Here is a 55,297-nt window from a genome sequence, read left to right on the forward strand (position 1 = left end):
GCGGCGGGCGAGCGGGCCCATCTGGGCATGCTCGCCGTTTTGTTCGAAGTGCAAGCGCGGATTCGAAGCGGCTCCGACGCGCATTGAGCGCGCTGCTCAGCCGACCGTATTTTGTTGATGCAGGCTCGGCAGCAGGCGGTCGAACTCGCGCTTGACGAGCCCGTAGCACTCGCACGCGCGCGCCTCGAGGCCCTTGCGGTCGAGCACTTTGATGTGCCCGCGGCTGTGATGGATCAGCCCTTGGTCGTGCAGCTTGCCGGCAGCCTCGGTGATCCCTTCGCGCCGCACGCCGAGCATATCGGCGATCAACTGCTGCGTCACGGCCAACTCGTCGGTCGCGGCCCGATCGATTTCGATCAAGAGCCAACGGCATAGCTGCTTGCTCAGCGAATGATGGCGATTGCAAGCCGCCGTTTGCGCCACTTGCGTCAGCAAAGCCTGCATATAAAGCAGCATCAGCCGGCGCAGCAAATCGGAACGCGCGATTTCTTGCTTGAGCTGCTGCGCGCTCATGCGGTAGGCGAAGCCCGAGCATTGCACCTGCACTCGGCTGGGCATCGTCTCCCCGCCCGTCAACACCTGTACGCCCGTCATGCCTTCGCGTCCGACGGCGGCCAGCTCGACCGAGCCGCCGTCTTCCATCATCGAGAGGATCGAAATGATGGCCGTCGTCGGGAAATACACGTGATGGATCTTATGGCCGCAGTCGCAAAGCAGTTGCTCCGTGCGCAGATGGACCAATTCAAGGTGCGGCGTCAGCGCCTGCCATTCGTGCGACGGCAGCGCGCCGAGCAGGTGATTGCCGTGAAGGTCGGATTGTAGCGTCAACATGATCGGTCCTCGTTCGCTTGCCGCCTCGCGCTCCCTTGCACGTGCTCTTGCGGCTTGTTCGTTACTTGGCTGACGAAGCTCGGGCGACGAGGATCGCACTATCGACTGATGATCCTCGTACGTCCCGGCGTCGTTTCGGCCTCTCTCCCTGGCCGGTGCGCCGTCTGTGCGGCAGCGCTCGGTTGCGCCCCCTGCTGCGAGGATCGTGCCAAGCCCGGTGCCAATGGGGCCTCGCCCGGTGCGGACGTGGCCCTGCCGGGCGCTATGTGCGCTACCCCCGCTTTTTGTTTCAAATCTGGACATCCGTCCGGGCCTCGTTCGTGTTGCAGAGCACGTTCAAGTAGTCCCGCCAAATGCTTGATCGGCTTGGAGTTCGATGCGATGAGACATGGGCGGCGAGAGGCGGTTGCCCGCGCGCAGGGCCCTTTTCGAGGGCAGTGGGCATGGCTTGCAGCCGCAAAACGCCCCCCGCCGTAAATGAGTCATTGTTGAGACATGGCCAAAACGCCGTGTCGTTGCGTGATTTCCCCAATGGCCAATGAACTGATCGATGTGAGTGCGATGGCGAACGGTATTACGGTTGCGAGCGACGTACCGTGCAGCCATGGCGATTCGTCGTATGTTGTTTCGGACAACGAAACGTTTCGCTTATGGTCGAATGTATCGAGGACGTGAGCTAGGTCAAGGTTCGGTTCTTATGCTCGCGAAATTATGCAGGTATCCGAAATAAAGGGGAGCGCGCCGTCGCGACGCCCAGGCACGCGGATCGATTCCGTGCGGGGCACGCGCCGATTTCGTCAGAGGGATAACCCTGTTCAGGCGTTTCCCAATGGCGCAACGCGACGGATCGAAGCACCGTAACGCTTACCGGCCGAGGTTTGGCGGGAGGTGCGCAATGGATCAGGCAAAGAAGCGTCGCAGGGCGCATCGGGGGGACTTATGGAGCAGGGCAAAGATCGTTCGCTGGTGAGCAAGGTCATGGACGGGCTCGTCAGCGGGATCGTCGAAGAAAAATACGGCGCGATCTTGCCGCCGCAGGACGTGCTATCGAAAGAGTTCGACGTGAGCCGGACGGTCATGCGCGAAGCGCTCTCGATGCTCCTTGCGCGCGATATGCTCGACGTTCGGCCCAAGGTGGGCACACGGATTCGGCCGATGCGCGACTGGCGCATGATCGACGAGGACGTCGTGAATTGGCGCTTTCGAGCCAAGCCCGATCCGCAATTCATGCGCGACGTGATCGAGTTTCGTATGTTGATCGAGCCGCGCGCCGCGGCGCAGGCCGCTTCGCGCGCAAGCGTCTCGGAAGTGGCCTCGATCCGCGAGGCGTTTGAAGTGTTTAAAACGCTGGCGCCCGGCGATGCGGGCTACCAAGCCGCCGACGAACTGTTGCATACGCGCATCGTCCATGCGAGCGGCAACCAGTTCTTCCAACAGATGGCGGCCATCATTCGCGGCGCGTTGTCGGCCACGCACCCCATGCTCAGTCAAAAGCCGGGAGCGTGGGAGATCTCCGTGCGCACGCATGAGCGGCTCGTCGAGGCGGTCGAGCGTCGAGATCCGAAGGAAGCCGAAGCGGCGGCGCTGGCCGTGATCGACTTTGCGGCGGATGAAATCAGTCGAGAGTTTTCGGTGGAAATGCCGAACCGGAGATGATCGTTCGTGCATCGCACGCAAGGCCGGCGCCATGATGCGCCGGTCTTTTCATTTGAGGCAAGGATTCGTCGATTCTTTCGTTTCGGCAAAGTAGAACGCATCGCAATCGTGCCCGTCTTATGATGGCGGGCGTTCCGGTCAGGGACGCAAGCGTGTCCCGATCGGCGGCCATCCAACGAGGAAATGATTCGACGATGAACGAAACAGGAACGATCGAGTGGGGCATCGTGGGCGCGGGGCGTATCGCCCATCGCTTTGCCCAGGGGCTGGCTCACGTACGCGACGCGCGCATCGCTCGCGTCTGGTCGCGCCGCGCATCGAGCGTGGATGCGTTCGTGCAGCGCCACGGCGGGCAGCCGAGCGCGAGTTTGGACGAACTCTTGGCAAGCCATGTCGATGCCGTCTACATCGCCACGTTGAACGACACCCACGCGGATTTCGCGCGGGCCGCTCTGGCGGCAGGCAAGCACGTGCTCTGCGAGAAGCCCGCGACGCTGAACCTGCGGCAGCTCGAAGCCGTCCTCGAGGCGGCGCGCGCCTCGAAGCGTCTGTTCATGGAGGCCATGAAGCCGCCGTTCTTCCCGCTTTACCGCAAGCTGCGCGAGCATCTGCGCGACGACCCGATCGGTCCGGTCGGCCTCGTGCGGGCGGGGTTCGCGGTCGCCGACGTCCCGCACGAGCATCCCTCCTTTTCGCTGAACGAAGGCGGCGGGGCGCTGCTCGACATCGGCATTTACGAAATGTTTCTTGCGGTCGATTGGCTCGGCGCGCCGCTCGACGTGCAAACGTTCGGTCGCCTCGGGCCTTCGGGCGTCGATACGTTCGCGAGCGTCCATTGCCGGCACGAGTCGGGCATCGCTCAAATCTTTTGCGGTCTCGATCTCGACGGCAAGGGCGACGCGCTGCTCGCGGGAACGCTCGGGCATGTCTGGATCCACGAGAAGTGGTGGAATCCGGTGCGGGCGACGGTCAGTTATGCCGGCGGGCGCGTGGTCGAATTGAACGTGCCGTTCGAAGGCGGCGGGCTCAACTACGAGACGGAGCATTTTTGCGACTTGATTCGTGCGGGGGCGTTGGAGAGCCCGGTCATGACGCACGAGAAGTCGCGGCACATGATCTCGATGTGCGATGCCGCGCGGGCCTCGCTCGGCTTGAAATTCCCCGGCGAGTAACGGCTTGCCTGGCCGTTGGGCTCGAACGAGACATGCTACGATGCGCCAACTCGATCGCCGCATCGCGAGCAAGGCGTTGTTGCTGCGCGTTGACGGCTGCGCGAAGTCTCAAGGTCCCGCAAGGAGCGGCTAGCATGTCCAACTATCTCGCCAATCTCTGGCGATCGAATAAGAACCTCGTCGCCTTTTTGTTTTTGATGGTGCTTTTCCGCAGCGCGATTGCCGATTGGAACGTCGTGCCTACGGGATCGATGCTCCCGACCATTCGCATCGGCGATCGGATCTTCGTCGACAAGATGGCTTACGACTTACGCGTGCCGCTCACGCATATCGATATCGCGCATTTGGCCGACCCCAAGCGTGGGGATATCGTGACGGTCGATTCGAAGGCCGCCCACGAATTACTCGTGAAGCGCGTCATCGGCGTGCCGGGCGATGTGATCGCGTTGCGTGAGAATGTGCTGTATGTGAACGGCGTGCGCGCCGACTATCGTCCGATTGCCCAGGCACCGATGCCCGACGTCGCGTCCGGCCAGGCTGTCTATTTGACGGAACGCTTCGACGGGGTATCGCACGTGGTACGCCTATCGCCGATGGCGCCGAGCCCCGTGAGCTCGTTCGGTCCCGTCACCGTGCCGGCCGGCGAGTACCTCATGCTAGGCGACAATCGCGACGATAGCGCCGACTCGCGTTACTTCGGCTTCATCCCGCGCAAAGAAGTGATGGGCCGCGCGCGCAACGTGGCCTTCTCGCTCGATCCCGCTCACTTCTTTCTGCCGCGCGTGAACCGGTTCGGCGCGCCGCTCGACCAGTCGGTAGCCTCCAACTGATCGGCGCGTGCGCGCTCAGTGTCGCGTAGGGAGCGCAAGCCTGCGTTCGTAGGTGTGCTGCACCCATTCGAGCACCTGGCACAGCACCCAATAGACCGCCGCCGCGGCGAGGTACAGCGGCAGGGGCTGATAGGTCGAAGCGATGATCTCCTGTGCGCTACGCAGCAATTCCGTGACGGTGATGACGGAGACGAGCGACGTGTCCTTGATCAGGCTGATGAGGCTGTTCGAGAGACTGGGCACGGCGATGCGCAGTGCTTGCGGCCCGATGACGTAACGCAGCGTTTGCCGGCGCGACAGGCCCAGGCTATAGGCGGCGAGCCATTGGCCACGGTGAATACCGTTGATCGCGCCGCGCATGCTTTCCGACAGATAAGCCGCGACGTTCGCCGATAGGGCAATGACGCCCGCGGGCGTGGGATCGAGCGAAATCCCAATGCTTGGGAGTCCGTAATAAATGACGAAGATCTGCACGAGCAAGGGCGTGCCTCGCATGACGCTCACGTACAGCCGTGCGATCCAATTGAGCGGCTTGCTGTGGCTGATGCCCATCAGCGCGAGGACGACGGCCGCGATCAGCCCGAAGATCATCGAGAGAACCGCGAATTTGACCGTCAAGACGGCGCCCTGCGCGAGCACGGGCATCGATTGGACGAGCAGGGAAGTGGTGGACATGGCGTGTGTTGTTCAAGAGGACTTGGGCGGCACAAAAGCGAAGGGCGGCATCGCCTCGATGCCGCCCTCACGCGTTCGAATGCCGAACGAGCCGATTACTTGGCGACCGGCTTGGTCACGTCGATGCCGAACCACTTCTCGGAAATCTTCGCGAACGTGCCATCGGCTTCGAGCTGAGTCATCGCGTCGGAAATCGCCTTCGCGAACTTCGGATTGTCTTTCTTGAACGGAATGGCGGACGGATTGCCCGTGCCGACCATCGCGCCCGGGCGCAACGGCAATTGCGAGTTCTTGAGCAGGTAAGCCACCATCAAGCGGTCGTTCAGCGCCGCGTCGATCCGCCCGGCCGCGAGATCGCTCAGATACTCGGGTGCGCCCGGATACGTCTTCACGTCGATCCCGGCGACGGCCTTGGCCATATCCATGTAGTTCGTCCCGAGGCCGACGCCGAGCTTATGGCCTTTCAAGTCTTCGAGCGACTTGAATTGTCGGTCATCGTTCTTGCGCTGGATCAGCTCGGCACCCGAGAACGTGTAGCCCGGCGAGAAGTCGAGCACCTTTTCACGCTCGGGCGTCACGCCCACTTGATTGACGATCACGTCGAACTTGCCTGCTTGCAAGCCGGCGATGATGCCGCTCCACTCGGTCGTGATGAACTCGGGCTTGACGCCGAGCTTGCCGGCGACGGCCTTCGCAATGTCGACGTCGAACCCAACCAGCTCGCCGTTCGCGGCTTTCGAATCGAACGGCGGGAACGTGCCTTCGCAGCCGATGCGCAGCGTGCCGCGGGCCTTGACCTGATCGAGCAGGTCTTGGGCGTGAGCGGTCGCCGCCACGAAAGTGAGGCCGGCCACACCGGCGGTCAGGATCTTCTTGAACGTCGCAAATTTCATAGTTTCAGTCTCCTTTGCGAAGCGCCGGAAAAGGGGCGCTTGCGGGTGCAGCCATGATAGCGAAATTGCAATCAGGTCAGAAATATCGTTTGTTTATGTTTATATGCGAGCCGCATCGGCGTTCGCGATCGCCTCGACGCATTCGCTCACGAGCGCGGGCCCGCGATAGATGAAGCCCGTGTAGAGCTGCACGAGCGAGGCGCCCGCGGCGAGCTTGGCCACGGCGTCTTGCCCCGACGCGATGCCGCCCACGCCGATGATGGCCACCGCTTCGCCCACTTCGGCTCGCAACTTCCGGATGACGGCGTTCGAAGCGTCGAACACGGGCTTGCCCGACAGGCCGCCGGTTTCGTCCGCATGCGCCATGCCCGCGACAGCCGCGCGCGAGAGCGTCGTGTTCGTCGCGATGACCCCTTCGATCCGGTGGCGAAGCAAGGTATCGGCGATCGCCTTGATCTGTTCGTCGTCGAGATCGGGCGCGATCTTCAGCGCGAGCGGCACGAGCTTGCCGTGCAGATCGGCGAGTCGCTGCTGTTTGTCCTTCAGCGCGCCGATCAGCGCATCGAGTTCGTCCGCGCCTTGCAGTTGCCGTAGGTTCTTCGTATTCGGCGACGAGATATTGATCGTGACATAGCTCGCGAACGGGTACACGCGTTCGAGGCAGTACAGATAGTCGTCGGCCGCGCGTTCGATCGGCGTATCGGCATTTTTGCCGATGTTCAGGCCCAGGGGCCCCCGATAGCGTGCGGCTTGCACGTTCTTCACGAACTGATCCACGCCGCGATTGTTGAAGCCCATACGATTGATGAGCGCGCCGGCCTCGGGCAGACGGAAGATGCGCGGGCGAGGGTTGCCCGGCTGCGCCCGCGGCGTGACGGTGCCCACTTCGATGAAACCGAAGCCGAGCGCCGCGAGCCCGTCGATGCAAGCGCCTTCCTTATCGAGCCCCGCGGCGAGGCCGACCGGGTTGCGGAAGGCAATGCCCATCACGGTGCGCGGCAAGTCGGGTACATGCGGCGCCAGTAGCCGCGCGAGACCGGTGCGGCCCGCGGCGCCGAGCATGCCGAGCGTGAGGTGGTGGGCATCTTCCGCGTCCATGCGAAAGAGGCGGGAGCGGACGAGCGGGTAAAGGGAGCTGAACACTAGAGGGCCGGCGTTTAGGAAATGTGAAGCGCGCTATTTTACCGGTATCCGCATGGGGCATCGATCGCGCGCCTTACGGTCGCTCCGTCGGCGCCAGCGGCCCCCAGCGTCCGTCCACGAGGCCCTCTAGCGGCCGGAAGTTCGATTTATAGGCCATCTTGGGGCTTTCCCGGATCCAATAGCCGAGATAGACGTACGGCAGCCCCAAGCTCCTCGCTTGCTCGATTTGCCAAAGGATGTTGTAGGTGCCGTAGCTCGCATGGACGGCGTCGGGCTCGAAAAACGTATAAACGGAGGAGAGCCCGTCGCCGAGGATATCGATCATGCTGACCATGCGCAGCACGCCCGGGTCGATCGGCGCGTTGGCCGGCTCGCGAAATTCGACGAGACGCGAGTTGATGCGGCTATGCAAAAGGAATTGCTCGTATTGATCGCGACTGTCTCGATCCATGCCGCCGCCTGCGTGGCGCGCCGCCTGGTAGCGCATATAGAGCGTGTAATGCTCTTCCTCGTAATGCAGCGGGGAGACGGCGGCAACCAGCGCCCCATGCCGTTTCCATACTCGGCGTTGGGTGCGGTTCGGCGCGAATGCGGCAACCGGGACGCGTACCGGGACGCAGGCGCGGCAGCCTTCGCAGTAAGGTCGATAGGTAAAGACGCCCGAGCGCCGGAAACCGGCTTTGACGAGGTCGGTATAAACGTCTGAGTTGATGAGATGGCTCGGCGTCGCGACTTGCGAGCGCGCGATGCGTCCTTCCAGATAGCTGCAGGGATACGGCGCGGTGGCGTAAAACTGCAGCGCGGAAAGCGGTGAAAGCGGCAGCTCATTCGGGTGAGTCATCGGCGGCTCTCAATGCATTATCCGTTGTTCCAACGGGCCGCCTCGGGCATCGGCGAGCGGCGGCACGCGCGTCAAGCTACACCGCATGCGGCAGGACTTCGAGCAGCGCCGCCTTATCGAATTGCCACGGAATGGAAGCCGCGGCCACAGCGGTGCGCACATGGGCGACGAACGTCTTGCGCGCGATCTCGCGCCCTCCTAAAGACGCGAGATGCGGCGTATTTTGCTGGCAGTCTATCATTTCTATTTCGTGACGGCGCAGGTGACCGACGAGCGCCGCGAGCGCGATTTTCGATGCGTCGCTGACCTCGGCGAACATCGATTCGCCGAAGAACATGCGGCCGAGCGATACGCCGTACAGGCCACCCACGCGCCGGCCGTCGAGCCAGGTTTCGATGCTGTGCGCATCGCCGATGCGATGCAGAGAAGTATAAGCGTCGAGGATCTGGTCGGTAATCCAGGTGCCCTGTTGGCCACGGCGCGGCGACTGGGCGCAACTGCGCATGACGGCCGGGAAATCCGCATCGACGCGTATCTCCCAACGCGGATCGCTCAGCACCCGCTTGAGCGTTTTGCGTAGCGAGGGGGAGACTTTGAATTCGCGCGGCAGCAGCACCATTCGCGGATCGGGGCTCCACCATAAAACGGGCTGCCCGTCGGAATACCAGGGGAAGATGCCTTGGCGATACGCATCGACGAGCCGCGAAGGCAGCAAATCGGAACTCGCGGCCAGCAAGCCGGGCGCGCCGCTCGCGCGGCCGAGCGCCCGCGCGACGGGCGGGAAGGGGTCGTCGGGGCTTAGCCAGGGAACCATGCTAGGGCCTCGTCATGCAAGCAGCACGGCGGCGCGCGATCATCCGTCGCGCAAGGAGCGAAAGATATCGCCCGTATGCAGGCCGTAGGTACCGGCCGAACGGTCGGCGAAGAAGAAACGCAGCGTCTGCCCCACCGTCGGAAAAGCGATATCGTCCCAAGGAATCTCGGCCTCGTCGAACAGACGCACTTCCAGGCTCTCTTCGCCCGCTGCGACGTCGATATCGAGCAAGCGAGCGAGGTAGAACAAATGCACCTGATGCACGTGCGGCACGTTCAGCAACGAGAACAAGTGCTGCACCTCCACGCGCGCGCCGGCTTCCTCGAGCGTTTCGCGCGCGGCCGCTTCCGCCGTTGTTTCGCCCATTTCCATGAAGCCCGCCGGCAACGTCCAGTAGCCATAGCGCGGTTCGATCGCGCGCCGGCACAGCAGCACCTTGTCTTCCCAAACCGGGACGGTGCCCACGACGTTGCGCGGATTCTGATAATGCACGGTGCCGCAGTTTTCGCAAACGAAGCGTTCGCGGTTGTCGCCGGCAGGGATGCGTAAGCTGACTGCTTGGCCGCAGACTGAGCAGAATTTCATAGGGACGGTGCGGAACTGGGTGATGCGAGTGTATCACCGGGCGTGCCCGCTGCAGCGCGATGCGCGTGATGTTCGGACGCCGCGCCCGCAAACGAAAAAGCCGGGCGGGGCCCGGCTTGCTCGAGTGGTACGCGAGGCGCGTTCAGCCGAACAGTTTCATCGCTTGTTTGAGGGTATTGACGACGCCCCAAGTCAGTGGGATGAGCACGTAGGCCCAAAACACGATCAGACTGACGGCACTCGTTTGCCGCGGGGTTTGCGTGGCGTTTTGCATGACTTGGGTCTCCTTAGCGTTCGGCCGCGAGCTCGTCGTCGCTCATGTGGTGAGCGGGATCGACGCGCTTGACGAGCAGGTTGCAGACGAAGCCGACGACGAGCAGCACGGCCATGATATGGACCGTCATCGTGTACGCATCGGCTTTGGCCACGCCGTGAGCGACTTCGTAGGCGCGGATGTAATTGACGAGCACGGGGCCCGCCACGCCCGCGGCCGCCCATGCCGTGAGCAGGCGGCCGTGAATGCCGCCGACGAACGCCGTGCCGAACAAATCGGCCAAGTAAGCCGGCACCGTCGAGAAGCCGCCGCCGTACATCGACAAAATCACGCAATAGGACAGCACGAACAGGGCGATGTTGCCCGACTGCGCGAAGCTCGGGACAAGGTAGTAGAGCAGCGCGCCGAGCGCGAAGAACACGTAATACGTGTTTTTGCGGCCCAGTTTGTCGGACGACGAAGCCCAGACGAATCGGCCGCCCATATTGAACAGCGACAGCAAACCGACGAAGCCCGCGGCCGCCGAGGCGCTCACCGTATTCTTGAAGCTCTCCTGAATCATGACGGACGCCTGACCCAGAATGCCGATGCCGGCGGTGACGTTCAGGAACAGCACGAGCCACACGAGATAGAACTGCGGCGTCGTCAAGGCACGGTCGATGTGCACGTGATTGCGCGTGATCATCTTGTGACTGGTGTCCGGCGGCACCCAGCCCGCGGGCTTCCAATCGGCGGGCGGCACGCGAATGGCCATCGCGCCGATCGTCATCGAAATGAAATAGGCGATGCCGAGCACGACGAACGTTTCGGCCACGCCCACACTGGTGGCGCTTTTGAAGTGATTCATCAGCGCGACGGAAAGGGGCGCCGCGATCATCGCACCGCCGCCGAAGCCCATGATCGCCATTCCCGTGGCCATGCCGCGGCGATCGGGGAACCAGCGAATCAGCGTCGAGACGGGCGAAACATATCCGAGCCCGAGTCCGATCCCGCCGATGACGCCATAGCCGAGATAAAGCAACACGATTTGATGCAGCCAGACGCCGAGGGCGGAAACGAGGAAGCCCCCGCCGAAGCAGCACGCGGCCGTGAGCATCGTGCGGCGCGGGCCCACGTGCTCGAGCCATTTGCCCGCGAAGGCGGCCGACAGCCCCAGGAAGACGATCGCGAGCGAGAAGATCCAGCCGAGCGTCGTGAGGGACCAGTCGCCGGGGGCGGACTGCGTGATGCCGATCACCTTGGTGAGCGGGCCGTTGAACACGGAAAACGCATACGCCTGCCCGATGCACAGGTGCACGGCGAGCGCGGCGGGCGGCACCATCCAGCGCGAGAAACCCGGCTTGGCGATGGTTGCCTGTTTGGAAAGGAACGGCGGCGAACCGGCAATGCCGGTTGATTGGGGCGTGCTGCTCACTGAGGTCTCCATCTCGTACCGTTGTTGTGGGTTAGCCGGCGAGCATGCGTGCTCGACATGCGGACATAACTGTTGCGCGCTCAACGATATGAGGGGAGGGTAGTGCCTGCAATAGGAAACCGGAATGCATAAAGGGTTGTGACGGATGAGGTATCCGCAAGTTGGTCGAATATTGGTATTAGGAGGGGCCCGGAAAACAAAAAAGCCCGATCGGGGATCGGGCTTCGATGTTTTTGAAAGATGCGCGTTCGCGCGGACCTTTCAGATTCTTTCGATAATGCTGCGCTTTGGCATGAGCGCTTGGTTGCGGGGGTAGGATTTGAACCTACGACCTTCGGGTTATGAGCCCGACGAGCTGCCAGACTGCTCCACCCCGCGTCCGTCGAAAGATGAGATTATAGGGGAAACCAGAATGCGTTACAACAAAAATCGGCGGAGCCGAGCAAATTGGCGGCGCGTTCGGGAATGCCCGCGTGTCGCCGGTACGCTAGAATCGCCTCATGAACCTCGAACACGACCTGCAAGCCATTGCTCATCAGGAGCACACGCTCGTCTTCCCGCGCTTCGATGCGGCGCGCGCATGGACGCTCGGCGTCTTCCTGCGCGAGTTGGCCATCGCCCGTAATCACGCGATCGCGATCGATATCCGCACGTTCGGGCTGCCGCTGTTTTTTACCGCGCTGGACGGCACCGCGCCCGACAACTCGGCGTGGGTGCGCCGCAAAGGCAATGTGGTCGCTCATTTCCGGCGTAGCTCATACGCGGTGGGTCTGCGTTTGCAGCACACCGGCGCGACGCTCGCGGAGAAATACGGCCTGCCTGCCGCCGAGTATGCGGCGGCAGGCGGTTCCTTTCCGATTACGCTGGCGGGTGTCGGCGTGATCGGCTCCGTCACGGTGTCCGGGCTTACGCAGCGTGCCGATCACGAGCTCGTCGTCGAGGCCTTGTGCGCCGAGCTGGAGCACGATTTCGCCGCGCTCGCGCTCGACAAGGTCTGATCGATGCGCGGCTCCGCTTATGTCTGGCTTGCGGTCGCGATCGTCGCCGAGGTCATCGGCACCTCTGCGCTGCGTGCATCCGAAGGATTTACGCGATTGGCGCCGGCGCTGATCGTCGTGGCGGGGTACGGGCTCGCGTTCTACTGTCTGTCGATGACGCTCAAATCGATGCCGGTCGGCATCGTCTATGCCATTTGGTCGGGCGTCGGTATCGTCCTCATTACGCTCGTCGCGATCGTGCTATATCGGCAAGTTCCTGATCTCGCGGCCGTGGCGGGGCTCTCGCTGATCGTCGCGGGAGTCGTCGTGCTCAACGTTTTCTCCAAGATGCAAGCGCACTGAGCGCGACGATGCTCGCCGGCCCGCAAGTCACGGCTCGCCGCGGCCGCCTCGATCGACGAGCACGCGGATGCCAGCTTGCGCCACTGTTTGCCGGCTCGCTTCGCCTTCCGGAGTTGCCGCGTCCTCCCATAAGCTGATCGCGCGCGGCACGTTGATCCCGTGGCGCTCGGCGTAGTCGAACCATGCGGTCGATGCCTCGGGTTCCGGTACCGGGCGGTCGTGGAGAAAGTACTGGTCCATGGGGTGGCGCTCGCAAGAATGTCTGGCCACCATTGCGCAGCAAAAACCGGGCACGGCTCGCCGGTTTCCGCGCAAGGCCGGCGCATGCTACCTTGATCGTTTATCGACTCTTCGCCGGCCGCCCATGTCCACGCCCACACCGATTCCCAGTGCATGCGACGAAGTTCATACCCGGGTCGAAAACCGTATCGGTTTCATCGAGCTCGATCGGCCGCAGGCGCTCAATGCGCTTTCGCTGCAGATGATTCGTGCGATCCACGCTGCGTTGGACGCATGGCGCGACGACCCGCAAGTGCTTGCTGTCGTGGCTCGCAGCTTGCATCCGCGCGCATTTTGCGCAGGCGGCGACGTACGCTTTTTCTATGAGGCGGGGCGCCGCGGCGACGTTGCCGCGCGCGACGCGTTCTTTACCGAGGAATACGCGCTCGATCACGCGATTTTCACGTACACGAAACCGTACTTCGCGCTGATGCAAGGCGTCGTCATGGGCGGCGGCATGGGCATCTCGCAGGGAGCGCATCGCACGGGCGGGATGCGGATCGTGACCGAGACGACGAAGATGGCGATGCCCGAGACACGCATCGGCTTTTTCCCCGACGTGGGCGCGAGTTGGTTTCTCGCGCGCACGCCCGGCGCGCTGGGCCGCTATCTGGCGGTGACGGGGGCGACGATCGGGGCGGCCGATGCGCTGTATGCCGGATTGGCCGATGCGTATTTGGATACGTCGGCCATTGCCGCGCTGATCGAGGCGCTCGCTCACGCGCCGTTGGCCGGCGCGCGAGACGTTTGCGCGTGCGTGGACCGGTTCGTCAGCCGCACCGCGCCCGTTGCGCACCGTCGGCAAGGCGACCCGTTAGACGCGCTCTCCCTATCGGCCGCTCGCGGGTGGATCGATCGGCATTTCAGTCAACCCGATGTCGCGGCCATCCTCGCGTCGCTCGAGTCGGAGGCCGAGCCCGGCGGGCGCGAATGGGCGCAGGAGGCGATTCGTACGATGCGCGATCGATCGCCGCTATCGATGGCTGTCGCGCTCGAGGTCGTCACGCGCGCGGAGGGGCCGATGTCCGATTGTCTACGGCGCGATCTCGATTTGACGCGATCCATGTTCGATCATGGCGACGTCATCGAAGGCGTGCGTGCCCGCATCGTCGACAAGGACGATCGTCCCGTATGGCGTATCGCCCGAATCGAGGACGTGACGCGCGCCGAAGTCGAGCATATGTTCGTCAGTTCATGGCCGCTCGACGGCCATCCGCTGCACCACTTGCTGGGGTAGAGCGCGCGTCGCGCGCGGCTTAGGATTGCTCTTGCCCGGGGCGCATGAAGGCGCGCATGAACACGAGCGCTCCCCATCCCCATACCGCGTTCGCCGCGAAGCCCACGGCGAGCCGCGGCAGCATATTGCCGCTCGGCCAGATGCCGCGCGCGGGATCGACGACGAAGATGCGCGCGGCGGTGAGGACGATGCCGCCGAACACGAACGCCGGCAGCCAAGGCGCCATGCTCTCCGGACCGACACGCAGCAGCCACGCCATCAGCACGGCACACGCGCCACTCCAAATCGCATTCGCGATGAATTCGGGAATGCCGAGCGGCTGGAATGGATTGGTAGAGAAGCCCGTGGCCGCTATCAAGCCCGCCGCATGCAGCAATCCGAGCGTCGCTTCCCGGAAAAACAGCGCGGCGAGAAATCCCGAGACGAAAGGCAGAATGAACTTTTGCATGTAGTGCGGGGCGAGTGTCCTTGATGCGGGCGGCGCAACGCGCGGCCCGTACGAGCTTGCGAAGATCGAAACGAGCGTCATTATAGGCGGGGCTTGCGCAAACGCCCGTCCGCGCGCGGCGCGGCGGCCTGCGCAACGCTCAGAAAATGCTACTCTGAAAGAGCGATTGCGCATGATGAGGAGTGGGCCATGTCCAAATCGTTGAGTCCTGAAGCGGTCGAGGCGTTACGGCGCTTGGATGAAGTCGGCGTCGGTCAGGCGCCGCCGCTCGTTTCCACATCGATCGCGGCCGAGTTGATGGGTGCGGGCCTCGCCGACGAAACCGGCGGCGGGGTGATCGAAATCACCTGCGACGGGCGCAAATATTTGTCCGGGGATTGCGACTAGGCGACCTCGCGAGCACGTCGAGACGGTATCGGAGACGCGGCCATGGAACCGAACGGTATCGATATGGGCGACTATGTCGAGCGCTATCGCGGATTTACGCTCGAAGCGAGCGTCGAGCAGGTCGCGACAGGCTTGAAGTCGCATTTTCGCGTCTTGCGCGACAACGAAATCGCGCTCGATTGGCGTTTGCTGGCCGTTGACGAAACGTGGCCGACGGAGCGCGGCGCCGCCGAGCATGCGCTCGGCGCGGCGCGCGCGGCCGTCGATGCAGAGTTGATCTGCGCGTGGCCGCGCGAGTCGTAACGCTGATGCGGCGCGGGCTCGAGGCCTAGGTCGTCGACGGTTCGCGCGCGCGCTCGGCCGGGCCTGGTTCGCTCTCGTCGCGCGTCTCGGGCAGCGCGGCCCAAACGAGCAGCACCGCGAGCGCGCCGGCCGCTGCCAGGCCCATGAAACTGACCATGTTGCCGAAGCGATCGGAAACGAAACCCGCGGCGAGCGTGCTCAACGTCGCGCCGATGCCGGCCGTGAGTCCGAACAGGCCGATGCAAAGGTTGTAGTGGCCCTTGCCGCCCGCGACGTCGGCCGCGATCAACGGCAACATGACGCCGAAGACAGCCGCGCTGATACCGTCGAGCAACTGCACCGGTACGAGCAGATAGGGGCTCGAGACACCGGCGAAGAGCAGTGCACGCACCGGCAGCGCCGCGAACCCGAATACCAGAAGCGGCCGCCGGCCCCAGCGCTCGGCCGAGCGGCCGACCCACGGCGACATCGCCGCCACCACCATTTGCGGCACGATGATGCAGGCCGCGATGACGAGCTGGACGTTATCGGTCATATGGGCCGTGACTTCGCCGGCCGCGAGGTTCAGCATCGCCGCATTCGACAGATGGAACAGGGCGATACAGGCGGCGAAGATCAGCACGCGGCGATCGCGCAACAGCGAGCTGATGCTTTCCCGATGCTCGCGTGCGTCCGGCGCGGGCGCCTTGGGCGCTTGCGGCGCGCCCGCGTCGCGCGGCGTGCCGAACGCGGCCCGTCCCGTGTGCTCGATCATCGACAGTGCGATGAGGGCCGGCACCGTCAAGGCGGCGGTGAGCCAGAACACGGCGCGCGCGGACGAGTACTCGCCGAACGCACCCATCGCGGCCGCGGCGAACGCGCTGCCGATCGAGGCGAAGCGCGCGTTGCGCCCCAGCCGGTCGCCCAATGCGTGGCGGCCCACGAGGGCGAACGAAATGGCGGCGATCGCCGGCGTCAGCATACAACTGGCGAACCCGTGAAACAGCTCGGCGGCGAGTACCGGCAGCAACGTGGGGCTTGCGGCGAGCAGCAGGGCGCACGCCGCGATCGCGACGATTGCCGCGGCGCCGGCGGCCTTCTTGTTACGCAGCGCGTCGATGAGGGCGCCGGCGGGCACTTGGCTCAGCATCGCCGTGGCCGTGCCTACGCTCAACGCGATGCCGATCTCGCCTTGCGTCCACTTGTTCGCGGTCAGATAGGACGCGATGAAAGGCCCGAACCCGGTCTGGACGTTCGCCAGAAAGAAGTTCAGCCAGTCGAGCGCGCGAAGACTTCGTGAAATTGCCATCTGCGCGTTCGTTACCTTATAGGATGGCCAGCCGAGGCTGCCGTATCGGTCGCGGCCGGTGCGACCGCGCGTACCGGTTGATTGGGAACATAAGGCGGCGCGGCGTTGACCTGCGCGTCCGACAAATCCATTTGCAGCGTGAGGGCGTCGTCCTTGGCGACGAAGCGCAGCGCGGACCAATCGGCCGCGATGCTGCGCCGCTCATGAAGCAAGCCGCCGACGTCCACGACGGCGGCTTGCGGTTCTCCATGACTGTCGATGAGTACATCGACGACGCGGCCCACGCGCTCGCCGTTGCCGCGTTCGGTGGTGGCATCGATCACCCCGAGCAGGTGCGCATCGTTCGCGCCCGCGGCTGCCGGCTTGCCGGCGGCCTTTTCCTTCGCTTTCGCCGAGGCCGCGGCCGGTGCCTCGTTCGGGCCGATCGAGAGCGTGATCGGGGCGGTGCGCTGCTTCGGATCGAAGCGGAAATCGCGCCAAGGAAAGCGCATCTTACGGTCGCCTATACCGAGAAAGCCCGCGAGGTTGACGAGCATCTCGCGCGGTTTGCCGGCCGCATCGACAATCAAGTCGATGGCGCGGCCGATCACCTTGCCGTCGGGGCGCTGCACGCGGGCGTCGAGCACACCGTGGGTATCTCCCGCGGCAAGCGTGCGGGTCGAGATCAACGGCGGCGGCGGCGCGGGCTTGACGGGCGGGGGCGGCGGCGCGGGCTGCGGCTTTGGCGGCGGATGATAGACGGGCTTGGGGGCTACCCGCTTGCGTTCCGGGGCTTCCCGAGGCGCGGAGGCCGCCACGGGCGCGGATATCTGAGGCTCGGATGCGGGCTCGGGCGGCGGCTCGACGGGCATCACATTGAGGTCGGGGTCCTGCGCCGGGGTGAGCGGCGGCGGCCCAAACCATGTGCTGCACCCGGCCAGCGTTGCTAGCAGCAGCAAGAGAAAAACGCGCCCGGCGAGGCGCTGACGGGACGATCCGTCGCTCATTGACCGAAACTCCTATATGTCTGGCGGCGGGCCGGCAAAGCGGCATATTCGCAGACCCCGCCGCGTTCACGCGGCCTCCATTCTAGCGGCTGAGGTAAAATTACGGGCTTGCCGTTTGTCCTATCCGCCATGTCGCCACGCCTTCCACTCAGTCCCCGCCGGGTTTCCGTCGCTCCCATGATGGACTGGACCGATCGTCACTGCCGTTACTTTCATCGGCTGATATCGCGCCACACCTGGCTTTATACCGAAATGGTGACGACGGGCGCGCTTTTGTTCGGCGACGTGGCGCGTCATCTGGCATTCACGGCCGAGGAGGCGCCCGTCGCGTTGCAGTTGGGCGGCAGCGAACCGGACGATCTCGCCCGCGCGGCCAAGCTCGGCGAGCAATGGGGATACGACGAGATCAATCTGAACTGCGGGTGTCCCTCCGAGCGCGTGCAGCGCGGGGCATTCGGCGCGTGTCTGATGAACGAGCCGAAGCTCGTCGCCGATTGCGTGCGCGCCATGCGCGATGCCGTTTCGGTTCCCGTGACGGTCAAGCATCGCGTCGGCGTCGACGCCGTCGAGGACTATGCTTTCGTGCGCGACTTCGTCGGGACGATCGCCGACGCCGGGTGCGAGGTGTTCATCGTCCATGCGCGCAACGCGATCTTGAAGGGGCTCTCGCCGAAAGAAAACCGCGAGATTCCGCCTTTGAAGTACGAGTATGCCTATCGCCTGAAGCGCGATTTTCCGGCGCTCGAGATCGTGATCAACGGCGGCATCAAGACGCTCGACGAAGTGGATTTTCACTTGCAGCACGTGGATGGCGTCATGCTGGGCCGCGAGGCTTACCATAACCCGTTCGTGCTGGCCGGCGTGGACGCGCGTTTCTACGAGGGTGAAGGCGCGAAGACGCGCGACGAAGTGGAGGCGGGCCTGATCGAATACTGCGCGGCGGAACTCGCGCGCGGTACCTTTCTCGGTGCCATCACACGCCATGCGCTGGGTCTTTACCGAGGCGAGGCCGGCGCGCGAGGCTGGCGGCGGGTGCTTTCCGACAACAAGCGGCTGGCAAAGGGCGACCTATCGATTTTTGAGGAAGCGCGCAGCCATCTTCGCGAGCCTTCTGAAATTATCGGCTAAGGGGCTATGCAAGCGGCAATTCTATTCGTATAATCTCGCTTCTTCGTTGCTGCGGCAGCGAAGAAGCAGCAGTAACAATGGTGGCTGTAGCTCAGTTGGTAGAGTCCAGGATTGTGATTCCTGTCGTCGTGGGTTCGAGTCCCATCAGCCACCCCAAAGAATTCAAGCAAAAAGCCCAGTCCTCGCGACTGGGCTTTTTGCTTTCTGACGTCTGTGTAACCGGACTTCATCGATCGCAGTTCGCAGCATACTGCATGGTGTGCCGGAAAGGTCGGCGAGCACGAGCGCGCTACATGACTCTTCTCTCACGTCGGAGATGTTCCCCAATGCTATCGACGCAATCCGGCCGCTATCCCCTACCATCAGCATAAAAGACAAACAACACGAAGAGGCCAACATGGGCGGCTGGACTCGTATTTGGGTGGTAGTGACGGTTGTCGTGGCGGCAATTTCGGGAGCGAATTCCCTGGATTCAATGAAAGGCGCAAAAGGTAGCGCGTACGACGCCACCGTCAAGGCGCTCGCAGCTTACGACCAATGCAGAAAGGAGCTATCGGCGCCTAGGCCAACCGATAGTCAACTCGCCGAGCAAGCGAGCCTGAGCCTTGCGCGCGTGTATTGCTTCCTAAATTCGGGTTGCGGCGGGTAGCTTCCGGTTGTGAACGGCGGTCTAAATCCGACACGCGTCTGTTGGGACTCCGGCTAAGTTGCGGTCTCGAGACGCACCACCGCACGGCTCCCCGTCGCTTCCGCATAGCGGGACAGTGTACGCAGCGACGGCAACGTACGTCCGCTCTCCATGCGCGCGATGGTCGATTGCGTCGTCTGCATCCGCTCAGCGACCTGTTCCTGCGTCAGACCGGCGCGTACACGAGCGGCAATGAGTTCGCGAGCTACGGCAAATTCCGGTGCTTGCGCCTCGTATTCGGTTTTCGTCGCTTCGTCTGCTAGGAGGCGCTTCTTCAGGGTAGTGAGGTCGGTCATCATTCAGTCCTCCTTCATCCGGCAATAGGCCGTCTCGATGGCTCGGCGCGGCGTCTTCTGCGTCTTTTTTGCGAATACGTGCAACACGACCAGTCGCTGTTCGGCGCGGGCGAAATATATGGCCCGTGCAATGCCGTCGCGGCCCGTCATACGGATTTCCCAAAGTTTCCCTTCGAGGTGGCGCACATGAGGCATTCCAATGCGTTGTGGACCGAACTCGGCCAGCAGCTCTGCAACATGCAGGAAACGCGAGCGCATATCGGCAGGTAACGCTAGTAACTCGGCCTCTGCATACGGTGTCAATTGCACTTCCCACGTCATCAGTTTATCTCTTTTTTGCTATGTCCGCACCCGTTGCGGCGATCGTTCGGAAGCCATATCGGTTCCGGTCGAAGAGGAAGACGGACTGGACCTCGATCACAATCACTTTTCGACTCCATCCCGCGTGTTTCCGGCCCGCCAATGGTGACACGCACGGGTGTTGCACTAGGGTTGCATTGGAAGATCTAGGACAAACGAACCCACCGCCTCGGCGGAGCGCGGACATTTGCGGTGAGATTGCGCCGATGAAACGGTGGCGAGCGCGGAGCCTGCCGTTCGGGCGAGCGCGAAGCCGCGGAGCGGCGCACGACAGGTGGTACGATTCGTCCATTGGACGGCGGCTACGAGGCGCCGACGAGAACAACCCGAGAAACGAGCGAGCCAACACACATCATGGGCACACACAAGACCCACCCCAAACTCGAGCAAGCATTGACGCGCGGCGACCTCGCGATCCGGCAGGCGAACTCCGTGCGCGCCACGGCGGTTTTGCAGGCGCTAGGCAAGATGGTCGTCGATGCTTGCGCCACCATCGGCGTCGAAGCGTTCACGTCGATTCCCGACGGCGAGCGCATTTACGATCCCGACGGCGGCCTCTGGCCTCAGACGCTGCTGATCTCGCTCGACGGCCCCGTCGCCGAGGCCGATCCGGACGAAATCCGCACCGTATGGCTGCTGGCCGATACGCCGTCGGTCGTGTTTCGCGTCGAATGGCAACGCGCCGATGGCAAGGTCGGCCGGCACGAAGCGCGTCCGTTCGCGATGGTCGCTTTTCTTAGCGATGTCGACGTGCCGTGGAACGACGACGAAGAATGAAGCGTCTAGTGCGTCCTACCGCATCAAACGGCGTCTAAACAGTAGCGCGCACGCGAAGAGCGGCACGATCACATAGGCGGCGAGCACGGATAGATGGATGAGGGCGTCTGCAACTGGGCGCCCCAGCATCGCGGCCCGTATCAGCTCCACCGCATGGGCCAGCGGCAACGCCATCGCGGCATGACGAACACCCGGCGGCAACTGCGATAACGGAAAAAACACGCCGGAAAGCAACAACATCGGCGTGAGCACGAGCGTCTGGTAGAACATAAAAAAATCGTACGACGGGGCGAGCGCCGTCATGATCATCGCGAGACTCGCAAATGCGAGACCGGCCAGCGCCACGACAGGCAGCGCAAGCAGCATCGACGGAAACCGCGCGTAGCCAAGCAGCGCGGCCACCAACATGATCGCCGCGCCCGAAAGCACCGCCTTGCTTGCGGCCCAGGCGATTTCCCCGGCGACGATATCGCCGAGCGTAAGCGGCGTATGCATGATCGCTTCCCACGTTCGCTGCACATGCATGCGCGAAAACGCCGAATACATCGCTTCGAACGAGGCCGACATCATCACGCTCGAACCGACGGTACCGGCCGCCAGGAACGCAATATACGAGACGCCGTCGACATGGCCCACCATCAGGCCGAGCCCGAGACCCAGGCCGAACAGATAGATCATCGGATCAGCCAAGTTGCCGATCAGCGACGCGGCGGCGAGCTTGCGCCAAACGAGATAGTTGCGTCGCCAAACCGCGGCCCAATTCGTCGCGTTGGCTGGTAGGGCTAGACGCCAGCGGTTCGCGTGCGGCCGTCCGAGCGTGTCGCGCGCGCGGGTGCGCGCATCGTAAGAGGGGGCATCCATGGTTTCGTTCTCGCGTTCAATCCTGCATCTCGCGTCCCGTCAGCCTCAAAAAAACGTCTTCGAGATTCGCCGGGCGATGCACGTACCGCAGGCCCGTGCGCCCCGCCAGACGCGCATGGATAGGCTCGGCATCACGGACATAGCAAAAAAGCGTCTCGCCGCTGATTTCGGTGCGGGTCGCGAACGGCGCCAACTCGTCGCGCAAAGCCGTTGGCGCCGGACCGTACACTTCGATCACGTCGCAGCCGATTTCTTGGGCGACGAGTTCGCGCGGCGCGCCCTCGGCGATCTTGCGCCCTTCCTCGATGATGCATAGCCGATCGCATAGCCGTTCGGCCTCTTCCATGAAATGCGTCGTCAGCAAGATCGTTTTGCCGCGAGCGAGCAACGATCGCAACCGGTCCCAAATCAAGTGGCGCGCTTGCGGATCGAGCCCGGTGGTTGGCTCGTCGAGAATCAGGACCGCCGGGTCGTTGATCAGCGAGCGCGCGAGCGTGAGCCTGCGCTTCATTCCGCCCGAAAGTTCGCCGACGCGCGCATCGGCCTTACTTTCGAGACGCGCGAACTCGAGCAACTCCGGCACCATGGCGCGCGTCTTGCTCGCGGATAGGCCGTAGTAACGACCGAAGACGAGCAGGTTTTCGCGCACGCTGAAGTCAGGGTCCAGGTTGTCGAACTGCGGAACGACGCCCACGCGCTGACGCGCAAAACGCGCGCCGGACGGGATGGCATACCCGCAAAGCGCGATCGATCCGGCGTCCGGTTCGACGAGGCCAAGCAACATCTTGAGCGTGGTCGTTTTACCGGCGCCGTTCGGTCCTAGCAGACCGAAGCATTCTCCGGCGGGAACATGGAACGACAAGCCGTCGACGACGGCCTTATCGCTGTAGTACTTCACCACGTCGCGAAATTCGATGGTGTTGTTGGACATGAGGACGGACGAGGGGTGCCGCACAAGTTCAGGGCAGACGCTGCCCCATTCTATTGCATCGTGCTTCATCGTCCTCGCGTAGGCAGCGCACGTTCCGCTGATGCGGTGCAGCGCAAGGGCGGCATGATCGTAAATAGGCGGCCGGGAACTAGGCGTTTTCCTAGCCTTGCAAGTCCAGATGCGGCGCACCATGATTGAAACGACATACCGCGATCCGCGCGGGCTCGGAGGCCATGATGGCGAGCTACAAAAAAATCCTACTGTGCTATGACGGCACCCGCGAAGGGCGCAAGGCGTTGCGTTGCGGAGCCGATCTCGCGCTCGATCTCAAGGCGGAAACGCACTTGCTGTCGGTCGTCGATATGCGCACGAGCATCGCGCAAAGCGCCGGGTTGCTGACGGACGTTGCCTGCGGCCGGTTCGAGGATGCCGCACGCGAGATTCTTCAAGAAGGCGTGGATTGGCTCACCGAACGCGGCGTGCTAGCGCACGGCCATTTCGCCTTCGGGCACCCGATCGACGAGATTGCCAATCTTGCCGATGAGCTGAAGGTCGATCTGATCGTGGTTGGCCACCGCGCGCGCAGCGGTTTATCGCGATGGTGGATGGGCTCGGGCAATACGCTTCTTCTCGATCGCGTGTCCTGCAGCATTCTCGTGGCAGTCTCCGCCGCACGCGAGCAGGAACCCATGGAGACGAATACGACAGCCGTATCGGCAGGCGGCACGGGCGGTTGAGGGCGACCCGACTTTGGCGGCGGGCGCTGTGCAACGCCTCCCGCCGCTTATCCTCGTGTCACGGATTGAGTTGGACCGCGTCGATTTGCCACGTAAACCAGCCCCGGCGATGGAAGATCACACTGTAAGGCACGCCGCCGGTATCGCGTGAGTACGAGACGGCGAACGTGTCGATATCTCGATAGCCCGCGTTTGCCTTGGCACGCGGCTCCGGCGCTTGGACTGGTGAGGATGCAGCCGCGGCAGGCGCCCCTTGTCCTTGGTCCGGTTGCGGTTCGCCAACGGGGGGCGGCGCTTCTCCGGGCTCGCCTCGTGGCGGCATACCCTTGAGCAACGCGGCCACTCCGTCCGGTGTCGCATAGGCGTCGACAAGCGGATTGACGAACGCCATGCCGACGAGCGCGCCCAGCGCCGTAAGCGGATGCTGGAGCTTCTCGGCATCGACACGCCGGCTCAGCATTTGGGTGACCTCCACCTTGAGACTCGCTCTCAAAGCGGGATAGTCGACATATCGGTTGATGGTTGCGGTGTCGCGCTCGTGTATGGCGTCGCGCAGCCGGCTCAGCACGAAATAGGGCGACGCGTAAGCAAAAACGGCGAGCACCGCGGCGATGAATACGACGCCGGTGACGATTCTCGCGGTTAGCGGCTTTCGCGCGGAGGAACGGTTTTGTGCGGTCATGAAGGGATGGCCTTTATCGATGTTCAATATTCATTGACAGCGACCGCGCCAAAACGATCCCCTTGCGCACCCCCGCGCGGATCTCAACCCCATTGCGCCGCCGGCGCACCTGCTCGCTCGTCGTCGATGCATCGATCGATCATCTTGCAAACCGCGTCGATCGTGCCGACCAAGATCACGCGCGATGGGCCGTGATAAACACGCACCGGCGCGCGCCGCGACGGCTCGGCATGCAATGCGCTATTGAGCGACACGCGTGCGAATGCGGGCAGCGCGGCAGGTTGCATGTCCGCGTGGATGGCGTCGGCCTCACGCGTTCGTGCGGGACCGAGCGCGGCGGCTTCGAGCGGCGGGCACGGGATGATCCCGCGCAAGTGACGCAAGCGACCGAAAGCGCGAAAAGGCATAAGGCGGGCAAGGCGATCCATGGCGGCTCCCTAACGTGTGCGGAATCAGAATTCGGAGGGGCGAATCAGCCCGACCGCAATGCCTTCGAGCGCGAAATCGGCGCTGCCGGCTTGAACGAAGATGTTCTCGTAGTCTGGGTTTTCGGCGATCAACTCGATCCCGTTGGGGCGGCGCTTCAACCGTTTCACGGTAACGTCGTCCCCCAGGCGCGCGACGATGATCTGCCCATCGTTCGCTTCGGTGCGTCGCTGAACGGCGAGCAAATCGCCGTCGAGAATGCCGGCGTCGCGCATCGACAACCCGCGCACCTTCAAAAGGTAATCGGGCTTGCTCGAGAACAGCGCCGGGTCGCAGGCGTAGTGCTGAGCAATGTGCTCCTGCGCGAGGATCGGACTGCCCGCGGCAACGCGGCCGACGAGCGGCAATGAAAGCTGCATCAAAGCCGGATGGGGCAGCGAGAACTGATGGGGCATGTCCTCGGGCGCGAGCAACCGGATGCCGCGCGAAGCGCCGGCCGCCAATTCGATCACGCCTTTGCGGGCCAACGCCCGCAAATGTTCCTCAGCCGAGTTCGCCGACGAAAAGCCGAGGGCCGCGGCGATTTCGGCACGGGTGGGCGGAAAGCCGCTGTGCTCGATCGACTGGCGGATCAGGTCGTATACCTGCTGCTGTCTTGCGGTGAGTTTGGTCATGTCGCACTGTATGGATAGACAGGTTGCTGTATTTTTATACAGTATCGACGGAAGATCAAGTGCTGTGTTGCGACCCCTGAGTGCTGACTTAATACTTATAGTTATAAAAAAATAAGTATTCAGTAGTTATGGGAATAAAAGGCATCGCCTAGACTGGCTCGACCCGGGGCGCCGAGTTCGCGGCGCCCGTCGCCCAATCGACGTTTCCGCTTGTTCCGGAGAGACACCCGCATGAATTTCCAGCAGTTGCGCTTCGTGCGCGAAGCGGTGCGCCGCAATCTGAATCTGACGGAAGTCGCCAATGCGCTGTTCACGTCGCAATCGGGCGTATCCAAGCAGATCAAGGATCTGGAGGATGAACTCGGGATCGACATCTTCGTGCGCCGCGGCAAGCGGCTCACCGGGCTGACCGAGCCGGGCAAGGCCGTCCACCAATTGATCGAACGGATGCTGCTCGATGCGGAGAACATGCGTCGCGTGGCCCGCCAATACGCCGACGAGCAGTCGGGGCACCTCGTGGTCGCCACCACTCACACGCAAGCACGCTACGCGCTGCCGAAAGTCGTGCGCGAATTCACGCATGCTTATCCGAAAGTTCAACTCGCGCTGCGCCAAGGCAATCCACAACAAATTGCCCAAATGCTGATCGACGGCGAAGCCGACATCGCGATCTCGACCGAGGCGCTCGACCGCTTTTCCGACATCGTCACGTTCCCTTGCTACTCGTGGCACCACGTCGTCGTCGTGCCCAAGGGTCACCCGCTCGCCACGCGCGAGCGCGTGACGCTCGAGGATGTCGCGGATCATCCGATCGTCACCTACGACCGCGATTTCACCGGCCGTTCGCATATCGACGCGTCATTTGCGAAAATCGGCGCGCTGCCCGACGTCGTGCTCACGGCGATCGATGCCGACGTCATCAAGACCTATGTCGAACTCGGTATGGGCGTGGGGATCGTCGCGGCGATGGCGTACGATCCGAAACGCGACACGGAGCTGGTCGCACTCGACACGCAGCATTTGTTCGAAGGCAGTACGACGCGGGTGGGCTTGCGCCGGGGCGCCTTCATGCGCGCCTACGCGTATCGCTTCATCGAAATGTTCGCGCCGCAGTTGTCGGAAGCGGGCATGTCGGGGCAGTTGCGCGAAGCCGCTTGACCGGCCCCTAGCCCGCGCGGGGGCGGGTAGGTGAAACGAGGCGTTCGCCTGCGATAGCGGGGCGGTTAAAATGGCGCCCATGATTACGACCTCCTCCTCCCCGTCTCCCGCGGCGTTGCCGCGTATCGCCGTGCTCGCCACCGGCGGCACCATCGCCGGTTCGGCGGCCGACGCTTCGCAAACGTCCGGCTACCAAGCCGGCGTCGTCGGCGTCGACAAATTGCTCGCGGCCGTGCCGGCCTTGGCGAGCGTCGCCCAAATCGAAGCGCAACAGGTCGCGAGCATCGACAGCAAGGATCTCGAAGCCTCGCTATGGACGACGCTCGCCGAGCGCATCGCGGCGCTGGCCGCGCGCGAGGATATCGACGGCATCGTCGTCACCCACGGCACCGACACGCTGGAGGAAACGGCCTACGCGTTGCATCTGACCGTGAAGACGCCCAAGCCTGTCGTCATGACCGCGGCCATGCGCCCGTCCTCGGCGCTTTCCGCCGATGGGCCGCTGAACCTGCTCGGCGCCGTCACCGTGGCGGCCTCGCACTCCGCGCGGGGGCAGGGGGTGCTGGTCGCTTTCAACAATCGAATCCATAGCGCGCGCGACGTCGTGAAGACGAGCACCTATGCCGTCGACGCCTTCCAGTCCCCCGAGCTCGGCGCATTGGGTTGGGTGCAGGACGGGCGCGTCGAATTCGCCCGAACGGTCACGCGTGCTCACACGACGGGGACGCCTTTCGTCGCGGGTGCGGCTTGGCCGGTGGTCGAGATCGTGACGAGTTATGCCGGTGCGTCTCGCACGGCCGTCGATGCGCTCGTGGCCGCCGGCGTGCACGGCATCGTCGTGGCAGGCACGGGCAACGGCTCGATCCACGCCTCGGTGCAAGCGGCGCTGGCCGACGCCCGCGCACACGGCATCGCGGTCGTGCGCGCCTCGCGCGTCGGCTCCGGACACGTGATGCGCAACGGCGCCGCGCCGGACGACGCGCTCGGGTTCGTGAGCGCCGGCTCGCTCAATCCGTACAAGGCGCGCGTGCTGCTGATGCTCGCGCTGATCGCGGGCGCGTACGAACCGCCGGCGTTGCAGCGGATGTTCGATACGTATTGAAGTATTGAAGAGACCGGATATCGGGCTCGCAGAGCGCACCGGTCGACGCTCGCGAGCCTAGCGCTCGCGGCGGTTGAATGCGTGACAATCCGACAGGCGGACACCCGACGACGACGTCTGACCGACCAAGGCTTCCCCGGCGTCGCCGAGTGCCGCTGCGGACCCCACTGCCGCTCTCAGCCCGAAAGCGGCTTTTTGCCTGCCATGCGCATGCTCGGTGTCGACCTCGTACGCGCCGGGCATCGTACGATGCCCGGGTTGCCCCTCGGGTCTTGCCGCGTATGCGCCGGCGAGGCGCCCCACGTGCTGGCCGTGCGATCTTCATCGAACGGCCGAATGCTGCAGAACGGGCTATGCGCCGCCTAAACGAGGCGCGCTAGCCGGGCGGTCATGCCGCAACCGCTTCGGCCGGTGCTTGCGCGATTTCGAAATTCGACATGATTTCGAGCGCGCGCAGCAGCGCCGAGTGGTCCCAACTGCCGCCGTCGTGCGCGGCGCATACGCTGAAAAGCTGTTGTGCGCTGGCGGTGTGGGGCAGTGCGATGCCGAGCCGGCGCGCGCCGTCGAGGGCGAGATTCAAATCCTTGCGATGCAAGTCGACGCGAAAGCCCGGCTTGAACGTGCGCGCCGTCATGCGCGCGCCGTGCAGCTCTAAAATCCGCGACGAGGCGAACCCGCCCATCAGTGCGCGACGCACGCGCTCGGGATCGGCGCCCGAGCGCGCCGCGAACAGCAGCGCCTCGGCGACGGCCTCGATATTGAGCGCGACGATGATTTGGTTGGCGACCTTGCAGGTTTGGCCCGCACCGTTATCGCCGACCAGCGTGATGTTCTTGCCCATCAAATCGAACAGCGGCTTCGCGCGCTCGAACGCTTGCTCGGGCCCGCCCACCATGATCGAAAGCGTCGCGTCGCGCGCCCCGACTTCGCCGCCCGAGACGGGTGCATCGAGGTAATCGCAGCCGAGCGCATTGATGCGCTTCGCGAAATCTTGCGTGTCCAGCGGAGAGATGGAGCTCATGTCGATAACGAGCTTGCCCGCCGACAGGCCCTTGGCCACGCCGTCGTCGGCGAACAGCACGTTGGCGACGTCGGGCGTATCCGGGACGATCGAAATGACGATCTCCGATTCGCGCGCGACCGCCGTCGAATCCGCCACGACCGTCGCCTTTTCGCGCAAATCGTCGGGCACCGGATAGGCGCCCGTCACGACGAGCGAATGTCCGCCCTTGAGCAGGTTGCGCGCCATGTGCGCGCCCATGATGCCGAGGCCGATGAAACCGATCTTTGCCATGTCGATGTAGTCCGTTTAACTGTTTGTCGTCTAGGTTTGAGCGGGGGCGTTCGAGCGTTTCCCCATGTGGGGCCTTCAGCGCGCGCTGCGCGCTCCGGCGATCTCGCGTACCCACGAAAGGCCTTCGAGCGTCGTGGTGCGGGGCTTGTATTCGCAGCCGATATAGCCGCTATAGCCGAGCCGGTCGAGCCAATCGAACAAGAACGCGTAGTTGATCTCGCCCGTGCCCGGTTCGTGCCGGCCGGGGTTGTCGGCCAACTGGACATGAGCGATGCGCGGCAGCAGTTTTTGCAAGGTCGCGGCGAGCTCGCCTTCCATGCGCTGCATGTGATAGATGTCGTACTGCAGATAGAGGTTGCCGGACGCCACTTCGTCGATGACCGCGAGTGCTTCGCTGGACCGATTGAGCGCGAAGCCGGGAATGTCGTACGAATTGCATGGCTCGACGAGCAGCCTGATGCCTTCTTTTTCGAGTGCGCCGGCGGCGTACCGCAAGTTCTCGACGATCGTCGAACGCGCGCGCTCGGGCGTGACGTCCGAACCCGGAATGCCGACGAGGCAATTCAGTTGAGGCACGCGCAGCGCCTTCGCGTATTCGATCGCACGTCCCACGCCGTCGCGGAATTCGGCCACGCGATCGGGCAGGCATGCGATCCCGCGTTCGCCCGCTTCCCAATTTCCGGCCGGCAAGTTGTGCAAGACGAGACGCAAGCGATTCGCTTCGAGACGTTCGGCCAACTCTGCCGCGGTGAATGGGTAGGGGAACAGGAATTCAACGGCGTTGAACCCTGCGCGCGCCGCCGCTTCGAAGCGCTCGAGGAACGGCACTTCGTTGAACAGCATGGTGAGGTTGGCTGCGAATTTCGGCATGTTGCTGTCACTCTTCGGTCGGTCGGGGGAGTGACGATCGCAGCGTGCGCGGCGATCGTCGGGTCGTTCGATGGTGCGGGTAAGCAGCACGGCGTGGCGGTCAGTCGAGCAGCGAGATGGCGGTCGGCGCGTCGTTGCGCGAATCGGCCAGCGGCTCGAACTCGTTGATCGCGTCGATTTCGGTGCCCATTGCGATATTCGTGACGCGCTCGAGAATGACTTCGACGACGACCGGCACGTTGAACTCGGCGGCCATCGCTTGCGCCTTTTGCAACGCCGGCGCGATCTCGCCCGGTTCGAACACGCGCAGCGCCTTGCAACCGAGACCTTCGGCAACCGCCACGTGATCCACGCCATAGCCATTCAACTCCGGCGCGTTGATGTTCTCGAACGCGAGCTGCACGCAGTAATCCATTTCGAAAGCGCGCTGAGCTTGACGGATCAGCCCGAGGTACGAGTTGTTCACGACCACGTGCACGTAGGGCAGCTTGAACTGCGCGCCCACGGCGAGCTCTTCGATCATGAACTGGAAGTCGTAGTCGCCCGACAGCGCGACGATCGGGCGGCTCGGATCGGCGGCGCGCACGCCGAGCGCCGCGGGGATCGTCCAGCCGAGCGGGCCGGCTTGGCCGCAGTTGATCCAGTTACGCGCCTTGTACACGTGCAGGAACTGCGCGGCGGCAATTTGCGACAGCCCGATCGTGCTGACGTAGCAGGTATCGCGGCCGAACACCTTGTTCATCTCTTCGTAGACGCGCTGCGGCTTGATCGGCACGTTTTCGAAGTGAGTCTTGCGTTGCAGGCTGCGTTTGCGCGCCTGACACGCTTCGCTCCAAGCCGAACGGTCTTTGAGCTTGCCGGCTGCCTTCCATTCGCGGGCCACTTCGACGAAGAGCTCGAGGGCCGCCTTCGCGTCCGACACGATCCCGAGATCGGGCCCGAATACGCGGCCGATTTGCGTCGGCTCGATGTCGACGTGCACGAACTTGCGCCCCTTCGTATAGACGTCGACGCTGCCCGTGTGGCGATTGGCCCAGCGATTGCCGATGCCGAGCACGAAATCGGATTCGAGCATCGTCGCGTTGCCGTAGCGGTGCGACGTTTGCAAGCCGACCATGCCGGCCATGAGCGGGTGATCGTCGGCGATCGCGCCCCACGACATGAGCGTCGGCACCACGGGCACGCCGAGCGTTTCGGCGAATTGCACGAGCAGCGCTTCGGCACCGGCGTTGAGCACGCCGCCGCCCGACACGATGAGCGGACGCTCGGAGCCGTTCAGCATCTCCAGCGCGGCTTCGATTTGCTTGCGCGTCGCCTTCGGCTTGTAGACCGGCAGCGGCTCGTAGGTGTCGATGTCGAATTCGATTTCGGCCAGTTGAACGTCGATCGGCAGATCGATCAGCACCGGACCGGGCCGGCCCGAGCGCATCAAGTGGAATGCCTGTTGGAATACGCGGGGCACGAGCGCGGGCTCGCGCACGGTGACCGCCCACTTCGTGACCGGCTTGGCGATCGATTCGATATCGACCGCTTGGAAATCTTCCTTGTAGAGCCGGGCGCGGGGTGCTTGACCCGTGATAGCGAGAATAGGAATCGAGTCGGCCTGCGCCGAGTAAAGTCCGGTGATCATGTCGGTACCGGCGGGCCCCGACGTGCCGATGCACACGCCGATGTTGCCGGGCGCGGCGCGCGTATAGCCCTCGGCCATATGCGAAGCGCCTTCGACGTGACGAGCCAGGACGTGGCTGATGCCGCCCGCGCGGCGCAGCGCCGAGTAAAGCGGGTTGATCGCGGCGCCGGGTACGCCGAACGCGGTGTCGATGCCTTCTTTTTCCAGCACGAGCACGGCTGCGTCGACGGCTCTCATCTTAGCCATGGGTGTCTCCTTTTCCTGTTCGTCCAATGCGCAAATAGCGGGTTAGTCGCACTGTAGAACTACCGGAAAGGTTTGATAAGATCGCTCTCGGTTCGTTATTTCGATACAAAAAGTATCGAATGGGCTGGCGATGCAAGGACGGGAAGATGGATCGTTTCAAGCAGATCGAAACATTCGTGCGCGTGGCGGAGGCGGGCAGTTTGGCCGCGGCGGCGCTGGAGGAGGGCGTGTCGCCCGTGATTTTGGGGCGGCGTATCGACGCGCTCGAAAAACGCCTCGGCGTCAAACTCATGTACCGGTCGACGCGCCGCCTCGTCGTCAGCGAGGCGGGCGCCGCGTTTCTCGAGCGCTGCAAAGGGTTGCTCGCTGACTGGGATCAGGCCGAGGACGAGCTGAGCGCCGGGCGGCGGGCCGTGAGCGGCCATTTGATCGTCTCGGCGCCGGCGGCGTTCGGACGCAAGCACGTGGCGCCGCTCGCGCCCGCGTTTTTGGCCGACAAGCCCGGGCTGCAGATGTCGTTCAATTTGACCGATCGCGTTGTCGACTTGGTCCGCGAGGGCTACGACTTGTCGATTCGCATCGGCGGGACGGTCGATCCGAACTTCGTCGCCGTCAAACTGGCGACGAATCGGCGCGTCGTCTGCGGCACGCCTGCCTATCTCGCCCGGCACGGCCGCCCGCGTTCGCTGGAAGATCTGCTCGCTCACAACTGCCTTGCCTTCAACCTGCAGGGCGGCCAAAACCGCGGCTGGTATTTTCAGCGCGGCGGCAAGCGCGTGACGATGCGGGTGACGGGCTCGCTCGATTGCAACGACGGCGAACTGTTGCACCGTTGGGCCTCGGAAGGTCTCGGCCTCGGCTGGCGCTCCACCTGGGAGATCGCCGATCAGCTCGCGCGCGGCGAGCTCGAGACGGTCTTGGACGAATTCGCGTTGCCCGAATACGACATCCTCGCCGTCTACCCGCAACAGCGCTACGTCCCGGCCAAAGTCCGGTACTTCATCGATTACCTGAAGGAGGTCTACGCGCGTCCCGGCTATTGGGGCGGGAGCGCGGCAGCCGGGGACGACGGAGCGGCAAGGGCGGATTAGCGCCCGGGCGCCGCATTCGATGCATGAATTGCACCTCGGCGGCCGTTGAGCTATACTCACGGGCTTCTCACTTGCCACACCGGTTGGTCCGATCCCGGTACTTACGTATCGTTGGTACCTCGCGTATCGGCCATCGACGCCCGGGTGGCTTCAATCCACAAGGAGTGTGTATGCGTCATTACGAAATCGTCTTCGTCGTACACCCCGATCAAAGCGAGCAAGTGCCCGCGATGATCGAGCGGTACAAATCCACGATTACCGCGCGCGGCGGCAATATCCACCGCATCGAAGACTGGGGCCGTCGCCAACTGGCCTACATGATCGAGAAACTCGCGAAGGCTCACTACGTCTGCATGAACATCGAATGCGACCAGGCTACGCTCGAAGAGCTCGAGCACGCATTCAAGTTCAACGACGCTGTGCTGCGCCACCTGATCGTCAAGATGAAGAAGGCCGAAACGGGCCCGTCGCCGATGATGAAGGAAGTGCAGCGCGAAGAAGCCAAGAAGGCAGCTGCCTCGTCGCAGCCGTCCGAAGCGCAGGCTTAACGGTATTCACGGTTTAAGCCACCTGGGTTCCATCATCGGTTTTTCGCCGCTCTCGTGAACAGGCTGCAACTCACGGCCAGCGTGGTCGAACGCGAGCCGCTGCGCTATACGCCGGCGGGTGTTCCGATCGCAAGCTGTACGCTGCAGCATCGCGCGGAAGTCGTCGAGGCCGGCATCGTCCGGCAAGTTGAGTTGACGATGCCCGCCCTGGCCGCGGGTGCCGCGAGCGGGAAGCTCGAAACGTGTGAGATGGGCGTCGAAACGCTCTTCACCGGCTTCCTGGCGAAGAAAAGCCGCAACGCGAGAACCTTGGTGTTTCACATCACAGAATTGCAGGACATTGGAAAGGACTGAACATGCCCCGCCCGACTGGTAAGAAATTCGACAAGCGCCGTCAGCAACAAAACCCGCTGTTCAAGCGCAAGAAGTTTTGCCGCTTCACGGCTGCTGGCGTCGAGTACATCGACTACAAAGACATCGAAACGCTGAAAGACTTCATCGGCGAAAACGGCAAGATCACGCCGGCTCGTCTGACGGGTACCAAGGCCCACTATCAACGCCAGCTCGATACGGCGATCAAGCGCGCACGTTTCCTCGCGCTCTTGCCGTACACCGACCTGCACAAGGCCTAATCAGACGGCGCGATAAGGAGAATTCGAATGCAAATCATTCTTTTGGAAAAAGTCGTCAACGTCGGCAACCTCGGCGACGTGGTCAAGGTCAAGGACGGCTACGCCCGTAACTTCCTGATCCCGCAAAAGCTCGCACGCCGTGCAACGAAGGCAGCGATCGCTGAATTCGAAGTGCGCCGCGCCGATCTCGAGAAGGCTGCCGCCGAGAAGCTCGCCGCCGCGCAAGCGCAAGGCGAGAAGATGGCAGGCCTGACGGTTCAGATCGCACAGAAGGCCGGCGTCGACGGCCGTCTGTTCGGCTCGGTCACGAACGCGGACATCGCCGAAACGCTGACGAAGCAAGGCTTCGCGGTGGAAAAGGCGCAAGTGCGTCTGCCGCAAGGCCCGCTGAAGCTCGTGGGCGACCACCCCGTGCAAGTTTCGCTGCACACGGACGTGACGGTCGACGTGACCGTTTCGGTGCTCGGCGAGCACGCGTAAGTGTCGCTGGCCGAACCGGGTATCGCCCCGGTTTGGCGCATCGATTGAAAAGGGCAGGAGCCGGAGCGCCGGTTCCTGCCTTTTTTGTTTTGGCCTCGTTTTCGCCGCTGGCGGAGGCCCGGCCATTTCGCGATAATGCCTCCCCATGAACGCTCCGACGAACGATCCGCAACTCGAATCGCTGAAAGTCCCGCCGCATTCGATCGAGGCCGAGCAATCGGTGCTCGGCGGCCTGCTGCTGGATAACGCCGCCTGGGACCGCATTGCCGACTTCCTGTCCCAAAGCGACTTCTACCGGTACGACCACCGGATCATCTTCGAGCATATCGGCAAGCTGATCTCGACGACGCGGCCGGCCGACGTCGTGACGGTCTACGAGGCGCTGAGCACGTCGGGTAAAGCCGACGACGTCGGCGGCTTGGCCTATCTGAACGCGCTTGCGCAGAACACGCCGAGTGCCGCGAACATCCGTCGCTACGCCGAAATCGTGCGCGATCGCGCCGTGCTGCGGCGTCTGGTTTCGGTGGCCGATGAAATCTCCGCGGACGCATTCAATCCGCAGGGTAAGGAAGTGCGGCAACTGCTGGACGAGGCCGAATCGAAAGTGTTTTCGATCGCTGAGGACGGTGCGCGCGGCACGCAGGGCTTTTTGGAGATCGGGCCGCTGCTGACGGAAGTGGTCGAGCGCATCGATACGCTTTACCACACGGCCAATCCGAGCGACGTGACGGGTACGCCAACGGGATTCGTGGATCTCGACCGGATGACATCGGGGATGCATGGCGGCGAGCTCATCATCGTGGCCGGACGCCCGTCGATGGGGAAAACCGCGTTTTCCATGAACATCGGCGAATACGTCGCGGTGGAGTACGGGTTGCCCGTCGCCGTGTTCTCGATGGAAATGCCGGGTACGCAGCTCGTCATGCGGATGCTGGGCTCCGTCGGCCGCCTCGACCAGCACCGGATGCGAACGGGCCGCTTGACCGACGAGGATTGGCCCAAGCTCACGCACGCCGTGCAGAAAATGAGCGAGGCGCAGCTATTCATCGACGAAACCGGCGGCTTGAATCCGATGGAATTGCGCTCGCGCGCGCGACGCTTAGCCCGCCAATGCGGCAAGCTCGGGCTCATCATCATCGACTACTTGCAGCTGATGTCGGGCTCGTCGTCAGGTGAAAACCGCGCCACGGAAATTTCGGAAATTTCGCGTTCGCTCAAAGGGTTGGCGAAAGAACTCGATGTGCCCGTCATCGCGCTTTCGCAGTTGAACCGAAGCCTGGAACAGCGTCCGAACAAGCGGCCCGTGATGTCGGACTTGCGTGAATCCGGCGCTATCGAACAGGATGCGGACGTGATCCTGTTCATCTACCGGGACGAGGTGTACAACCCCGACAGCCCGGATAAAGGCACGGCCGAGATCATCATCGGTAAGCAGCGTAACGGTCCGATCGGTCCTGTGCGGCTGACGTTCCTCGGGCAGTACACGAAGTTCGACAACTTCGCGGGTCCGCAGACGTTCATGGGCGGCGAGTAACGCGCCGCAGCCGCCGCGCTCGCGGCAAGCCACCGCACTGTCGCACTCGCGCCCTGGCCCCGGTGCAACCGGGGCGGGTGCCGTGCGCGCGCGATATTTTGGCCGAGCGGTATCGATTTTCGTCAATCGGCTCGCGATTTTAACCTCCCAAAAATACTAGCTTTTATTCACTCGTCCATTTTTTACGAGAAATCGGGCGTTTTACGAAACGCGCTCGCGGCTCGAATCATAATTTGCTGTGGCGTTTAAAATGCCGATTTTAAATGGCATGTGTATAAGGATATTTGACTTCGTTCGTATGTGTCGCTATCTTTGATTCGCATTTTCCTTAGTAAACGGGTTTTAGTGTGCTCGCTAGAGGTGCTGCCTCGCATCTGTATTTTCATATTTCGGTTAATCGATTTCCTGTCGAATTTCAGGACGATTTCAACGAAGGAGGAAGAAAGATGAGTCGAGAAAAATCCAAGCCGGTGTTCAGTATTTGGGTAAGGCTTCTTGTCGCGGCGCTATTGATCGGGACCTATGCGTCTCGAGCGGCCGCAAACCCATCGCCGTCATCGGTCGGTGGCTACTCGGTGGTTAACGGCAATACCGTCGCATTCAACGCGTCGGGCGGCGCATGGATCATTTTGCATTATGTAGTCGGTAACAATCCGCAGCTCAACGTCGCGATGACGATGTCAGGAACGAGCGGCAGCTATTCCGTAACCGGCGTTCCAGCCGGGAGTATCGTGAAGTACTCGTTCACGGTCGGTCAGACGGATGGCTCGGCCTTCGACACCACTTGGGCCCAATTCACGATGGGGTCGTCGGCGCCGCCTCCGCCGCAAGGATCTTTTCCGGCCGCCGGAACGAAGATCAACCTCGTGAACGGCACCAACGGTGCCTACCCCGACAGCCAAGTTTACTGGACGCTGGTGGGCATGGACCCGACCAACAACAACGCCTACGTCCATGTGAACTGCGCTGGCGCCTTGGTCCCGATGAGCGGGGCCGACGATTCGCAGCAGACGAAGAACGGCATCGGGTACGCGAATTATTCGATTCCGCTGTCGCAGTGCAACTCGGTTACGATCCCGCAGATCACCTCGGCTCGGCTGTATCTGAGCGTGGGTAGCACGATGTATATCCAAGCGGTCGGCAATCCGGTAACGGGCTATACCGGCCCGAACATCGATAACCCCACCGATCCGAACATCGACGTGACGTTCGATTTCATCGAGTTCGATATAAACAACGCGAATTTCTTCGGCAATACGACGCGCGTCGACCAGTTCGGCTTCCCGCTTCAACTGCGGCTGCAAGGGCAAAACGGCTACGACCAGACGGTGGGCGAAACCGAGTCGCGGGCGGCGCTTTTTCAGGAATTCCAAGCGCAAATGCCGGCGGCTTTCCAGGGGCTCGTGCACGCACCGTATCGAATCGTCGCGCCGGGACATGGTGGCTTTAGCGCGGGCGGTCCCAACGCCAACTACCTGGATAGCTATATTCAGTCGATCTGGAATCAATACACGACGCAAAACCTGACTTTCACGGATGCCCAAGGCACCTTTACCGGTCATGTCGTCAACGGCCAGTTCCAATTCACGGACGGGCAGGGCACGTACTACATCAACGCCATGCCGACGACAGGCGAAGTGCTGCTTGGCAACGGTGTGTTGAACGACGCGAGAAACGCCGCGCCGGGCGTGGCGACAGCCAAACAATTGCAGATTCAGGCGCAGTTGTGTGCCGCGCTCAATCGGCACGTGGCCGAGAACTCCGCGCTCTGGAGTAACGCCGGCGCTTTCTATGCGACCCAGCCCACGAACCTCTACTCGCAGTTCTGGCATGCGCATGCGATCAACAACCTCACTTATGGGTTTCCGTACGATGACGTAGGGGGATTCAGTTCTTCGCTGGTGGGCACCAATCCGACCATTGCGACGATTAGAGTGGGGTGGTGAGCGGCGGAACTCGGACTGCGAGGAAATCGCGCTTTAACCCGCGGTAGCGACGAGGGCCCGGACGGCGATCGCCGGGCGTGCCCTCGTATTCAATCCGCGTATGCACGCCGGCTCATTTGTTGCGTGCGTGCCCCGCGACGATACGTTCATGGTGGGGTGCCCCGCGCTTTCCGGTACACTGTGCGCCGTCACGAAAGTGTCACAGCCGGACGCGGCCCCACGTGTGTCGAGACACGAAACCGTATCAAGCCGTACGGGTGCGTCGGGCTTCGGTGACGCGTTCATTAACCGATTGATTTTATTGTGGTTTGTTGACTATATGTTTGGTCGATTCATGCCCACCGAGGGCAAGTTCTTCGAAATTTTCAACGAGCACGCGAAGTGCATCGTCTCCGCGAGCGAGGAGCTCGAGCGTCTCGTCGACAACCTGAGCGAAGCCGAAGTGCACAAGCAACGCGTGCAGGCGAGCGAAAAGGCGGCCGACAAGCTGACGCACGAAACGATCGACCTGCTGCACAAGACCTTCATCACGCCGCTGGACCGCGACGAGATCCATAAGCTCATCACGACGATGGACGACATCCTCGACCTGATGGAAGACGTCGCCACGGCCGTTTCGCTATACGACGTGCAGGCGATGACCTCGGAGGCGAGCCAGCTTGCCCATATCTGCACGCAGACGGCCAAGCACGTGCAAAACGCCGTGAATATGCTGTCGGATATGAGTCAGGCGCGCCAGATCCTCACGGCCTGCGAAGAAATCGACCGCCTCGAATCGGAAGCCGACCGCGTGCTCCGCGCGGCCATGTCGAAGCTGTTCCGCGAAGAAGACAACGTCAAGACGCTGATCAAGCTCAAGGCGGTCTACGAGTTGCTCGAGTCGATCACGGACAAGTGCGAGGATGTCGCGAACATCATCGAAGGCATCGTGTTGGAAAACGCGTAACGCGGGCGGACCACACTGATGCAATCGATTCAGATCGCTACTTGGGGCCTTGCGACGTTGATCATCGTCGCGTTGGCCTTCGATTTCATGAACGGCTTTCACGATGCGGCCAACTCGATCGCCACCGTCGTGTCGACGGGCGTGCTCAAGCCGCAACAGGCGGTCGCATTCGCGGCGGCTTGCAACGTCATCGCTTATTTCATCTTCCACCTGAAGGTCGCGCAGACGGTCGGCAAGGGCACGATCGACCCGAAGATCGTCGACCACTACGTCATTTTCGGCGCGTTGGCCGGGGCGATCGTCTGGAACATCCTGACCTGGCGCTTCGGCATTCCGGCCAGTTCCTCGCACGCGCTGATCGGCGGGCTCGTAGGCGCGGCGCTGGCCAAATCGGGCTGGTGGGCCCTGAACATCGACGGCATCTTGAAGACGGTCGCGTTCATCTTCATCTCGCCGCTGCTCGGTTTCGTGCTGGGCTCGTTCTTCATGACCGCCGTCTCTTGGATCTACTTCCGAACGCCGCCGAGCAAGGTCGATCGGCGTTTCCGGCGGTTGCAATTCATCTCGGCCGGCCTTTATAGCCTCGGGCACGGCGGCAACGATGCGCAGAAAACGATCGGCATCATCTGGATGCTGCTGATCGCCACCGGCTATGCATCTGCCACCGCCGCCGCGCCGCCGGTCTGGGTGATCGGCGCATGCTATCTGTCGATGGGCCTCGGCACGCTGTTCGGCGGTTGGCGCATCGTGCGCACGATGGGTCAGAAGATCACGAAGCTCAAGCCGGTCGGCGGTTTTTGCGCCGAGGCGGGCGGGGCCATCACGTTGTTCCTCGCATCGGCCATCGGTGTGCCGGTTTCGACGACGCACACGATCACGGGCGCCATCGTCGGCGTGGGCGCCACGCGCAAGCTGTCGGCCGTGCGCTGGGGCGTCGCCGGCAGCATCGTATGGGCGTGGATTTTGACGATCCCGGCCTCGGCGCTGCTTTCGGCGGCCGCATGGTGGCTCGGACACCGATTCCTGTGAGCGAAGGCGCGTAAGAGGGAACGTCGACGCCCGGCTCACGGGCCGACTCAGGCCGGCTAAGGTCGACTAAGGTCGAACAAAGGCGTCGATAGGAGAGAGCGATGCTTGGCTTAGCGCCAGGGCATCGCTCTTTTTTATTGCGGGTAGCGCGGCCCTACCGGTGCCGATGCATCAGTCGCCGTTATTGGCGAAACGGGCGATGGGATCGTCGCTGGTGGAGGTGGACGCAGGTTGCTGCGCGCTAGGCGCCGTCGAAGCACGCGTCATCTGCGCGTTGGATTCCGCCGGGAGCGGCCGGACCGATACCGCATTCGCTTGCCGGGCTTGCTGCGCCGCCTGGCGAGCGACTGGCGGAGGCGGCTCGAAAGCGTCCGCTGCCGCGGCGATCGGGTCCTCGGCCGGGGGCGCTGCCTCCTGAGCCGGAGAGGCGATGGGGGCGGGGGCCGTCGATGCAAAAGAAGGCGCCGGTGCGACTGCTGGTGCCGCTGATGCCGCAGTGGATCGTGCCGCCGGTGACGGAGCCGGCGCCACGGCAACCGCCGTCTGCCGCGGCGGCTCAGCCGGCGGCGTGTCGGGCACTGCCGGCGCTCTCGGCGCCGCCAGTTCGGTCGGCGCATCGAACGGCGACTTCGGCTTGAGCGGCGCGGCGACGCGCCGGATACCGTCGAAATGCCGCGCCCAGTACGGGTTCGTCAGATAGTCGAGCCGTACGGTGCCCCCGGTCGAAGGCGCATTCACGAAGCGTAGCTTCCCGACGTAGATCCCGACGTGCGAATGCGGCCTGCCCGTCGTATTGAAGAAAATCAGATCGCCCGGGGCAATTTCGTCCGGTTCGATCGATTCTCCGCGCCGGCTCATGTCTGCCGTCGTTCGCGGCAAATCGACATCGGCCGCTCGCGCAACCACATACCGAACGAGACCGCTGCAATCGAACCCGCTGTCGGGCGTATTGCCGCCCCAACGGTACGGAATGCCGATCAACCCCATCGCTTCGATCGAGATTTCCTCGCGACCAGTGCTGTGATCGACGAAGCGCGGCGAGCCGGGCGGCATCGTCCGCCAAGCGTTTTCCCCCGATGCCGCCCCGCCCGAACGCACGGCCCTCGGCGGCGCGCTCGAGCACGCCGCCAACGACAGCACGACAAGAATAAGAAGCCAAGATCTCATTGATCGATCAACCGTGGGTGCGCGATGCGAGGTTCGCCGTCGAGCAACGAGCCGGCAAGGGAGGGTAATCGCCTCGCCGCCGTTCGCACGCGCTGTTGCGGCCGATAGTAGCCCTGCCGGCGGGCCTTCGGCAAGAATTCTTCATAATTTACTTGAAGTTTGGGGGGCGATGCGTTGCCGCGCGCCGACAAGCTCGGCGAGGAATCCCAACGCCGTTATGGCCCCAAAAAGAAAACGCCCGGCAAGCCGGGCGTCGAAGGTGGCCGAGTGGGGACTGGGTTAGTCCCCGCGTCGATCAAAGAATATCGGAGGCGTAATCGGCCAGCCGCGAACGTTCGCCGCGAGCAAGAGTGACATGCCCGCTGTGCGTCCAGCCTTTGAAGCGATCCACGACGTAGGTGAGCCCCGAGCTACCTTCGGTCAGATACGGCGTATCGATCTGCGCGATATTGCCGAGGCAGACGATCTTCGTACCGGGGCCCGCACGCGTCACGAGCGTCTTCATTTGCTTGGGCGTCAGGTTTTGCGCTTCGTCGATGATGAGGTACTTGTCGACGAAAGTGCGCCCGCGCATGAAGTTCATGCTCTTGATCTTCAAGCGCGAGCGAATCAACTCCTGCGTGGCCGCGCGGCCCCATTCGCCGGCGCTGTCTTCCGTCCGCTGCAGCACTTCGAGGTTGTCGTCGAATGCCCCCATCCAAGGCTGCATCTTTTCTTCCTCGGTGCCGGGCAAGAAGCCGATGTCCTCTCCCACGGGCACGGTGGCTCGCGTGACGATGATTTCGTTGTAGCGCTTTTCATCGAGCACTTGGGCGAGACCCGCGGCCAGCGCGACGAGCGTCTTGCCGGTACCGGCTTGACCCAACAGCGTCACGAAGTCGATATCGGGGTTCATGAGCAGGTTCAGCGCGAAGTTCTGCTCGCGGTTGCGCGCTGTGATACCCCAGACGTTGTTCTTGTTGTGGCTGTAGTCGCGCAGCGTCTGCAAGACGGCCGTTTTACCGTTGAGCTCGCGGACGATGGCTTGGAACGGCGGCTCGCCGGTGAGCGGCTCGAGATAGACGAACTCGTTGACGAGCAGCGACGGACACAGCGGGCCGGTCACGCGGTAATACGTGGTGCCGGTCTTGTTGTCCTGCCAGCTTTCCATGCCCTTGGCATGCTTCGTCCAAAAATCTTGGGGCAGGGCGCGTACGCCCGAGAACAGCAGATCCTTGTCCTCGAGCACCTGGTCGTTGAAGTAGTCTTCCGCGGGCAGACCGAGCGCGTGGGCCTTGATCCGCATGTTGATGTCTTTCGACACCAACACGACTTGCCGATCCTCGCGTTCGCGCTGCAAGGCGCGAACGACACCCAAAATCTGGTTGTCGGCTTTGCCCTGCGGCAGCCCTTCGACCGGCTCGATGTCGGCGAGCTTCGTTTGGAAGTACAACCGTCCGAGCGCTTCGCGGCTACCGAGACCCGCGAGCGGCAAGCCTTCCGTGATCACGCCGGCATTCGCGACGAGCGAATCGAGCGTGCGGCTGACTTGACGCGCGTTGCGGGCAACCTCGGACATCCCCTTTTTGTGGTTGTCGAGTTCCTCGAGCGTCATCATGGGCAGATAGACGTCGTGCTCCTCGAACCGGAAGAGGCAGGTCGGATCGTGCATCAGCACGTTCGTATCGAGTACGAAAAGCTTGCGCAATTCGGTCTCGACCGTGGCCGCTTTAACGGAGCGGGGCTTGGCGGCTCCGCGCGCGGGGCTGGCTTGGGCGGCCGCTTCGGTCACCGCGGCCGGCTCTTGCTTGCGTGCCTGAATAGGAGCGGCCGCGGGCGTCGCCGGTTGCAGCAGCGCGGCGGTTTGCTTCGGTTTGCGGCCACGCGCGGTGGGAGCGGGTTCGGCGGCCGGGGCGGACGGCAGCGGGCGCAACGTGGCGCCGGCGTTGGCGGCCGTGCCCATCGGGGCGGCGACATGGGCGGTCGCGCCATACTCGGCCGCCTCGGTTTGCTCCCCCATCGTCCCTTGTTTTTTGGCGCCTCGCGCCGGTCTGGCTTTGGCCTTGAATTCATCGGGCGGCAACAGACTGCCGAGCTTGCTGGGCGGGGTAGGCAAAGGCATGGTTTCCCTCAAAGATTCGGGTCGCATCTCATGCGCCGCCGAACGCTCGGTCCGCGTTTGCGGGGCGAGCCTTCAGGCAGCGCGTTTCAGTTTTCGGTTCGCCGGTTCGCCTAGATTTCGATCAGCTCCTTCGCAAGAGAGCGGCGGCAGGGTAACGGCGAAGCCGCCGAAAAACAAAAAAGCCGCCGCTCCTGTTGCGATGGAGCAAGCGGCTCGGTTTCGAGCATCACGCGGCGCCTGACGAACAAAACGTCGATCTGATCGACGGCGCTCAAGCGGAGAAGACGAAGTGAACGGGAACTCATTGCAACGCAATATAACGCGCGTCAAAGTGCTTGTACAGCCTCCAGCGTTTCATCCACGTGGCCCGGTACTTTTACCCCACGCCATTCGCGCCGCAAGACGCCGTCCGCATCGATGAGGAAGGTCGAGCGCTCGATGCCTCGCACTTCCTTGCCATACATCTTTTTCATTTTGATGACGCCGAATAGCGTGCACAACACTTCATCGGCATCGGAAATCAACGGGAACGGCAATTCCAGCTTGGACTTGAAGTTTTCGTGGGAACGCAGGCTGTCGCGGGAAACGCCGACGATTTCGGCTCCGGCCTTCTTGAACTTCGGATACAAGTCGCGAAACTGCAAACCTTCTGTCGTGCAGCCCGGTGTGTTGTCCTTCGGGTAGAAATACAACACGAGCTTCTTGCCGCGCAGGCCGGACAGCGTGATATCGCCGCCCGTCGCGGGGGCTGAAAAATCAGGGACGGGTTGGTCGACTGCAATGGGCACGTGGTTCTCCTGTTCTTATCGCGCAAATGGTCGGGTGGGCCGATGCGTTGGGAAGACCGCCGGGCAAAGCGGCCGTTGCTCAGTCCGGTTGGACGATGAGCTCGCCCGAACGCCCCGGAATCGAACCCCAGGTGACAGGGTACGATGGCAACTGATCGAGGTCCAGCGCGGCATGGTAGTCGCCCATCGTCGCAAACGTGTGACCTTGAGCGTGCCAGCCTGCCAACAATTGCTCGAAGATCGGCGCAAGCTTCTGGCCCTCGAGTTCGGCATGCAGCGTGAAGACCTGGTCGGTCGGCGAGCGTTCCGTCGAGGCGAGCAGCCGCTCGGCGACGTTCGATTCGTCGCAACCGTCCACGCCGATGAGTTCGTCCAGCGTCGGCAACGTGGTGGGCAACTGAACGTGATCGAGCGTCTTGCCGCCCACGACGGGCCGATAAGGCGAGTGGCCGCGGCCGTCGGAGGCGTAACGCATGCCCCAGGCATCGATCTGCTCGAACGCATGTTCGTTCATCTGCCAGCCGGCGGAGCCGTGCGTGGCGGGCGGCGCGCCGAAAATATCGACGAAACGCTCGAAGCTCTTTTGCATTTCGCCGCATGTCCAGGCTTGGCCGCGCTCACGCACGTTGTCTTGCCAATAGACGTGGTCCCACGTATGGATGCCGCATTCGAAGCCGGCCTCGTGGATCGCACGCATCTCGGCCGTCGCGTGCCGGCCGATGTCGGGGCCGGGCAGCAGTACGCCGTACATCAATTGCTTGATGCCGTAGTGCTCGAGCACGGAGGTGCGCGAGACCTTCTTCAAGAAGCCGGGGCGAAACACGCGCCGCAGCGCCCAGCCCGTATGATCCGGGCCGAGGCTGAAGAGAAAGGTCGCGCGCGCCTTGAAGCGGTCGAGCATACGCGCGAGGTGCGGCACGCCTTCGCGCGTGCCGCGCAGCGTGTCGACGTCGATTTTCAGAACGATACGTGGCAAAGGCGATCCTTCGGGCTACGGGCGTGGCGGCAGCGCGGCGAAGCCGAGATTACTGCTGCTCGACGAGTGCGCGCGCCTCGGCCACATGGCCGCGATATGCTTCGAAAATCTTGCGCAGCGCATCGTCGAACGTCGCTTTCGGCGCCCACTCGAGTTCCGCCATCGTGTTCTCGATCTTCGGCACCCGGTTTTGCACGTCTTGATAACCCTTGCCGTAGTAAGCGCCCGAGGACGTTTCGACGAGCTTCACGGCCTTGGCGGATTCCGCGTACTCCGGGTACTCCGCTGCGAGCGCGAGCATCTTGTGCGCGAGTTCGCGCACCGAGAAGTTGTTGGTGGGATTGCCGATGTTGTAGATCTTGCCCGACGCGATGCCGTTCGGATTGTCGATGATCTTCATCAGCGCGCTGATGCCGTCGTCGATATCGGTGAAGGCACGTTTTTGCGAGCCGCCGTCGACGAGGCTGATGTTCTCGCCGCGCACGATGTGCCCGAGGAACTGCGTGACGACGCGCGAGCTGCCTTCCTTCGGCGTGTAGATCGAATCCAGGCCCGGTCCGATCCAGTTGAACGGACGGAACAGCGTGAAGTTCAGGCCCTCTTGCATGCCATAGCCCCAAATCACGCGGTCCATGAGCTGCTTGGAGCACGCGTAGATCCAGCGCGGCTTGTTGATCGGGCCATAGGTGAGGGCGGAGGCTTCCGGATCGAACTCTTCGTCGGCGCACATGCCGTAGACTTCCGACGTCGACGGAAACACGAGATGCTTGCGGTACTTGACGGCCGAACGCACGATCGGCAGGTTCGCCTCGAAATCGAGTTCGAATACACGCAGCGGCTGCTGCACGTAGGTGGCGGGCGTCGCGATCGCCACGAGCGGCAAGATCACGTCGCACTTCTTCACGTGATATTCCACCCACTCCTTGTTGATCGTGATGTCGCCTTCGAAGAAGTGCATCCGCTCGTGTTGCGTCAGGTCGCCGAGGCGGTCCGTCTGCATGTCCATGCCGAACACTTCCCAGTCGGTCGTCTCGAGAATGCGCTTGGACAAATGATGGCCGATGAAGCCATTGACGCCGAGAATGAGGACTTTCTTGGCGGAACGTTCGGTTTTGACGGAATTCATGGGTGGCGGGAACGAAAGTTGAGCTGGGCGAACTGCGAAGGCGTCACGACGGTTTCTTGCCCGTCGCGCTGATGCCGCAGCTCGGAAATGACGATGGCGCGCGCGTCGCCGCACACACCGAAACACGTATTATCGCTTACGTGCAGACCGGGGGGCAAATCGGCCAAATGGGCCTTGGCGATCGCATCCAATCCGGCCAGGCGCGCACGCGCGATCACGAAGCGCTCGCCGCCTATGTCGGTGAAGGCGCCCGGGTAGGGCGGCGCCACCGCGCGGATCAGGTTGTAGACTTCGCCGGCGGGCTTGGACCAGTCGATTCGGCCGTCCTCGGGCTTGCGTCCGCCGAAGTAGCTGCCACGGGAGAGGTCGTTGGGCAAATGAGGCGCTTCGCCGGCCAATAGCGCCGGCAGTACGCGCCAAAGCGTCTGCTCGGCCGCCACCGTGACCTTGTCGAATACTTCTTGCGCCGTATCGTCGGGCAGAATCGGCACGCTCGTTTGGGCGACGATCGCGCCGGCATCGGGCTTGGCCGCCATCTCGTGCAGCGTGGCGCCCGTTTCGGTTTCGCCGTTGAGCACGGCCCAATTCGTCGGCACGCGGCCGCGGTACTTGGGCAGCAGCGAACCGTGCATGTTGTAGGCGCCGCGCGGCGCGAGCGCCAGCACGTCGGCGGGCAGCATATGCCGGTAGTAGAACGAAAAGATGAAATCGGGCCGCGCGCGGGCGACGGCCTCGCGCAGCGGCGCCCCGGCCGGATCGGCGGGCGTGATCGTCTCGATGCCGTGTTCGGCGGCAACTTGCGCGACGCTGCCGAACCAAATGCGCTCGGCGGGGTTGTCCTCATGCGTGACGACGAGCGCGACGTCCACGCCGCGCGCGAGCAGCACGCGCAGACAGCGCACGCCGACGTTGTGATAGGCGAAGACGACGGCGCGCGGTTTCATCGATCGCGCTCCTCGCGGCTTTCCTGCGGCATCGCGGCAACGCCGCCGCTCACGGCCGGCGTGCGCATGCTCGCGCCGGCGGCCACATCGCCGGGGCGTCCTTCGAGTATCGTCTGGACGAGATAGCGAGGGCGCGCGCGTACCTGTTGGTAGATGCGGCCGATGTACTCGCCGAGCAGCCCCAAGGCGAAGATGATCACGCCGAGCATGAAGAATGTGATCGCGAACAACGTGAACACGCCTTGCACTTCGGCGCCGATCACGAAGCGCCGCACCACGAGCAGCAGGAACAATCCCGCCGAGCCCATCGACAAGATCACGCCGATGAACGACAGCCATTGCAACGGCACGACGGAGAAGCCCGTCACGAGATCGAAGTTGAGCCGGATAAGGCTGTAAAGCGAGTACTTCGATTCGCCCGCGAAGCGCTCTTCGTGCGCCACTTCGACCTCGATCGGGTTTTGGGCGAACGTGTAGGCGAGCGCCGGGATGAACGTGTTCACTTCCCCGCAGCGGTTGATCGTGTCGATGATCTGACGGCTGTACGCGCGCAGCATGCAGCCTTGGTCGGTCATCTTGATGTGCGTGATGCGCTCGCGCAGACGGTTCATCGCGCGTGAAGCCTTGCGCCGCCACAGCGTGTCTTGCCGCTGAATGCGGATGGAGCCCACGTAGTCGTAGCCCTCGCGCATCTTCGCGACGAGCTTGCCGATCTCCTCGGGCGGATTTTGCAAGTCGGCATCGAGCGTGATGACGATCTCGCCGCGCGACGCTTCGAAGCCCGCGAGAATCGCCATGTGCTGGCCGTAGTTGCCGTTGAGCAAGACGACCCGAGTGGTATCGGGCCGCGCGCGGAATTGCTCGGCCAGCAACGCGGGCGATTTGTCGCGACTGCCGTCGTTGATGAAAATGACTTCGTAGCTGGTACCCATCGCATCGAGCGCTGGGTACAGACGCGCATACAGTGCGTGCAGCCCCGCTTCCTCGTTGTAGACGGGGATGATGACCGAGACTTCCGGTTGTGCCGGTCGGTGTTCCGTATAACTCATGTCCGCTTATTTCCCATATTGTTCGCAGATCTCGTTGACGGCGCCGCACACGCGCGCCACGTCACGCTCGGTCATCAGCGTAAACAGCGGCAGCGTGACCGTCGTCGCGCCGAAGCGCTCGGCATGCGGGAACATGCCGGGCGCGAAGCCGCGCGCGCGGTACAGCGAGAACAGATGGATGGCCGGATAGTGCAGGCCGGTGCCGATCCGGTAATCGTCGTGCAGCTTTTGCATGAACAGCGCCCGATCGATCGTGAGCCGCTCGAGCGGCAGCGTGATCTGGAACATGTGCCAGTTGCCGTTCTCGAAATCGGCAAGCGGCAAGCCCACACCGAGCGCGGCCGCCGCCCCGCCTTCGAACCCCGCGAAGTAGGCGCGAGCAAGCGCCTTGCGTTGCGTCATGAAATGCTCGATCCGCGCGAGCTGACCCAGCCCGACGCGCGCCGCCACATCGGTGAGATTGTACTTGCCGCCGAGCAGGTCGCAGTCCATGCCGTCGTAGCCCTTGCGCGTGATGCCTTGCAGGCGGTACTTGCGCGCGAGTTCCGCTTCTTCTTGGTTGTTCAGCACCAGCGCGCCGCCCTCGATGGAGGTCAGGTTCTTATTGGCGTGGAAGCTGAACGAGACGATGTCGCCGAGCTTGCCGATGCGCTCGCCGCGCCAGGTCGAGCCGAACGCTTGGGCGGCGTCCTCGATCACGCGCAGCTTGTAGGCGCGCGCGATCTCGTAGAGGCGATCCATATCGACCGGCAAGCCAGCCAGGTAGACGGGAATGATCGCCTTGGTGCGCGGGGTGATCGCCTTCTCGAGCAGGTTCAGATCGATGTTGCGCGTGACGGGGTCGATGTCGACGAAAACGGGCGTGGCGCCCACCTCGAGGATCACGTTGGCCGTGGCCACCCACGATGCCGGCGTGGTGATGACTTCGTCGCCCGGGCCGACGCCCGCGATGCGCAAGCCGATTTCAAGCGTGGCCGTCCCCGAATTGAACGTCCGAACGGGCCGGCCGCCGAAAAAAGCGGAAAGCTGCTCCTCGAATGCCTGATTTTGCGGACCCGTGGTGATCCAGCCCGAGCGCAGCACGTCGACGACGCCGGCAATCGTTTCTTCGTCGATCTCGGGGCGCACGAAGGGCAGGAATGGAAGGGTGTCTTGGGTCATGGGCTTGGCTCGAGTATCGAAATGTCGTGTTGTGTTGTATTGAGGGGGTATGGCGCTCGCGGCGAGACGTGGAATTTTTCACTGCTGCGCGGCGCGCTCAACTTCGCGCCAATACGAGCACGCCGATCAAAATGATGCCGATACCGATGAGGCGCTGCAGGCTCAAGGCCTCGCCGAACAGGTACCAGGCCGCAAACGCGTTGACCACGTAGCCGAGCGAAAGCATCGGATAGGCGATCGAGACGTCCACGCGCGAGAGCCCGACGATCCAGACGACGACGCTCACCACGTAGCACGCCAGCCCGCCGACGATCGGCAGTTGGGTCGCGAGCTTCAGACCGATCGGGACAATATTCGCACGGGTGAATTCGAAGTGTCCAACGGCGTTGACGCCGGCCTTGAGCAGTAGCTGCGCGCAGGCGTTCAACGTCACGCCCGCCAAAATGCAAAAAAGAGAAATCGGATTCATCGAGTCATAACGAGGCAATGCCGGCGGGAGCGGCGGTTAAGGTTTTTCGACGACGACGCGTCGCGCATCTTGCGCGATCACGCGCATCGGTAAATGCCGGGCGGCGAAGTCGCGATACCGGTCGGGCGTCATCTCGGCCAGCGCCGGGCCCCCGGCGTTCCAGCGGGCGACCCATTCGTCGAGCGTCGGCACCCATTTGGACGGCTCTTGGGTGACGCCGAACGTCAATTCGTCGGGGCTGGCGACCATGATCATCGTATGGCCGACGTAAAACGGCAGCGTATGGTCGAGCATGGCGACCGAATAAAACGGTGCATCGGCCGGCAGGCGCGCCAACTCGGCCTTGATAGCCGGCGCGAGCAGTGCGCCCGAGCTTTGGCGGCCGAACACTTCGTGGCCCGTGCCGGCGATCGTGCACAGCATGACCCAAGCGGCGGCGAACGCGGCTGCCGACGGCAGCACGCTGCGCTCAGAGCGCTTGAGCACCGCCAACGCGGCAAGCGTCACCACGAAGGCCGCGCCGATCGCGGCGAACACCCACACGCGGAAATCGCGGTACAGGACATTGGGCGTACGGGCATCGCCCAGGCGAGCGAGGAAGATCGCGCCGATCGCGGTGGCCACGAGAAAAACGGCGTAACCGATCAGGTGGCGTCGCCAAGCTTGGCGCGATACGTGCGGCAGGTAAGCCCCGAGCAGCAGCGCCAGCGCCGGCGCAACGGGCAGCACGTACGACACGAGCTTCGAATGCGATGCGCTGAAGAACAAGAAGATGAAGACGAACCAGACGACGAGCAGCTTGCCCGGCGCGAAGCCGTTCAACTGCCGCGGTTGCGCGAGCGCGTGGCGAAGAGCGCGCCAACCGAGCGGCAGCCATGGCAGAAAGCCCACGAGCAGCACCCAGACGAAGTAGTACACCGGACCCGGGCGGTGCTGGTCGGGCGTCAAGTACCGATCGAACTGCTGGACGATGAAGAAGAAATTCAGAAACTCGGGGTTGCGCTGTTGTATCAGCACGAACCACGGGGTCGCGATCGCGAAGAAGACGACCAAGCCGCTCGGCAGATAGAGCCGCTTCCACAGCGCCCAGTCGCGCTGGATCAACGAGTAGATAACGAGCACGGCACCGGGCAGCACGATGCCGATCAGTCCCTTGGACAAGACCGCCAGCGCCATCGCGGCCCAGCATAGCCACATCCATCGGCGTGCCTCGCGCGGCTGCACGCCCACGCGCTGCGCGAGCAGCATGGCGCAAAGCGTGACCTCCATCCAAAAGGACAGGCCCATGTCGAGCGTGTTGAAATGCCCCATCAACTGCCAGTACGGCGCGCTCGCGAGCACGAGCGCCGTGGCGAAGCCCGCCGCCGGGTTGATGAGCCGGGCCGCGGTGTAGCCCGCGACGAGCACGCCCGCAAACCCGGTGAGCGCGGTGTAGAGCCGCGCTTGCCATTCGCCGATGCCGAACCAGGCGAACGTGAGCGCGTTCATCCAGGTTTGCAGCGGCGGCTTTTCGAAGTACTTGTAGCCGTTGTATCGGGGCGTGATCCAATCGCCCGTCAGCAGCATCTCACGCGCCATTTCGGCATAGCGGCCCTCGTCGCTCGGCACGAGGTGCCGCCAACCGAGTGGAACGAACCAAAGCAAGGCGAGCGCGAGAACGAGCAATACGATCGTCAGCCGGCTGGCTGGCCAGGACGTCGCCGCGGCGATCGGCGGCGGCGTGCGGTTCGGTGCGACCGCGCCGTCGGCGCGGGAATAACGTTCAAACGGCATAGGGCGGCGTTCGGGTGGTCTATCGGTGTGGGCGGGGCGGAGCATCGACGCGGCCGGCTGGCACGCGCGGGCCCCGGTTTGCGCGGCCGACGGCGGGCTGGAGAGCCGCGCGCCGTCTCATCGCTCGATGAGCAGGGCGGCAGCCACGCGCCGGCCTTCGGCCATCAGGATGTTGTAAGTGCGGCAGGCCGCCATGAAATCCATCGTCTCGACGCCGATGCGGCGGGCGGCGAGCGCAGCCGTGAGCCGCGGGTGCGGGAAACGCAGGCGCTCACCGCTGCCGAACACGACGAGCTCGGGCGTCTGCTCGAGCACGAGCTCGAAATGTTCGGGGGCGAGCGCATCGAACGCCGTGACGGGCCAAGCCTGCACGGGCGTATCGGGCAACAGCAAGATGCTGCTTTCATGACGCACGAGATTGACGTCGACGTAATGGGCGCCGTAGCCGGTCACCGTATTGAGCGCGCCGCTCGAATCTTGGTGTAATTTCAAATTCGTTTCCGTGGTTTCGTCGGCCGGAGCATGACCGCCTGCGACCGTATCGAGGCCATATCGAGGCCGAAAGGGGCTTTCGCGACGAATGGTGCATTGCGAAAGTCGGCCGAAATCCGCTAAATTATAACTTTTTAGCCGCCTCGCGGCGCCCAGCATCGTGCACGCGCGCGAGCGAATCCAATCAGTCGCCACTCGTGCGCGCCACAAGCGCGCCGTCAAGCGGGCGAACGTGCGGCGCGCGTTTTATCCGGCGAACCCGCCGTCACATGGGCGCAGCAATGCTTTGCACGCATGCGACCGTCGCGTGCTAGGCTCGCGCCCCCGTCTTTCGGCTCTCCCCAGGAACTCAGTCCGCCGTGAAACCGATTCTTAAATCGAACAAGCTGCTCAACGTCTGCTACGACATCCGCGGGCCTGTGCTTGAGCACGCCAAGCGTCTCGAAGAAGACGGGCATCGCATCATCAAGCTGAACATCGGCAACCTGGCGCCGTTCGGGTTCGATGCACCCGACGAAATCATTCAGGACATGATCCGCAATCTGTCGGCCTCGTCCGGCTATTCGGATTCGAAAGGGGTATTCGCCGCGCGCAAGGCGATCATGCATTACTCGCAGCAAAAGGGCGTGGCCGGCGTCGAATTGGACGACATCTATATCGGCAACGGCGCCTCCGAGCTTATCGTCATGGCGATGCAAGGGCTGCTGAACGACGGCGACGAAGTGCTGCTGCCGGCCCCCGATTATCCGCTATGGACCGCCGCGGTCAGCCTCTCGGGCGGCACACCGGTGCACTATTTGTGTGACGAATCGAACGCGTGGATGCCCGATCTGGACGATCTTCGCTCGAAAATCACGCCACGCACGCGCGCGCTCGTCGTCATCAACCCGAACAACCCGACTGGCGCCTTGTATTCGGACGAATTGCTGCTCGATTTGCTCGAAATCGCCCGGCAACACGGACTCATCGTCTTTGCCGACGAGGTTTACGACAAGATCGTCTACGACGGCAAGAAGCATACGTCGCTCGGCGCGCTGTCGGAGGACGTCGTCACCGTCACGTTCAATAGCCTGTCCAAGAGCTACCGGTCGTGCGGCTATCGGGCGGGCTGGATGTACGTGTCGGGCTTGACGGGCGAAAACCGGCGCCGGGGCAAGGATTACTTCGAAGGGCTCGGCATCCTCGCCTCGATGCGGCTGTGCCCGAACGTTCCAGGCCAGTATGCGATCCAGACGGCGCTCGGCGGCTATCAGAGCATCAACGATCTCATCGGGCCGGGCGGGCGGCTCTACCGGCAGCGGCAAGTCGCCTACGAGATGCTCAACGCGATTCCGGGCGTGAGCTGCGTCAAGCCGGAAGCGGCGCTGTACATGTTTCCGCGGCTGGACCCGGAAATCTATCCGATCAAGGACGACCAGCAGTTCATCCTCGATCTGCTGCTCGAGGAGCGCGTGCTGCTCGTGCAGGGTAGCGGCTTCAACTGGCCGCGGCCCGATCACTTCCGCGTCGTGTTCTTGCCGAACGTGGACGATTTGACCGACTCGATCAACCGCATCGGGCGCTTTCTCGAAGGCTATCGCAAGCGTCACGGCACCTAGCCGCGGCTTGCGGCGGGCGGCCGCGAGCCGTCCCGCGCTTTCCCTTTTCATTGAATCATCTAACTAGAAAACGCTGCATGGAACCGATCAAAGTTGGCTTGCTGGGCTTCGGCACGGTGGGTAGCGGCACCTTCACGGTGCTGCGCCGCAATCAGGAAGAAATCAAACGCCGCGCCGGCCGTGGGATCGAAATCGCGCGCATTGCCGTGCGCAATCCGGCCAAGGCGCTTGCCGTGCTGGGCGAGGCCGCGAGCACCGTACAACTCGGCAGCGATTTCGAAGCCGTCACCGACGATCCGGCTATCGATATCGTGGCGGAAATGATCGGCGGCACCGGTATCGCTCGCGAGCTCGTGCTGCGGGCCATCTCCAACGGCAAACATGTCGTCACGGCGAACAAGGCGTTGCTCGCCGTGCACGGCACCGAGATTTTCGCGGCGGCGCGCGACAAAGGCGTGATGGTGGCGTTCGAGGCGGCGGTGGCCGGCGGTATCCCGATCATCAAGGCGTTGCGCGAGGGGCTCACGGCCAACCGGATTCAGTCGATCGCGGGGATCATCAACGGCACGACGAACTACATCTTGTCCGAGATGCGCGAGCGCGGCCTCGATTTCGCGACGGCACTCGCGGGCGCGCAGGCGCTCGGCTATGCCGAAGCCGACCCGACGTTCGACATCGAAGGCGTGGATGCGGCGCATAAGCTCACGATCATGAGCGCGATCGCGTTCGGTATCCCGATGCAATTCGATCGTGCGTACGTGGAAGGCATCAGCAAGCTCGCGTCGATCGATATCAAATACGCCGAGGACCTCGGCTACCGTATCAAACTGCTCGGCATTACGCGGCGCACCGAACGCGGTATCGAGCTGCGCGTGCATCCGACGCTGATCTCGGCGAAGCGGTTGCTGGCGAGCGTCGAGGGCGCGATGAACGCCGTCGAAGTGCACGGCGACGCCGTCGGCACGACGCTCTATTACGGCAAAGGCGCGGGCGCCGAGCCGACGGCCTCGGCCGTCGTCGCCGATCTCGTCGACGTGACGCGTCTGCATACCGCCGATCCGGGCCACCGCGTGCCGCACCTCGCGTTCCAGCCGCAAAGTCTGGCCGATACGCCCGTGTTACCGATCGAGGAAGTGACGAGCGGTTACTACTTGCGCCTGCGCGTGGCCGATGTGACGGGTGTGCTGGCCGACATCACGCGCATTCTGGCCGAGGCCGGCATCTCGATCGACGCCTTGCTGCAAAAGGAGGCCGAGCAAATCGCGGACAACGGCGAGACCGACGTCGTGATCATCACGCACGATACGCTCGAGAAGAACGTGAATGCGGCCATCGCGCGCATCGAGGCGCTCTCGACCGTCGTTTCTAACGTCACGAAGCTGCGGATCGAAGCCCACGCCTGAGTCCGACACCGAAATCGATTTATCGAGCTGACTATGAACTACATTTCCACGCGCGGTGCCGGGATCGGTGAGCGCCATACGTTCTCCGACATTTTGCTCACCGGGCTGGCCAAGGATGGCGGCCTATATCTTCCGGCCGACTATCCGCGCGTGTCCGCCGAGGAACTCGCACGCTGGCGCGCGCTGCCGTACGCCGATCTCGCCTTCGAGGTGCTGAGCAAGTTTTGCGACGACGTCCCCGCCGACGAACTGCGCGCGCTGACTCGTCGCACCTATCGCGCCGATGTCTATCGCAACGTGCGCGCCGGCGAGGATGCGAACGAGATCACACCGCTCACCCCGCTCGGCGTCGAAAACGGCGCGCAACTGTCGCTGCTCGCGTTGTCGAACGGTCCGACGCTCGCGTTCAAGGACATGGCGATGCAGTTGCTCGGCAACCTGTTCGAGTACACGCTTGCCAAGCACGGACAAACGTTGAACATTCTCGGCGCGACGTCGGGCGACACGGGTAGCGCCGCCGAGTACGCGATGCGCGGCAAGGCCGGTATCCGTGTGTTCATGCTTTCGCCGCATCGCAAGATGAGCGCGTTTCAGACCGCGCAGATGTACAGTCTGCAAGAGCCGAACATCTTCAATCTGGCGGTCGAAGGCGTATTCGACGATTGCCAGGACATCGTGAAGGCGGTCTCGAACGATCACGCGTTCAAGGCGCGGCACAAGATCGGCACGGTCAACTCGATCAACTGGGCGCGCGTCGTGGCTCAGGTCGTCTATTACTTCAAGGGTTA

Annotated in this window: 59 protein-coding genes, 2 tRNA genes and 1 pseudogene (2 of these 62 only partly in view); 27 read left to right on the top strand and 35 right to left on the bottom strand. The window is 63.2% G+C overall.

The genetic code is table 11. The features are described 5' to 3' along the window. Positions 1–87 carry the 3' portion of a hypothetical protein gene (locus tag C0Z18_RS18620; RefSeq protein WP_102646902.1) on the top strand. The gene continues 150 nt to the left of window position 1, outside the view, so the window shows 87 of its 237 coding nt (coding positions 151–237); its start codon lies off the left edge, out of view; the stop codon is at positions 85–87. 9 nt (positions 88–96) lie between these two features. Here the strand turns inward: C0Z18_RS18620 and C0Z18_RS18625 are convergent, their stop codons facing one another. Beyond that, positions 97–831, bottom strand: a complete 735-nt coding sequence (locus tag C0Z18_RS18625; RefSeq protein WP_102646903.1) for a Crp/Fnr family transcriptional regulator — start codon at positions 829–831, stop codon at positions 97–99. Positions 832–1,770: 939 nt separating this feature from the next. Between C0Z18_RS18625 and C0Z18_RS18630 the strand changes: the two genes are divergently transcribed. From C0Z18_RS18630 to lepB, 3 genes are all read left to right on the top strand, one after another. Then, the gene (locus tag C0Z18_RS18630) at positions 1,771–2,487 is read left to right on the top strand and encodes a FadR/GntR family transcriptional regulator (RefSeq protein WP_102646904.1); all 717 of its coding nucleotides are present in this window, start codon (positions 1,771–1,773) and stop codon (positions 2,485–2,487) included. 194 nt (positions 2,488–2,681) lie between these two features. Further along, positions 2,682–3,659, top strand: a complete 978-nt coding sequence (locus C0Z18_RS18635; RefSeq protein ID WP_102646905.1) for a Gfo/Idh/MocA family protein — start codon at positions 2,682–2,684, stop codon at positions 3,657–3,659. A 134-nt stretch (positions 3,660–3,793) separates the two neighbouring features. Beyond that, a complete protein-coding gene (lepB, locus tag C0Z18_RS18640) occupies positions 3,794–4,489 on the top strand; it encodes a signal peptidase I (protein ID WP_102646906.1) in 696 nt (231 codons plus the stop codon). A 15-nt stretch (positions 4,490–4,504) separates the two neighbouring features. Here lepB and C0Z18_RS18645 read toward each other — a convergent pair whose 3' ends face one another. The 9 genes and pseudogenes from C0Z18_RS18645 to C0Z18_RS18685 all read right to left on the bottom strand — a co-directional run bounded on the left by C0Z18_RS18645 (position 4,505) and on the right by C0Z18_RS18685 (position 11,506). After that, a complete protein-coding gene (locus C0Z18_RS18645) occupies positions 4,505–5,164 on the bottom strand; it encodes an amino acid ABC transporter permease (protein WP_102646907.1) in 660 nt (219 codons plus the stop codon). 95 nt (positions 5,165–5,259) lie between these two features. Next, positions 5,260–6,057 carry a transporter substrate-binding domain-containing protein gene (locus C0Z18_RS18650; RefSeq protein ID WP_102646908.1) on the bottom strand — a complete coding sequence of 266 codons (798 nt, stop codon included), beginning with the start codon at positions 6,055–6,057 and terminating at the stop codon, positions 5,260–5,262. Between the two features lie 99 nt (positions 6,058–6,156). After that, the gene (locus C0Z18_RS18655) at positions 6,157–7,200 is read right to left on the bottom strand and encodes a quinone-dependent dihydroorotate dehydrogenase (protein WP_102646909.1); all 1,044 of its coding nucleotides are present in this window, start codon (positions 7,198–7,200) and stop codon (positions 6,157–6,159) included. Positions 7,201–7,288: 88 nt separating this feature from the next. Further along, positions 7,289–8,041 (bottom strand): annotated as a pseudogene (locus C0Z18_RS18660) (arginyltransferase); the annotation flags it as partial. A gap of 76 nt (positions 8,042–8,117) precedes the next feature. Next, on the bottom strand, positions 8,118–8,855 hold the full coding sequence (gene aat, locus C0Z18_RS18665) for a leucyl/phenylalanyl-tRNA--protein transferase (protein ID WP_102646911.1): 738 nt from the start codon (positions 8,853–8,855) through the stop codon (positions 8,118–8,120). Positions 8,856–8,894: 39 nt separating this feature from the next. Further along, positions 8,895–9,440, bottom strand: coding sequence for an NUDIX hydrolase (locus C0Z18_RS18670; RefSeq protein WP_102646912.1), 546 nt, complete (start codon positions 9,438–9,440; stop codon positions 8,895–8,897). Between the two features lie 142 nt (positions 9,441–9,582). Further along, complete coding sequence (locus tag C0Z18_RS18675; RefSeq protein WP_102646913.1) at positions 9,583–9,714, bottom strand: MFS transporter small subunit; 132 nt, start codon at positions 9,712–9,714, stop codon at positions 9,583–9,585. A gap of 13 nt (positions 9,715–9,727) precedes the next feature. Then, positions 9,728–11,128: an L-lactate MFS transporter gene (locus C0Z18_RS18680; protein ID WP_233217384.1), complete on the bottom strand. Its 1,401-nt coding sequence runs from the start codon at positions 11,126–11,128 to the stop codon at positions 9,728–9,730. A gap of 301 nt (positions 11,129–11,429) precedes the next feature. Next, positions 11,430–11,506: transfer RNA gene (locus tag C0Z18_RS18685), tRNA-Met, on the bottom strand. Positions 11,507–11,628: 122 nt separating this feature from the next. Here C0Z18_RS18685 and C0Z18_RS18690 point away from each other — a divergent pair. Continuing rightward, positions 11,629–12,126: a heme-degrading domain-containing protein gene (locus C0Z18_RS18690; protein ID WP_102646915.1), complete on the top strand. Its 498-nt coding sequence runs from the start codon at positions 11,629–11,631 to the stop codon at positions 12,124–12,126. A 3-nt stretch (positions 12,127–12,129) separates the two neighbouring features. Then, on the top strand, positions 12,130–12,468 hold the full coding sequence (locus tag C0Z18_RS18695) for a DMT family transporter (protein ID WP_102646916.1): 339 nt from the start codon (positions 12,130–12,132) through the stop codon (positions 12,466–12,468). A gap of 27 nt (positions 12,469–12,495) precedes the next feature. On the opposite strand, the gene C0Z18_RS18700 is transcribed toward C0Z18_RS18695, so the two are convergent. Continuing rightward, entirely contained in the window at positions 12,496–12,708 is a 213-nt protein-coding gene (locus tag C0Z18_RS18700; RefSeq protein ID WP_102646917.1) for a hypothetical protein, read from the bottom strand. Between the two features lie 124 nt (positions 12,709–12,832). On the opposite strand from C0Z18_RS18700, the gene C0Z18_RS18705 reads away from it, so the two are divergent. Then, positions 12,833–13,984: an enoyl-CoA hydratase/isomerase family protein gene (locus C0Z18_RS18705; protein WP_102646918.1), complete on the top strand. Its 1,152-nt coding sequence runs from the start codon at positions 12,833–12,835 to the stop codon at positions 13,982–13,984. Positions 13,985–14,003: 19 nt separating this feature from the next. On the opposite strand, the gene C0Z18_RS18710 is transcribed toward C0Z18_RS18705, so the two are convergent. Further along, the gene (locus tag C0Z18_RS18710) at positions 14,004–14,432 is read right to left on the bottom strand and encodes a hypothetical protein (RefSeq protein ID WP_102646995.1); all 429 of its coding nucleotides are present in this window, start codon (positions 14,430–14,432) and stop codon (positions 14,004–14,006) included. Positions 14,433–14,621: 189 nt separating this feature from the next. On the opposite strand from C0Z18_RS18710, the gene C0Z18_RS18715 reads away from it, so the two are divergent. Together C0Z18_RS18715 and C0Z18_RS18720 are read left to right on the top strand one after the other, a co-directional pair. Further along, positions 14,622–14,819 carry a hypothetical protein gene (locus C0Z18_RS18715; protein ID WP_102646919.1) on the top strand — a complete coding sequence of 66 codons (198 nt, stop codon included), beginning with the start codon at positions 14,622–14,624 and terminating at the stop codon, positions 14,817–14,819. Positions 14,820–14,861: 42 nt separating this feature from the next. After that, entirely contained in the window at positions 14,862–15,122 is a 261-nt protein-coding gene (locus C0Z18_RS18720) for a hypothetical protein (RefSeq protein WP_102646920.1), read from the top strand. Positions 15,123–15,147: 25 nt separating this feature from the next. On the opposite strand, the gene C0Z18_RS18725 is transcribed toward C0Z18_RS18720, so the two are convergent. Together C0Z18_RS18725 and C0Z18_RS32735 are read right to left on the bottom strand one after the other, a co-directional pair. Continuing rightward, positions 15,148–16,410, bottom strand: coding sequence for an MFS transporter (locus C0Z18_RS18725; protein WP_102646996.1), 1,263 nt, complete (start codon positions 16,408–16,410; stop codon positions 15,148–15,150). 11 nt (positions 16,411–16,421) lie between these two features. After that, complete coding sequence (locus C0Z18_RS32735) at positions 16,422–17,396, bottom strand: PRC-barrel domain-containing protein (protein WP_199189493.1); 975 nt, start codon at positions 17,394–17,396, stop codon at positions 16,422–16,424. Between the two features lie 129 nt (positions 17,397–17,525). On the opposite strand from C0Z18_RS32735, the gene dusA reads away from it, so the two are divergent. Further along, positions 17,526–18,524, top strand: a complete 999-nt coding sequence (dusA, locus tag C0Z18_RS18730) for a tRNA dihydrouridine(20/20a) synthase DusA (RefSeq protein WP_102646921.1) — start codon at positions 17,526–17,528, stop codon at positions 18,522–18,524. Positions 18,525–18,604: 80 nt separating this feature from the next. Continuing rightward, a tRNA-His gene (locus tag C0Z18_RS18735) sits at positions 18,605–18,680 on the top strand. A 546-nt stretch (positions 18,681–19,226) separates the two neighbouring features. Here the strand turns inward: C0Z18_RS18735 and C0Z18_RS18745 are convergent. Next, positions 19,227–19,511: a helix-turn-helix domain-containing protein gene (locus tag C0Z18_RS18745; protein WP_233217385.1), complete on the bottom strand. Its 285-nt coding sequence runs from the start codon at positions 19,509–19,511 to the stop codon at positions 19,227–19,229. Continuing rightward, on the bottom strand, positions 19,512–19,829 hold the full coding sequence (locus C0Z18_RS18750; protein ID WP_102646923.1) for a type II toxin-antitoxin system RelE/ParE family toxin: 318 nt from the start codon (positions 19,827–19,829) through the stop codon (positions 19,512–19,514). Positions 19,830–20,222: 393 nt separating this feature from the next. Here C0Z18_RS18750 and C0Z18_RS18755 point away from each other — a divergent pair, with 393 nt between their 5' ends. Continuing rightward, positions 20,223–20,645 (top strand): hypothetical protein, encoded by a 423-nt coding sequence (locus tag C0Z18_RS18755; RefSeq protein WP_102646924.1) that lies wholly within the window; start codon positions 20,223–20,225, stop codon positions 20,643–20,645. Positions 20,646–20,660: 15 nt separating this feature from the next. Here C0Z18_RS18755 and C0Z18_RS18760 read toward each other — a convergent pair whose 3' ends face one another. After that, the gene (locus C0Z18_RS18760) at positions 20,661–21,506 is read right to left on the bottom strand and encodes an ABC transporter permease (protein ID WP_102646925.1); all 846 of its coding nucleotides are present in this window, start codon (positions 21,504–21,506) and stop codon (positions 20,661–20,663) included. A 16-nt stretch (positions 21,507–21,522) separates the two neighbouring features. After that, the gene (gene nodI / locus C0Z18_RS18765; protein WP_102646926.1) at positions 21,523–22,437 is read right to left on the bottom strand and encodes a nodulation factor ABC transporter ATP-binding protein NodI; all 915 of its coding nucleotides are present in this window, start codon (positions 22,435–22,437) and stop codon (positions 21,523–21,525) included. Between the two features lie 236 nt (positions 22,438–22,673). On the opposite strand from nodI, the gene C0Z18_RS18770 reads away from it, so the two are divergent. Further along, complete coding sequence (locus C0Z18_RS18770; RefSeq protein WP_102646998.1) at positions 22,674–23,174, top strand: universal stress protein; 501 nt, start codon at positions 22,674–22,676, stop codon at positions 23,172–23,174. Between the two features lie 58 nt (positions 23,175–23,232). Here C0Z18_RS18770 and C0Z18_RS18775 read toward each other — a convergent pair whose 3' ends face one another. The 3 genes from C0Z18_RS18775 to lexA all read right to left on the bottom strand — a co-directional run bounded on the left by C0Z18_RS18775 (position 23,233) and on the right by lexA (position 24,956). Continuing rightward, on the bottom strand, positions 23,233–23,856 hold the full coding sequence (locus tag C0Z18_RS18775) for a DUF2939 domain-containing protein (protein ID WP_102646999.1): 624 nt from the start codon (positions 23,854–23,856) through the stop codon (positions 23,233–23,235). Between the two features lie 83 nt (positions 23,857–23,939). Further along, a complete protein-coding gene (locus C0Z18_RS18780) occupies positions 23,940–24,284 on the bottom strand; it encodes a hypothetical protein (protein ID WP_102646927.1) in 345 nt (114 codons plus the stop codon). Positions 24,285–24,308: 24 nt separating this feature from the next. Beyond that, positions 24,309–24,956: a transcriptional repressor LexA gene (lexA, locus tag C0Z18_RS18785; protein ID WP_102646928.1), complete on the bottom strand. Its 648-nt coding sequence runs from the start codon at positions 24,954–24,956 to the stop codon at positions 24,309–24,311. A gap of 231 nt (positions 24,957–25,187) precedes the next feature. Here lexA and C0Z18_RS18790 point away from each other — a divergent pair, with 231 nt between their 5' ends. Together C0Z18_RS18790 and C0Z18_RS18795 are read left to right on the top strand one after the other, a co-directional pair. Continuing rightward, positions 25,188–26,114: a CysB family HTH-type transcriptional regulator gene (locus C0Z18_RS18790; RefSeq protein WP_102646929.1), complete on the top strand. Its 927-nt coding sequence runs from the start codon at positions 25,188–25,190 to the stop codon at positions 26,112–26,114. Positions 26,115–26,193: 79 nt separating this feature from the next. After that, positions 26,194–27,216, top strand: coding sequence for an asparaginase (locus tag C0Z18_RS18795; RefSeq protein ID WP_408647063.1), 1,023 nt, complete (start codon positions 26,194–26,196; stop codon positions 27,214–27,216). Positions 27,217–27,604: 388 nt separating this feature from the next. On the opposite strand, the gene C0Z18_RS18805 is transcribed toward C0Z18_RS18795, so the two are convergent. From C0Z18_RS18805 to gcl, 3 genes are all read right to left on the bottom strand, one after another. Continuing rightward, a complete protein-coding gene (locus C0Z18_RS18805; RefSeq protein ID WP_102646932.1) occupies positions 27,605–28,510 on the bottom strand; it encodes a 2-hydroxy-3-oxopropionate reductase in 906 nt (301 codons plus the stop codon). 75 nt (positions 28,511–28,585) lie between these two features. Next, positions 28,586–29,380 (bottom strand): hydroxypyruvate isomerase, encoded by a 795-nt coding sequence (gene hyi, locus C0Z18_RS18810; protein WP_102646933.1) that lies wholly within the window; start codon positions 29,378–29,380, stop codon positions 28,586–28,588. A 100-nt stretch (positions 29,381–29,480) separates the two neighbouring features. Further along, positions 29,481–31,256 (bottom strand): glyoxylate carboligase, encoded by a 1,776-nt coding sequence (gene gcl, locus C0Z18_RS18815; RefSeq protein ID WP_102646934.1) that lies wholly within the window; start codon positions 31,254–31,256, stop codon positions 29,481–29,483. Positions 31,257–31,402: 146 nt separating this feature from the next. Between gcl and C0Z18_RS18820 the strand changes: the two genes are divergently transcribed. From C0Z18_RS18820 to C0Z18_RS18860, 9 genes are all read left to right on the top strand, one after another. Continuing rightward, positions 31,403–32,347 (top strand): LysR family transcriptional regulator, encoded by a 945-nt coding sequence (locus C0Z18_RS18820; protein WP_102647000.1) that lies wholly within the window; start codon positions 31,403–31,405, stop codon positions 32,345–32,347. A gap of 170 nt (positions 32,348–32,517) precedes the next feature. Continuing rightward, on the top strand, positions 32,518–32,895 hold the full coding sequence (rpsF, locus tag C0Z18_RS18825; RefSeq protein WP_102646935.1) for a 30S ribosomal protein S6: 378 nt from the start codon (positions 32,518–32,520) through the stop codon (positions 32,893–32,895). 54 nt (positions 32,896–32,949) lie between these two features. Then, positions 32,950–33,249, top strand: a complete 300-nt coding sequence (gene priB, locus C0Z18_RS18830; protein ID WP_102646936.1) for a primosomal replication protein N — start codon at positions 32,950–32,952, stop codon at positions 33,247–33,249. Between the two features lie 2 nt (positions 33,250–33,251). Then, positions 33,252–33,527, top strand: a complete 276-nt coding sequence (gene rpsR, locus C0Z18_RS18835; protein WP_018442035.1) for a 30S ribosomal protein S18 — start codon at positions 33,252–33,254, stop codon at positions 33,525–33,527. 27 nt (positions 33,528–33,554) lie between these two features. Beyond that, the gene (gene rplI, locus C0Z18_RS18840; RefSeq protein WP_102646937.1) at positions 33,555–34,007 is read left to right on the top strand and encodes a 50S ribosomal protein L9; all 453 of its coding nucleotides are present in this window, start codon (positions 33,555–33,557) and stop codon (positions 34,005–34,007) included. A gap of 145 nt (positions 34,008–34,152) precedes the next feature. After that, the gene (locus C0Z18_RS18845; RefSeq protein WP_102646938.1) at positions 34,153–35,541 is read left to right on the top strand and encodes a replicative DNA helicase; all 1,389 of its coding nucleotides are present in this window, start codon (positions 34,153–34,155) and stop codon (positions 35,539–35,541) included. A 446-nt stretch (positions 35,542–35,987) separates the two neighbouring features. Further along, positions 35,988–37,487 (top strand): glycoside hydrolase family 64 protein, encoded by a 1,500-nt coding sequence (locus C0Z18_RS18850; protein ID WP_233217386.1) that lies wholly within the window; start codon positions 35,988–35,990, stop codon positions 37,485–37,487. A 319-nt stretch (positions 37,488–37,806) separates the two neighbouring features. Then, complete coding sequence (locus C0Z18_RS18855) at positions 37,807–38,433, top strand: DUF47 domain-containing protein (protein ID WP_102646939.1); 627 nt, start codon at positions 37,807–37,809, stop codon at positions 38,431–38,433. Between the two features lie 18 nt (positions 38,434–38,451). Next, the gene (locus C0Z18_RS18860; protein WP_102646940.1) at positions 38,452–39,462 is read left to right on the top strand and encodes an inorganic phosphate transporter; all 1,011 of its coding nucleotides are present in this window, start codon (positions 38,452–38,454) and stop codon (positions 39,460–39,462) included. A 171-nt stretch (positions 39,463–39,633) separates the two neighbouring features. Here C0Z18_RS18860 and C0Z18_RS18865 read toward each other — a convergent pair whose 3' ends face one another. The 11 genes from C0Z18_RS18865 to C0Z18_RS18920 form a co-directional block, all read right to left on the bottom strand. After that, a complete protein-coding gene (locus tag C0Z18_RS18865) occupies positions 39,634–40,629 on the bottom strand; it encodes a C40 family peptidase (RefSeq protein ID WP_102646941.1) in 996 nt (331 codons plus the stop codon). A gap of 295 nt (positions 40,630–40,924) precedes the next feature. After that, positions 40,925–42,730: a PhoH family protein gene (locus tag C0Z18_RS18875; RefSeq protein WP_102646943.1), complete on the bottom strand. Its 1,806-nt coding sequence runs from the start codon at positions 42,728–42,730 to the stop codon at positions 40,925–40,927. Between the two features lie 326 nt (positions 42,731–43,056). Continuing rightward, positions 43,057–43,518, bottom strand: coding sequence for a peroxiredoxin (locus C0Z18_RS18880; RefSeq protein ID WP_102646944.1), 462 nt, complete (start codon positions 43,516–43,518; stop codon positions 43,057–43,059). A gap of 79 nt (positions 43,519–43,597) precedes the next feature. Then, positions 43,598–44,494, bottom strand: a complete 897-nt coding sequence (locus C0Z18_RS18885) for a polysaccharide deacetylase family protein (RefSeq protein ID WP_102646945.1) — start codon at positions 44,492–44,494, stop codon at positions 43,598–43,600. Between the two features lie 49 nt (positions 44,495–44,543). Further along, positions 44,544–45,620 carry a bifunctional UDP-4-keto-pentose/UDP-xylose synthase gene (locus C0Z18_RS18890; protein ID WP_102646946.1) on the bottom strand — a complete coding sequence of 359 codons (1,077 nt, stop codon included), beginning with the start codon at positions 45,618–45,620 and terminating at the stop codon, positions 44,544–44,546. Next, the gene (locus C0Z18_RS18895) at positions 45,617–46,564 is read right to left on the bottom strand and encodes a formyltransferase (protein ID WP_102646947.1); all 948 of its coding nucleotides are present in this window, start codon (positions 46,562–46,564) and stop codon (positions 45,617–45,619) included. The genes C0Z18_RS18890 and C0Z18_RS18895 overlap by 4 nt, the downstream gene beginning before the upstream one ends. Next, on the bottom strand, positions 46,561–47,613 hold the full coding sequence (locus tag C0Z18_RS18900) for a glycosyltransferase (RefSeq protein WP_233217387.1): 1,053 nt from the start codon (positions 47,611–47,613) through the stop codon (positions 46,561–46,563). Before C0Z18_RS18900 ends, C0Z18_RS18895 begins: the two co-directional genes overlap by 4 nt. 6 nt (positions 47,614–47,619) lie before the next feature. Next, positions 47,620–48,774 (bottom strand): DegT/DnrJ/EryC1/StrS family aminotransferase, encoded by a 1,155-nt coding sequence (locus tag C0Z18_RS18905; RefSeq protein ID WP_102646948.1) that lies wholly within the window; start codon positions 48,772–48,774, stop codon positions 47,620–47,622. 97 nt (positions 48,775–48,871) lie between these two features. Further along, on the bottom strand, positions 48,872–49,243 hold the full coding sequence (locus tag C0Z18_RS18910) for an SMR family transporter (protein ID WP_102646949.1): 372 nt from the start codon (positions 49,241–49,243) through the stop codon (positions 48,872–48,874). 36 nt (positions 49,244–49,279) lie between these two features. Continuing rightward, on the bottom strand, positions 49,280–51,016 hold the full coding sequence (locus C0Z18_RS18915) for a glycosyltransferase family 39 protein (RefSeq protein ID WP_102646950.1): 1,737 nt from the start codon (positions 51,014–51,016) through the stop codon (positions 49,280–49,282). 117 nt (positions 51,017–51,133) lie between these two features. Beyond that, a complete protein-coding gene (locus tag C0Z18_RS18920; RefSeq protein WP_102647002.1) occupies positions 51,134–51,508 on the bottom strand; it encodes an Mth938-like domain-containing protein in 375 nt (124 codons plus the stop codon). Between the two features lie 359 nt (positions 51,509–51,867). Here C0Z18_RS18920 and C0Z18_RS18925 point away from each other — a divergent pair, with 359 nt between their 5' ends. From C0Z18_RS18925 to thrC, 3 genes are all read left to right on the top strand, one after another. Next, positions 51,868–53,106: a pyridoxal phosphate-dependent aminotransferase gene (locus tag C0Z18_RS18925; RefSeq protein WP_102646951.1), complete on the top strand. Its 1,239-nt coding sequence runs from the start codon at positions 51,868–51,870 to the stop codon at positions 53,104–53,106. Between the two features lie 77 nt (positions 53,107–53,183). Continuing rightward, entirely contained in the window at positions 53,184–54,509 is a 1,326-nt protein-coding gene (locus C0Z18_RS18930; protein ID WP_102646952.1) for a homoserine dehydrogenase, read from the top strand. Between the two features lie 33 nt (positions 54,510–54,542). Further along, a protein-coding gene (thrC, locus tag C0Z18_RS18935; protein ID WP_102646953.1) for a threonine synthase crosses the window boundary here: on the top strand, positions 54,543–55,297 show its 5' portion. It continues 697 nt past the right edge of the window; only the first 755 of its 1,452 coding nucleotides appear in the window; it begins with the start codon at positions 54,543–54,545; its stop codon lies off the right edge, out of view.

Origin of the sequence: Trinickia dabaoshanensis, assembly GCF_002879885.1 — a bacterium.
GTDB classification, from domain to species: domain Bacteria; phylum Pseudomonadota; class Gammaproteobacteria; order Burkholderiales; family Burkholderiaceae; genus Trinickia; species Trinickia dabaoshanensis.

Coding starts and splice junctions, on each gene's coding strand:
- C0Z18_RS18775 (WP_102646999.1), bottom strand. CDS start 23,856: ATGACCGCACAAAACCGTTCCTCCGCGCGAAAGCCGCTAACCGCGAGA.
- C0Z18_RS18650 (WP_102646908.1), bottom strand. CDS start 6,057: ATGAAATTTGCGACGTTCAAGAAGATCCTGACCGCCGGTGTGGCCGGC.
- C0Z18_RS18910 (WP_102646949.1), bottom strand. CDS start 49,243: ATGAATCCGATTTCTCTTTTTTGCATTTTGGCGGGCGTGACGTTGAAC.
- C0Z18_RS18630 (WP_102646904.1), top strand. CDS start 1,771: ATGGAGCAGGGCAAAGATCGTTCGCTGGTGAGCAAGGTCATGGACGGG.
- C0Z18_RS18890 (WP_102646946.1), bottom strand. CDS start 45,620: ATGAATTCCGTCAAAACCGAACGTTCCGCCAAGAAAGTCCTCATTCTC.
- C0Z18_RS18670 (WP_102646912.1), bottom strand. CDS start 9,440: ATGAAATTCTGCTCAGTCTGCGGCCAAGCAGTCAGCTTACGCATCCCT.
- C0Z18_RS18895 (WP_102646947.1), bottom strand. CDS start 46,564: ATGAAACCGCGCGCCGTCGTCTTCGCCTATCACAACGTCGGCGTGCGC.
- C0Z18_RS18745 (WP_233217385.1), bottom strand. CDS start 19,511: ATGATGACCGACCTCACTACCCTGAAGAAGCGCCTCCTAGCAGACGAA.
- C0Z18_RS18860 (WP_102646940.1), top strand. CDS start 38,452: ATGCAATCGATTCAGATCGCTACTTGGGGCCTTGCGACGTTGATCATC.
- C0Z18_RS18675 (WP_102646913.1), bottom strand. CDS start 9,714: ATGCAAAACGCCACGCAAACCCCGCGGCAAACGAGTGCCGTCAGTCTG.
- C0Z18_RS18755 (WP_102646924.1), top strand. CDS start 20,223: ATGGGCACACACAAGACCCACCCCAAACTCGAGCAAGCATTGACGCGC.
- C0Z18_RS18855 (WP_102646939.1), top strand. CDS start 37,807: ATGTTTGGTCGATTCATGCCCACCGAGGGCAAGTTCTTCGAAATTTTC.
- C0Z18_RS32735 (WP_199189493.1), bottom strand. CDS start 17,396: ATGAGCGACGGATCGTCCCGTCAGCGCCTCGCCGGGCGCGTTTTTCTC.
- C0Z18_RS18790 (WP_102646929.1), top strand. CDS start 25,188: ATGAATTTCCAGCAGTTGCGCTTCGTGCGCGAAGCGGTGCGCCGCAAT.
- C0Z18_RS18845 (WP_102646938.1), top strand. CDS start 34,153: ATGAACGCTCCGACGAACGATCCGCAACTCGAATCGCTGAAAGTCCCG.
- lexA (WP_102646928.1), bottom strand. CDS start 24,956: ATGACCAAACTCACCGCAAGACAGCAGCAGGTATACGACCTGATCCGC.
- C0Z18_RS18900 (WP_233217387.1), bottom strand. CDS start 47,613: ATGAGTTATACGGAACACCGACCGGCACAACCGGAAGTCTCGGTCATC.
- C0Z18_RS18850 (WP_233217386.1), top strand. CDS start 35,988: ATGAGTCGAGAAAAATCCAAGCCGGTGTTCAGTATTTGGGTAAGGCTT.
- C0Z18_RS18770 (WP_102646998.1), top strand. CDS start 22,674: ATGGCGAGCTACAAAAAAATCCTACTGTGCTATGACGGCACCCGCGAA.
- C0Z18_RS18915 (WP_102646950.1), bottom strand. CDS start 51,016: ATGCCGTTTGAACGTTATTCCCGCGCCGACGGCGCGGTCGCACCGAAC.
- C0Z18_RS18905 (WP_102646948.1), bottom strand. CDS start 48,774: ATGACCCAAGACACCCTTCCATTCCTGCCCTTCGTGCGCCCCGAGATC.
- dusA (WP_102646921.1), top strand. CDS start 17,526: ATGTCGCCACGCCTTCCACTCAGTCCCCGCCGGGTTTCCGTCGCTCCC.
- C0Z18_RS18690 (WP_102646915.1), top strand. CDS start 11,629: ATGAACCTCGAACACGACCTGCAAGCCATTGCTCATCAGGAGCACACG.
- gcl (WP_102646934.1), bottom strand. CDS start 31,256: ATGGCTAAGATGAGAGCCGTCGACGCAGCCGTGCTCGTGCTGGAAAAA.
- C0Z18_RS18780 (WP_102646927.1), bottom strand. CDS start 24,284: ATGGATCGCCTTGCCCGCCTTATGCCTTTTCGCGCTTTCGGTCGCTTG.
- C0Z18_RS18930 (WP_102646952.1), top strand. CDS start 53,184: ATGGAACCGATCAAAGTTGGCTTGCTGGGCTTCGGCACGGTGGGTAGC.
- nodI (WP_102646926.1), bottom strand. CDS start 22,437: ATGTCCAACAACACCATCGAATTTCGCGACGTGGTGAAGTACTACAGC.
- C0Z18_RS18715 (WP_102646919.1), top strand. CDS start 14,622: ATGTCCAAATCGTTGAGTCCTGAAGCGGTCGAGGCGTTACGGCGCTTG.
- C0Z18_RS18865 (WP_102646941.1), bottom strand. CDS start 40,629: ATGAGATCTTGGCTTCTTATTCTTGTCGTGCTGTCGTTGGCGGCGTGC.
- C0Z18_RS18760 (WP_102646925.1), bottom strand. CDS start 21,506: ATGGATGCCCCCTCTTACGATGCGCGCACCCGCGCGCGCGACACGCTC.
- C0Z18_RS18625 (WP_102646903.1), bottom strand. CDS start 831: ATGTTGACGCTACAATCCGACCTTCACGGCAATCACCTGCTCGGCGCG.
- lepB (WP_102646906.1), top strand. CDS start 3,794: ATGTCCAACTATCTCGCCAATCTCTGGCGATCGAATAAGAACCTCGTC.
- C0Z18_RS18875 (WP_102646943.1), bottom strand. CDS start 42,730: ATGCCTTTGCCTACCCCGCCCAGCAAGCTCGGCAGTCTGTTGCCGCCC.
- C0Z18_RS18635 (WP_102646905.1), top strand. CDS start 2,682: ATGAACGAAACAGGAACGATCGAGTGGGGCATCGTGGGCGCGGGGCGT.
- hyi (WP_102646933.1), bottom strand. CDS start 29,380: ATGCCGAAATTCGCAGCCAACCTCACCATGCTGTTCAACGAAGTGCCG.
- C0Z18_RS18750 (WP_102646923.1), bottom strand. CDS start 19,829: ATGACGTGGGAAGTGCAATTGACACCGTATGCAGAGGCCGAGTTACTA.
- C0Z18_RS18805 (WP_102646932.1), bottom strand. CDS start 28,510: ATGGCAAAGATCGGTTTCATCGGCCTCGGCATCATGGGCGCGCACATG.
- aat (WP_102646911.1), bottom strand. CDS start 8,855: ATGGTTCCCTGGCTAAGCCCCGACGACCCCTTCCCGCCCGTCGCGCGG.
- rpsR (WP_018442035.1), top strand. CDS start 33,252: ATGCCCCGCCCGACTGGTAAGAAATTCGACAAGCGCCGTCAGCAACAA.
- C0Z18_RS18720 (WP_102646920.1), top strand. CDS start 14,862: ATGGAACCGAACGGTATCGATATGGGCGACTATGTCGAGCGCTATCGC.
- C0Z18_RS18645 (WP_102646907.1), bottom strand. CDS start 5,164: ATGTCCACCACTTCCCTGCTCGTCCAATCGATGCCCGTGCTCGCGCAG.
- C0Z18_RS18700 (WP_102646917.1), bottom strand. CDS start 12,708: ATGGACCAGTACTTTCTCCACGACCGCCCGGTACCGGAACCCGAGGCA.
- C0Z18_RS18710 (WP_102646995.1), bottom strand. CDS start 14,432: ATGCAAAAGTTCATTCTGCCTTTCGTCTCGGGATTTCTCGCCGCGCTG.
- rpsF (WP_102646935.1), top strand. CDS start 32,518: ATGCGTCATTACGAAATCGTCTTCGTCGTACACCCCGATCAAAGCGAG.
- C0Z18_RS18820 (WP_102647000.1), top strand. CDS start 31,403: ATGGATCGTTTCAAGCAGATCGAAACATTCGTGCGCGTGGCGGAGGCG.
- C0Z18_RS18795 (WP_408647063.1), top strand. CDS start 26,194: ATGATTACGACCTCCTCCTCCCCGTCTCCCGCGGCGTTGCCGCGTATC.
- C0Z18_RS18725 (WP_102646996.1), bottom strand. CDS start 16,410: ATGGCAATTTCACGAAGTCTTCGCGCGCTCGACTGGCTGAACTTCTTT.
- C0Z18_RS18695 (WP_102646916.1), top strand. CDS start 12,130: ATGCGCGGCTCCGCTTATGTCTGGCTTGCGGTCGCGATCGTCGCCGAG.
- rplI (WP_102646937.1), top strand. CDS start 33,555: ATGCAAATCATTCTTTTGGAAAAAGTCGTCAACGTCGGCAACCTCGGC.
- C0Z18_RS18705 (WP_102646918.1), top strand. CDS start 12,833: ATGTCCACGCCCACACCGATTCCCAGTGCATGCGACGAAGTTCATACC.